This window comes from Streptomyces sp. NPDC053513 (assembly GCF_044544765.1).
In the GTDB taxonomy this organism is placed as follows: domain Bacteria; phylum Actinomycetota; class Actinomycetes; order Streptomycetales; family Streptomycetaceae; genus Streptomyces; species Streptomyces litmocidini.
The window spans coordinates 55461-110807 of sequence record NZ_JBITXP010000008.1; the positions used below are offsets into that span (position 1 = coordinate 55461).

At 73.1% G+C, this 55347-nt stretch carries 56 protein-coding genes and 2 pseudogenes (2 of these 58 running past the window's edge); 33 read left to right on the forward strand and 25 right to left on the reverse strand.

The window, feature by feature from the left end; all coding sequences use genetic code 11:
• Positions 1-1398, forward strand: the 3' portion of a protein-coding gene (locus ACIGW4_RS15815; RefSeq protein ID WP_399580931.1) for an FMN-binding glutamate synthase family protein. Its footprint begins 195 nt before the window's first position; only the last 1398 of its 1593 coding nucleotides appear in the window; its start codon lies off the left edge, out of view; the stop codon is at positions 1396-1398.
• A 115-nt stretch (positions 1399-1513) separates the two neighbouring features.
• Here ACIGW4_RS15815 and ACIGW4_RS15820 read toward each other — a convergent pair whose 3' ends face one another.
• From ACIGW4_RS15820 to ACIGW4_RS15855, 8 genes and pseudogenes are all read right to left on the reverse strand, one after another.
• Positions 1514-1723, reverse strand: a complete 210-nt coding sequence (locus ACIGW4_RS15820; RefSeq protein WP_123458212.1) for a hypothetical protein — start codon at positions 1721-1723, stop codon at positions 1514-1516.
• Between the two features lie 164 nt (positions 1724-1887).
• Positions 1888-2256 (reverse strand): PRC-barrel domain-containing protein, encoded by a 369-nt coding sequence (locus tag ACIGW4_RS15825; RefSeq protein ID WP_123458213.1) that lies wholly within the window; start codon positions 2254-2256, stop codon positions 1888-1890.
• A gap of 166 nt (positions 2257-2422) precedes the next feature.
• Positions 2423-3937 (reverse strand): DHA2 family efflux MFS transporter permease subunit, encoded by a 1515-nt coding sequence (locus tag ACIGW4_RS15830; RefSeq protein WP_398709645.1) that lies wholly within the window; start codon positions 3935-3937, stop codon positions 2423-2425.
• A gap of 138 nt (positions 3938-4075) precedes the next feature.
• Positions 4076-4384: pseudogene (locus ACIGW4_RS15835) on the reverse strand (DUF664 domain-containing protein); the annotation flags it as partial.
• An 18-nt stretch (positions 4385-4402) separates the two neighbouring features.
• Positions 4403-5353, reverse strand: a complete 951-nt coding sequence (locus ACIGW4_RS15840; RefSeq protein ID WP_359589719.1) for an AraC family transcriptional regulator — start codon at positions 5351-5353, stop codon at positions 4403-4405.
• 120 nt (positions 5354-5473) lie between these two features.
• On the reverse strand, positions 5474-6013 hold the full coding sequence (locus ACIGW4_RS15845; protein ID WP_123458215.1) for a YbhB/YbcL family Raf kinase inhibitor-like protein: 540 nt from the start codon (positions 6011-6013) through the stop codon (positions 5474-5476).
• Positions 6014-6171: 158 nt separating this feature from the next.
• Entirely contained in the window at positions 6172-7578 is a 1407-nt protein-coding gene (locus tag ACIGW4_RS15850) for a pyridoxal phosphate-dependent decarboxylase family protein (RefSeq protein ID WP_399580936.1), read from the reverse strand.
• Positions 7579-7780: 202 nt separating this feature from the next.
• A complete protein-coding gene (locus ACIGW4_RS15855) occupies positions 7781-8578 on the reverse strand; it encodes a FadR/GntR family transcriptional regulator (protein WP_399580938.1) in 798 nt (265 codons plus the stop codon).
• Between the two features lie 155 nt (positions 8579-8733).
• Between ACIGW4_RS15855 and ACIGW4_RS15860 the strand changes: the two genes are divergently transcribed.
• Positions 8734-10170 (forward strand): MFS transporter, encoded by a 1437-nt coding sequence (locus tag ACIGW4_RS15860; RefSeq protein ID WP_399580941.1) that lies wholly within the window; start codon positions 8734-8736, stop codon positions 10168-10170.
• Positions 10171-10554: 384 nt separating this feature from the next.
• Positions 10555-11070 carry an NUDIX domain-containing protein gene (locus tag ACIGW4_RS15865; protein WP_260174769.1) on the forward strand — a complete coding sequence of 172 codons (516 nt, stop codon included), beginning with the start codon at positions 10555-10557 and terminating at the stop codon, positions 11068-11070.
• 81 nt (positions 11071-11151) lie between these two features.
• On the opposite strand, the gene ACIGW4_RS15870 is transcribed toward ACIGW4_RS15865, so the two are convergent.
• A complete protein-coding gene (locus tag ACIGW4_RS15870) occupies positions 11152-11931 on the reverse strand; it encodes an NAD(P)H-dependent oxidoreductase (protein WP_123458217.1) in 780 nt (259 codons plus the stop codon).
• Between the two features lie 139 nt (positions 11932-12070).
• Here ACIGW4_RS15870 and ACIGW4_RS15875 point away from each other — a divergent pair, with 139 nt between their 5' ends.
• A complete protein-coding gene (locus tag ACIGW4_RS15875) occupies positions 12071-12919 on the forward strand; it encodes a helix-turn-helix transcriptional regulator (RefSeq protein WP_359589714.1) in 849 nt (282 codons plus the stop codon).
• Positions 12920-13033: 114 nt separating this feature from the next.
• Positions 13034-13654, forward strand: a complete 621-nt coding sequence (locus ACIGW4_RS15880; RefSeq protein WP_399580945.1) for a phosphoribosylanthranilate isomerase — start codon at positions 13034-13036, stop codon at positions 13652-13654.
• A 21-nt stretch (positions 13655-13675) separates the two neighbouring features.
• On the opposite strand, the gene ACIGW4_RS15885 is transcribed toward ACIGW4_RS15880, so the two are convergent.
• Together ACIGW4_RS15885 and ACIGW4_RS15890 are read right to left on the reverse strand one after the other, a co-directional pair.
• Positions 13676-14179 carry a hypothetical protein gene (locus ACIGW4_RS15885; RefSeq protein ID WP_123458220.1) on the reverse strand — a complete coding sequence of 168 codons (504 nt, stop codon included), beginning with the start codon at positions 14177-14179 and terminating at the stop codon, positions 13676-13678.
• The gene (locus ACIGW4_RS15890; RefSeq protein WP_041127441.1) at positions 14179-14424 is read right to left on the reverse strand and encodes a helix-turn-helix transcriptional regulator; all 246 of its coding nucleotides are present in this window, start codon (positions 14422-14424) and stop codon (positions 14179-14181) included. Before ACIGW4_RS15890 ends, ACIGW4_RS15885 begins: the two co-directional genes overlap by 1 nt.
• A 190-nt stretch (positions 14425-14614) precedes the next feature.
• On the opposite strand from ACIGW4_RS15890, the gene ACIGW4_RS15895 reads away from it, so the two are divergent.
• The 8 genes from ACIGW4_RS15895 to ACIGW4_RS15930 all read left to right on the forward strand — a co-directional run bounded on the left by ACIGW4_RS15895 (position 14615) and on the right by ACIGW4_RS15930 (position 24429).
• Positions 14615-15481 (forward strand): D-alanyl-D-alanine carboxypeptidase family protein, encoded by an 867-nt coding sequence (locus ACIGW4_RS15895; protein ID WP_123458892.1) that lies wholly within the window; start codon positions 14615-14617, stop codon positions 15479-15481.
• Between the two features lie 101 nt (positions 15482-15582).
• The gene (locus ACIGW4_RS15900) at positions 15583-16047 is read left to right on the forward strand and encodes a GNAT family N-acetyltransferase (protein WP_398709662.1); all 465 of its coding nucleotides are present in this window, start codon (positions 15583-15585) and stop codon (positions 16045-16047) included.
• 444 nt (positions 16048-16491) lie between these two features.
• Positions 16492-16743 (forward strand): hypothetical protein, encoded by a 252-nt coding sequence (locus tag ACIGW4_RS15905; protein WP_123458893.1) that lies wholly within the window; start codon positions 16492-16494, stop codon positions 16741-16743.
• Between the two features lie 122 nt (positions 16744-16865).
• Positions 16866-17672 (forward strand): HlyD family efflux transporter periplasmic adaptor subunit, encoded by an 807-nt coding sequence (locus ACIGW4_RS15910; RefSeq protein WP_123458222.1) that lies wholly within the window; start codon positions 16866-16868, stop codon positions 17670-17672.
• Between the two features lie 155 nt (positions 17673-17827).
• Positions 17828-19945, forward strand: coding sequence for an NHLP family bacteriocin export ABC transporter peptidase/permease/ATPase subunit (locus ACIGW4_RS15915; protein WP_398709990.1), 2118 nt, complete (start codon positions 17828-17830; stop codon positions 19943-19945).
• A 1-nt stretch (position 19946) separates the two neighbouring features.
• Positions 19947-22937 (forward strand): NHLP bacteriocin export ABC transporter permease/ATPase subunit, encoded by a 2991-nt coding sequence (locus ACIGW4_RS15920; protein WP_399580949.1) that lies wholly within the window; start codon positions 19947-19949, stop codon positions 22935-22937.
• 126 nt (positions 22938-23063) lie between these two features.
• Complete coding sequence (gene bla / locus ACIGW4_RS15925) at positions 23064-24008, forward strand: class A beta-lactamase (protein WP_399580951.1); 945 nt, start codon at positions 23064-23066, stop codon at positions 24006-24008.
• Between the two features lie 10 nt (positions 24009-24018).
• Positions 24019-24429, forward strand: a complete 411-nt coding sequence (locus ACIGW4_RS15930) for an SRPBCC family protein (RefSeq protein ID WP_123458226.1) — start codon at positions 24019-24021, stop codon at positions 24427-24429.
• Between the two features lie 40 nt (positions 24430-24469).
• On the opposite strand, the gene ACIGW4_RS15935 is transcribed toward ACIGW4_RS15930, so the two are convergent.
• Positions 24470-25153: a class I SAM-dependent methyltransferase gene (locus ACIGW4_RS15935; protein ID WP_399580954.1), complete on the reverse strand. Its 684-nt coding sequence runs from the start codon at positions 25151-25153 to the stop codon at positions 24470-24472.
• Between the two features lie 225 nt (positions 25154-25378).
• On the opposite strand from ACIGW4_RS15935, the gene ACIGW4_RS15940 reads away from it, so the two are divergent.
• From ACIGW4_RS15940 to ACIGW4_RS15950, 3 genes are all read left to right on the forward strand, one after another.
• Positions 25379-26773: a rhodanese-like domain-containing protein gene (locus ACIGW4_RS15940; protein ID WP_399580955.1), complete on the forward strand. Its 1395-nt coding sequence runs from the start codon at positions 25379-25381 to the stop codon at positions 26771-26773.
• Positions 26774-26863: 90 nt separating this feature from the next.
• Positions 26864-27442 carry a rhodanese-like domain-containing protein gene (locus ACIGW4_RS15945; protein WP_399580957.1) on the forward strand — a complete coding sequence of 193 codons (579 nt, stop codon included), beginning with the start codon at positions 26864-26866 and terminating at the stop codon, positions 27440-27442.
• On the forward strand, positions 27439-28332 hold the full coding sequence (locus ACIGW4_RS15950; protein ID WP_399580959.1) for a sulfite exporter TauE/SafE family protein: 894 nt from the start codon (positions 27439-27441) through the stop codon (positions 28330-28332). Before ACIGW4_RS15945 ends, ACIGW4_RS15950 begins: the two co-directional genes overlap by 4 nt.
• A 115-nt stretch (positions 28333-28447) precedes the next feature.
• On the opposite strand, the gene ACIGW4_RS15955 is transcribed toward ACIGW4_RS15950, so the two are convergent.
• Entirely contained in the window at positions 28448-29119 is a 672-nt protein-coding gene (locus ACIGW4_RS15955) for a DUF4232 domain-containing protein (RefSeq protein ID WP_398709673.1), read from the reverse strand.
• Positions 29120-29316: 197 nt separating this feature from the next.
• Between ACIGW4_RS15955 and ACIGW4_RS15960 the strand changes: the two genes are divergently transcribed.
• The 9 genes and pseudogenes from ACIGW4_RS15960 to ACIGW4_RS16000 all read left to right on the forward strand — a co-directional run bounded on the left by ACIGW4_RS15960 (position 29317) and on the right by ACIGW4_RS16000 (position 39690).
• Positions 29317-30051, forward strand: a complete 735-nt coding sequence (locus ACIGW4_RS15960; protein WP_359589704.1) for a hypothetical protein — start codon at positions 29317-29319, stop codon at positions 30049-30051.
• A gap of 35 nt (positions 30052-30086) precedes the next feature.
• Positions 30087-30174 (forward strand): annotated as a pseudogene (locus ACIGW4_RS15965).
• Positions 30175-30692: 518 nt separating this feature from the next.
• On the forward strand, positions 30693-32186 hold the full coding sequence (locus tag ACIGW4_RS15970) for a PHB depolymerase family esterase (protein ID WP_399580964.1): 1494 nt from the start codon (positions 30693-30695) through the stop codon (positions 32184-32186).
• 166 nt (positions 32187-32352) lie between these two features.
• Positions 32353-35052 (forward strand): class IV lanthionine synthetase LanL, encoded by a 2700-nt coding sequence (gene lanL / locus ACIGW4_RS15975; RefSeq protein WP_399580970.1) that lies wholly within the window; start codon positions 32353-32355, stop codon positions 35050-35052.
• A gap of 230 nt (positions 35053-35282) precedes the next feature.
• Entirely contained in the window at positions 35283-35438 is a 156-nt protein-coding gene (locus ACIGW4_RS15980) for a VenA family class IV lanthipeptide (protein ID WP_185094862.1), read from the forward strand.
• A 139-nt stretch (positions 35439-35577) separates the two neighbouring features.
• A complete protein-coding gene (locus tag ACIGW4_RS15985) occupies positions 35578-36696 on the forward strand; it encodes an ATP-binding cassette domain-containing protein (RefSeq protein WP_399580973.1) in 1119 nt (372 codons plus the stop codon).
• Complete coding sequence (locus ACIGW4_RS15990) at positions 36693-37547, forward strand: ABC transporter permease (protein WP_123458235.1); 855 nt, start codon at positions 36693-36695, stop codon at positions 37545-37547. The genes ACIGW4_RS15985 and ACIGW4_RS15990 overlap by 4 nt, the downstream gene beginning before the upstream one ends.
• A gap of 99 nt (positions 37548-37646) precedes the next feature.
• Positions 37647-38687 carry a vWA domain-containing protein gene (locus ACIGW4_RS15995; protein WP_398709680.1) on the forward strand — a complete coding sequence of 347 codons (1041 nt, stop codon included), beginning with the start codon at positions 37647-37649 and terminating at the stop codon, positions 38685-38687.
• A 100-nt stretch (positions 38688-38787) separates the two neighbouring features.
• Positions 38788-39690: an NAD-dependent protein deacetylase gene (locus ACIGW4_RS16000; RefSeq protein ID WP_399580977.1), complete on the forward strand. Its 903-nt coding sequence runs from the start codon at positions 38788-38790 to the stop codon at positions 39688-39690.
• A 105-nt stretch (positions 39691-39795) separates the two neighbouring features.
• Here ACIGW4_RS16000 and ACIGW4_RS16005 read toward each other — a convergent pair whose 3' ends face one another.
• Positions 39796-40260 carry a hypothetical protein gene (locus tag ACIGW4_RS16005; RefSeq protein ID WP_399580980.1) on the reverse strand — a complete coding sequence of 155 codons (465 nt, stop codon included), beginning with the start codon at positions 40258-40260 and terminating at the stop codon, positions 39796-39798.
• 18 nt (positions 40261-40278) lie between these two features.
• Positions 40279-40521: a hypothetical protein gene (locus ACIGW4_RS16010; RefSeq protein ID WP_359589698.1), complete on the reverse strand. Its 243-nt coding sequence runs from the start codon at positions 40519-40521 to the stop codon at positions 40279-40281.
• Positions 40522-40674: 153 nt separating this feature from the next.
• Between ACIGW4_RS16010 and ACIGW4_RS16015 the strand changes: the two genes are divergently transcribed.
• Positions 40675-41223 carry a GNAT family N-acetyltransferase gene (locus ACIGW4_RS16015; RefSeq protein WP_398709683.1) on the forward strand — a complete coding sequence of 183 codons (549 nt, stop codon included), beginning with the start codon at positions 40675-40677 and terminating at the stop codon, positions 41221-41223.
• Positions 41224-41372: 149 nt separating this feature from the next.
• On the forward strand, positions 41373-41909 hold the full coding sequence (locus ACIGW4_RS16020; RefSeq protein WP_398709685.1) for a hypothetical protein: 537 nt from the start codon (positions 41373-41375) through the stop codon (positions 41907-41909).
• Between the two features lie 10 nt (positions 41910-41919).
• On the opposite strand, the gene ACIGW4_RS16025 is transcribed toward ACIGW4_RS16020, so the two are convergent.
• The gene (locus tag ACIGW4_RS16025) at positions 41920-42729 is read right to left on the reverse strand and encodes an alpha/beta fold hydrolase (RefSeq protein ID WP_399580986.1); all 810 of its coding nucleotides are present in this window, start codon (positions 42727-42729) and stop codon (positions 41920-41922) included.
• Positions 42730-42834: 105 nt separating this feature from the next.
• Complete coding sequence (locus ACIGW4_RS16030; protein ID WP_399580988.1) at positions 42835-43728, reverse strand: RNA polymerase sigma-70 factor; 894 nt, start codon at positions 43726-43728, stop codon at positions 42835-42837.
• Positions 43729-43909: 181 nt separating this feature from the next.
• Here ACIGW4_RS16030 and ACIGW4_RS16035 point away from each other — a divergent pair, with 181 nt between their 5' ends.
• On the forward strand, positions 43910-44389 hold the full coding sequence (locus ACIGW4_RS16035) for a carboxymuconolactone decarboxylase family protein (RefSeq protein WP_123458243.1): 480 nt from the start codon (positions 43910-43912) through the stop codon (positions 44387-44389).
• A 79-nt stretch (positions 44390-44468) separates the two neighbouring features.
• Here ACIGW4_RS16035 and ACIGW4_RS16040 read toward each other — a convergent pair whose 3' ends face one another.
• The 5 genes from ACIGW4_RS16040 to ACIGW4_RS16060 are packed head-to-tail and all read right to left on the reverse strand — an operon-like array spanning position 44469 to position 49184.
• Positions 44469-45137 carry an HAD family hydrolase gene (locus ACIGW4_RS16040; protein ID WP_399580992.1) on the reverse strand — a complete coding sequence of 223 codons (669 nt, stop codon included), beginning with the start codon at positions 45135-45137 and terminating at the stop codon, positions 44469-44471.
• A complete protein-coding gene (locus tag ACIGW4_RS16045) occupies positions 45134-46264 on the reverse strand; it encodes an ABC transporter ATP-binding protein (RefSeq protein WP_399580993.1) in 1131 nt (376 codons plus the stop codon). Before ACIGW4_RS16045 ends, ACIGW4_RS16040 begins: the two co-directional genes overlap by 4 nt.
• 3 nt (positions 46265-46267) lie before the next feature.
• The gene (locus ACIGW4_RS16050) at positions 46268-47191 is read right to left on the reverse strand and encodes an ABC transporter permease (protein WP_398709692.1); all 924 of its coding nucleotides are present in this window, start codon (positions 47189-47191) and stop codon (positions 46268-46270) included.
• On the reverse strand, positions 47179-48072 hold the full coding sequence (locus tag ACIGW4_RS16055) for an ABC transporter permease (protein WP_399580995.1): 894 nt from the start codon (positions 48070-48072) through the stop codon (positions 47179-47181). Before ACIGW4_RS16055 ends, ACIGW4_RS16050 begins: the two co-directional genes overlap by 13 nt.
• Complete coding sequence (locus ACIGW4_RS16060) at positions 48072-49184, reverse strand: extracellular solute-binding protein (RefSeq protein ID WP_359589733.1); 1113 nt, start codon at positions 49182-49184, stop codon at positions 48072-48074. Before ACIGW4_RS16060 ends, ACIGW4_RS16055 begins: the two co-directional genes overlap by 1 nt.
• Positions 49185-49476: 292 nt before the next feature.
• On the opposite strand from ACIGW4_RS16060, the gene ACIGW4_RS16065 reads away from it, so the two are divergent.
• The 5 genes from ACIGW4_RS16065 to ACIGW4_RS16085 all read left to right on the forward strand — a co-directional run bounded on the left by ACIGW4_RS16065 (position 49477) and on the right by ACIGW4_RS16085 (position 53294).
• Positions 49477-50229, forward strand: a complete 753-nt coding sequence (locus tag ACIGW4_RS16065; RefSeq protein WP_359589692.1) for a GntR family transcriptional regulator — start codon at positions 49477-49479, stop codon at positions 50227-50229.
• 67 nt (positions 50230-50296) lie between these two features.
• Positions 50297-50680, forward strand: a complete 384-nt coding sequence (locus ACIGW4_RS16070) for a VOC family protein (RefSeq protein WP_359589691.1) — start codon at positions 50297-50299, stop codon at positions 50678-50680.
• Between the two features lie 103 nt (positions 50681-50783).
• On the forward strand, positions 50784-51311 hold the full coding sequence (locus ACIGW4_RS16075; protein ID WP_123458249.1) for an NUDIX hydrolase family protein: 528 nt from the start codon (positions 50784-50786) through the stop codon (positions 51309-51311).
• A gap of 88 nt (positions 51312-51399) precedes the next feature.
• The gene (locus ACIGW4_RS16080; protein ID WP_398709697.1) at positions 51400-52068 is read left to right on the forward strand and encodes a HEAT repeat domain-containing protein; all 669 of its coding nucleotides are present in this window, start codon (positions 51400-51402) and stop codon (positions 52066-52068) included.
• A 221-nt stretch (positions 52069-52289) separates the two neighbouring features.
• On the forward strand, positions 52290-53294 hold the full coding sequence (locus ACIGW4_RS16085; protein ID WP_399580997.1) for a HEAT repeat domain-containing protein: 1005 nt from the start codon (positions 52290-52292) through the stop codon (positions 53292-53294).
• A gap of 92 nt (positions 53295-53386) precedes the next feature.
• Here the strand turns inward: ACIGW4_RS16085 and ACIGW4_RS16090 are convergent, their stop codons facing one another.
• The 3 genes from ACIGW4_RS16090 to ACIGW4_RS16100 form a co-directional block, all read right to left on the reverse strand.
• Positions 53387-53893 carry a dihydrofolate reductase gene (locus tag ACIGW4_RS16090; protein WP_399581293.1) on the reverse strand — a complete coding sequence of 169 codons (507 nt, stop codon included), beginning with the start codon at positions 53891-53893 and terminating at the stop codon, positions 53387-53389.
• An 8-nt stretch (positions 53894-53901) separates the two neighbouring features.
• Positions 53902-54666, reverse strand: a complete 765-nt coding sequence (locus ACIGW4_RS16095) for a thymidylate synthase (protein WP_260174770.1) — start codon at positions 54664-54666, stop codon at positions 53902-53904.
• 79 nt (positions 54667-54745) lie between these two features.
• Positions 54746-55347: the 3' portion of a carbon-nitrogen hydrolase family protein gene (locus ACIGW4_RS16100; protein ID WP_399581295.1), read on the reverse strand. 313 nt of this gene lie beyond the right edge of the window; 602 of the gene's 915 nt are visible here — the last part of the coding sequence; its start codon lies beyond the right edge, outside the window; its stop codon occupies positions 54746-54748.

The following is a 55347-nucleotide window of genomic DNA, read 5'->3' on the forward strand; positions in this document are numbered from 1 at the left end:
GCGATGGAGGGGATCCGTCCCGAGGTGCAGCAGTACTTCGTCGAGCGGAACGTCGACGGAGCGCCCTTCGACCGGGACACGCGCTCCATCGTCTACGAACGGGCCAAGGGGACCGACGCCGAGGACCCCTTCGGGACGGAGCTGGAGCTGGACCGGCCGGGCACCGACCACCTCGTCCCCTCCATGGCCCCGTGCCCGGTGCCCACGCGGCCGCCCCGGGTGCGGATCGGCGGACCCGACTGCGCCAGGCCCTACGACATGGCCCTGCTCAACGTGTCCGCGATGAGTTTCGGCTCCCTGTCGGACCGGGCGGTCCGCGCCCTGAACGAGGGCGCCCGGCGCGGTGGCTTCGCCCACGACACCGGCGAGGGCGGGATCTCGGAGCACCACCTGGCCCCCGGCGGGGACCTCGTCTGGGAGATCGGCACGGGCTACTTCGGCTGCCGCACGGAGGACGGCGACTTCGATCCGCGGCGGTTCGCCGAGAAGGCCGCCCTCGACCAGGTCGCCTGCGTCCTGCTGAAGATCAGTCAGGGGGCCAAGCCCGGCATCGGGGGCGTGCTGCCCGGGTCCAAGGTCAGCCGGGAGATCGCCGCGGTCCGGGGCGTCCCCGAGGGCCGCACCGTGATCTCCCCGCCGTACCACCGCGTCTACCGGACGCCGAGGGAGCTGGTGCGCTTCGTGGGCCGGATGCGGGAGCTCGCCGGGGGCAAGCCGGTCGGGTTCAAGCTGTGCGTCGGATCGCGCCGCGAGTTCCTCGCCGTCTGCAAGGCGATGCTGGAGGAGGACGTCACGCCCGACTTCATCGTCGTCGACGGGGCCGAGGGCGGTACCGGGGCCGCGCCGCTGGAGTTCGCGGACGCCGTCGGGCTCCCCCTCACCGAAGGGCTGACGACGGTCCACCGGTCCCTCGTCGGCACGGGACTGCGCGACCGGATCCGGATCGGCGCCTCCGGCAAGGTCGCCACCGGCAGCGACATCGTCAAGCGGCTGATCCAGGGCGCCGACTACACCAACTCCGCCCGGGCCATGATGTTCGCCCTCGGATGCGTCCAGGCCCAGCGCTGCCACACCAACACCTGCCCCGTCGGGGTCGCCACCCAGGACCGCCGGCGCGCCCGGGCGCTGGACGTCGAGGACAAGGCGCGCCGGGTCCAGCGCTTCCAGGAGGCGACCGTCAAGAGCGCCCTGCAGATCATGGCCGCCATGGGCGTCGACGATCCGAGCGGCCTGACGCCCGAGATGCTGCTGCGCCGGGTCGGCCCGGACACCGTCCGGGCCCACGCCGACCTGTACGCGCCGCTCGCGTCCGGGCAGCTCCTCTCGTCGGCGTCGGTGCCGCCGTCATGGGCGGACGACTGGAAGGCGGCCCACCCGGACCGGTTCACCCCCCGGTGAACCGGTCGTCACCCTTCGTGACGTGCGTGGCCCTTCGGACATGCGGGGAAGGAGGCCCCACGGCCCGCCCGCAGGGGGCGGGCCGCGTGTCCCGGGGCCGGGGCCCGCCGTCCGTTCAGTCGTTCTCGTGACCCGTTCCGCCCGCCCGCCGCCTCGCGTCCTCCTGCGCGCTTCGGCTGGGGGAAAGGGCGTCGGCCGCCTCGCCGTCCCGGCCGCCGTCCTCCCTCGGATCCGTCTCCGTCTCCTCGATCTCCTGGAGGACTTCCTCGACGGCGGTCTTCGGACGGCCCCCGTCCTGCGCCGCGTCACGGTTCTTCTGGGACATGTCTCTCCTCCTCGTCCTTTTGCTTGCACCCCACCGGCTACCCTCCGGCCCGTGATTGATCCCGGCCGCTCCCGACCGTTCGCCCCGGGCCGGGGAAAGCACGAGGGGAGGGCCCGAACTCGACGAGTTCGGGCCCTCCCCTCGTACCGGCTGTCACACCGGCTTCAGATCATCCGGCCCCCGAAAGGGCCGCCCAGTCCGTAGTAGGTGCCCAGTTCCTGACGGTATCCGGGGTCGCCGAGGTGCTTCTCGCGGTGGAACTCGGGAGCGTCCTTGATCTGCTCCTTCGTCCGGTCGACGAAGATCTTCCGCTCGTCCAGGTCGATGCGGACCACGGTGGAGGCCGGCAGGAGGACCTCCTTGCCGAAGATCCAGACTCCGGTGTCCACGACCAGGTAGGCGTCGTCGACCTCGTCGGAGTGCTTGTCCACCTTCCCGATGCCGCCGTCGATCGCCTCGACCTTATAGCCGGTCAGATCGGTGCCGGCCAGGTGGCCGGCGGTCGACTTGTAGCTCCACACGTGCTCGGTCACGCGAAAACAACTCCTTCGGTGGACGAGGACGGCCGCCGACATCGCGGCCGTCCCTCTCTTCGGGGTGTCTCACCACGGGCTCGGCCCGCTTGAGCTCCGCCTGCCCCGGCCTCGACGACCCATGCCCCCGGAAACCGGGCTCCGGGCCGCGGTGCGCCGACCGAGGTCAGTGGGCGGGTGACTGGGCGGACTTGTCCAGGGGGCCGCCCTCGTCCTGGGCCTCCGGCTCGGCGGGCTGCGGCGGGGCGGGCGGGGTGCGGACCAGCAGCGCGACCAGCACGGTCAGTCCGCCGATCACGGCGCCGACGCCGAATCCCCACCGGATGCCCGTCGCCAGGGCGCCGGTGGTGTCGGCGCCGCCGGCCGCCGCCGTGGCGGCGTGGGCCGACATGACGCTGATGACCAGGGCGGTGCCGGCGGCGGCCGCGACCTGCTGGAGCGAGCCCAGGATGGCGGAGCCGTGGGGGTAGAGGTGCGGTGGCAGTACGGAGAGGCCCGAGGTGAAGACGGGGGTGAACACGAACGCCATGCCGGCGCTCAGAGCCACGTGGAGGGCGAGGACCAGCCACGGCGAGGTCTGTTCGCCCGCCAGGGCGAACAGGGCGAGACAGACCGCTGTGAGCGCGGCCCCGGGCACGACCAGGCGTGGTGCGCCGAGCCGGTCGTAGAGCTTGCCGACCTGCGGTCCGAGCAGGCCCATGGTCAGGCCGCCGGGGATGAGGAGCAGCCCGGTCTGCAGCGAGGTCAGGCCGGCCACCTCCTGCAGGTAGATCGGCAGCAGGATGAACCCGCCCATGAGGGCCATGAAGGACAGGCACATCAGGCCGAGTGCCACGGAGAAGTGCCGGTACGTCAGGGTGCGGAGGTCGAGCAGCGGTGTGGAGGAACGCTGGAGCGCCAGCTGCCGCCACGCGAACAGGCCCACCAGCACGCCGCCGGCCACGGTCGTGACCACCGGGGGTACGGGGGCCTGGGCCGAGCCCTCGGCGCCGAGTCCGCTCAGGCCGTAGACGAGGGCGCCGAAGCCCGTCGCCGCCAGGGGGACGGACAGCCAGTCGATGGGGCCGGCCTGCGGCTCGCCGATGTTGACCAGTTGGCGCCGGCCGAAGAGGGCCATGGCTCCGGCGATGGGCAGCACGGCCAGGAACAGCAGGCGCCACGTCCCCAGTTGCAGCAGCACGCCGGAGGCCGCGGGGCCGAGGGCGGGCGCGACGGAGATGACGAGGGTGATGTTCCCCATGACCCGGCCGCGGTCGTGCGGGGGCACGAGGGTCATCAGCGTCGTCATGAGCAGCGGCATCATGACGGCGGTGCCGCCGGCCTGGATGACACGGGCGGCCAGCAGCACGGGGAAGGCGGGCGCGGCCGCGGCCAGCGCCGTGCCGGCGAGGAAGAGCGCCATGGCGAGGCCGAAGGCGGTCCGGGTCGTCACGCGCTGGAGGAACCAGCCCGTCACCGGGATGACGACGGCCATGGTGAGCATGAAGGAGGTGGACAGCCATCCCGCGGCCGACGCGGTGACCTCGAATTCGCGCATGAGCCGGGGGATCGCGTTGACCATGATCGTCTCGTTGAGGAGGACGACGAAGGTGGACAGCACGAGGATCCGCAGCACGGCGGTGACGCGGGCGGCGGGGAGGGTGGGCGGCGCGTGGGGTGCGAGCATGGTGCCTTCCGTCATGTGAGTGTCCTCCGCTCGGGGCGGGTCACTCTGACGGACCGCAACGCCGGGAAGAACTCATCGGTGTTCCCCCGATCCTCCCGTCGCCACCGCAGGGGCTCAACCCATTTACGACACGGTCTGGTAGCCGGTCGTGCCGTCGAGCAGCTGCGTGAGCGGGAAGTCGACGGCGATGCGCATCTCGCGGTCGGGGTCCTCCTCCGTCCAGGGGCCCTGGTCCTCCTCGCCGAGGAAGACCACCTGGAACCAGTGGTACTCGACCCAGCGGAGGTGGTTGACCACTCCGCTCATGGTCATCAGCGGCGAGCCCGGCAGGAGCGCCCTGCGCGCGTCCTCCGCGGAGACGCCCTCGCACTTGGCGCGGGCGGTGTCACGGGCGTAGTCGAGGAACGTGGTGAGCTGGGTGCGCTCGTCCCACGCGGGCGGCGTGTCGTCGATTCCGGTCATCGCGCGAAGCGTCCCCGATCACCCCGACCGGTGTCGGGGCGATTGTCGACGGGTCCGGCGGGACACACGCTCCTCGAGCGCGACGGCGGTCGCGCGGTCGGCGCTGTCGCGCGTGCGGGCGGCGTCGACGCTCGGTGGCACGCCGAACTGGCGCTTGTACTCCCGGCTGAACTGCGAGGGGCTGTCGTACCCCACCCGGTGGCCGACGCCGGTCACGTCGTGCGGACGGTTGGTCAGCAGGAGCCGCGCCGCCTGAAGTCGGATCTGCTTCTGGAACTGGATGGGGCTCATCGCCGTCACCGACTGGAAGTTCCGGTGGAACGCGGAGACGCTCATCCCGGACGAGCGGGCCAGGTCCTCCACCCGGAAGGCCTCGGTGTAGTGGTCCCGGATCCAGTCGACCGCCCGGGTGATGTGGTGCAGGCTGCTGTCCGCGAGGCCCAGTTGGCGGACCGCTTCGCCCTGTTCCCCCGTCATCAGCAGCCACAGGATCTCCCGCTTGACCAGGGGGACCAGCACCCGGCGGTCACGCGGCCGGTCCAGCAGGCGGAGCAGGCGGACGATCGCGTCGGTCAGTTCCGCCGGGGCCCCGCTGACCATGATCCCCGGCCGGGGCGACCCGGTCGGTCGCGGCAGGTCGCCCGGCCCGGCCCGGAGCAGCAACTCCGCGATGACGGCGGGCTCCAGCGTCATCCCGAAGCCCAGTTGCCGGCCGCCGGGCGCGACGCGTCCGGTCACCGGCAGATCGGCCGAGGTGATCAGGTACTGACCGACCCCGTACTCGTACACCCGCTCGCCGAGCGCGAGCCGTTTGCCGCCCTGGGCGATGACGGCCAGCATCACGCCGGACATCGCGTACTCCGGCTCGGCGCCCGGGTCGGCCCGGCAGATCCGGACGCCGTCGATGGCCGTGGTCTGGTCGGGGCGCGCGTGCCGCTCCAGCAGGTCACGCAGCTCGTCGAGGGACATGCGCCCATCCCATCACGGGCCGGCACGTTCCTCTCCGCGGGAGAGAGGATCGTGCAAGAACGCGCGAAGATCGTGCGGGTGTCCCACGAAGCCCGTCGGCCGCTCCCGTCCCGTGGGCGCCTACTCTCCCGTGTTCTCGTACGTGGCGATCAGCCGCCCCCGGGCGAGGGCGTGGAACCGGAGGTGGAAGCCGACGAGTGCCGGCGACGCGTCCGCGTCCGGTCCCAGCTTCTCCCGGTCCACGGCGTACACCGTGAACACGTAGCGGTGCGGACCGTCCCCCGGCGGCGGCGCGGCTCCGCCGAAGTCCCTGTCGCCGTAGTCGTTCCGGGCCTGCAGGGCGCCCTCGGGCAGCCCTTCGAAGGTCCCGGTCCCCGCTCCGGCCGGCAGTTCGGTGACGTCCGCCGGGATGTCGAAGACCGTCCAGTGCCAGAACCCGCTGCCGGTCGGCGCGTCCGGGTCGTAGCAGGTGACCGCGTAGCCACGGGTGCCCGCCGGCCCCGCCGACCAGCTCAGCTGCGGCGAGGAGTTCCCCTTGGCGTACACCTGCGCGTCCGGCAGGATCCCGCCGTCCGTCAGGTCCTGGCTGTCGACCGCCAGTTCGGGCACCGGCGGGTGAAAATCGTGCGGCAGCGGGCGTCGATTCGTCGGGTCGCTCATTCCTGATCCCTTTTCGTGCTCTCGATGGAATCGCCCGAACGGGCGTGATCGGCATCTGACCACGCACCGGGTGACGGCGACCCGCCGGAGAGAGCATCATGCAAGGGGTCGCCACCTTTGTGAACGTGCCCCCGGAGTCCCGCGACCGCAAGGGGGTGTTACGGCCGCTCCGGCGCACCGGGGCCGTGGCCGGGTTCGTCGGCGAGGGAGGCGATGATCGCCCGGACCGTCTCCTCGGTGATCCCCGGGTGCAGGAACGCCAGACGGGCGACGGTCTCGCCCTCCCAGACGCTGGGGGTGACGAACGCGAGGCCGGAGGCGAGGAGGCGCTTGGACCACGCGTAGTAGTCCTCGGGCCCCCAGCCGGTGCGGCGGATCAGGACGACCGTCAGCTCGGGCTCGCGGAGCAGGTCGAGGTTGTCGGTCGCCTCGACGAGTCGGGCGGTGTACCGGGCGATCTCGGCGCCCCGCGCCACGGCGTCGCGGTAGGCGTCGGTGCCGTGGACGGCGAGCGAGAACCACAGGGGCAGGCCGCGCGGGCGCCGGGTGAGGTGGTAGGCGTAGTCGCTGGGGTTCCAGTCGGCGTCGTGGTCGGCGCCGTCCGCACCGTGGATCGCGTCGAGGTAGGACGCGTCCTGGGTGTGCACGGCGCGTGCGAGGTGCGGCTCCCGGTACAGGAGGGCCCCGCAGTCGAACGGCGCGAACATCCACTTGTGCGGGTCGACGACGAGCGAGTCGGCGTGCTCGATGCCGCGCAGGCGCGCTCGGAGCTCCGGCACGAAGAGGGCGGCCCCGCCGTAGGCGGCGTCTATGTGCAGCCACAGGTCGTGGGCCCGGGCCTGCTCCGCGACGCCGTCGAGGTCGTCGACGATGCCGGCGTTGGTGGTGCCGGCGGTGGCGACGACGGCCACGACGGGGGCACCGCCGTCGGCCGAGGCCGTCCCGAGCGCCGCGGCGAGGGCCGTGCCGGTGAGCCGGTGGTCCGAGGTCGGCACGACGAGCGGTTCGACGCCGATGATCCGCAGGGTGTTGCCGACGGAGGAATGGACCTGGTCGCTCACGGCGATCCGGACGGGTGCCGTCGCGGTCAGGCCGAGGCGGCGCCTGCCGGTGTCGCGGGCCACGATCAGGGCGGAGAGGTTGCCGGCCGAACCGCCGCTGACGAAGCACCCTCCGGCGCCCTGCGGCATCCCCGCCAGGTCGGCGAAGAGGCGCAGGACCTGGTTCTCCGCGGCGACGGCGCCCGAGGCCTCCAGCCAGGACACGCCGTGGAGGGAGGAGGCCGAGAGGACCATGTCGAACAGGGCGGCGGCCTTCGTCGGGGCGCCGGGGACGAACGCGAGGAAGGCGGGGTGGTCGCAGGAGACGACCGTCGGCTCCAGCGCGTCCGTGTAGGTCCGCAGCACGTCGGCCGGGCGGCGCGGCCCCGTGCCGATGGCGTCCTTGAGCGCCAGGGCGAGCTCCTCGTGCTCCCCGAGCCGGCCCAGCGGCGGAGGGTCGAGGCGGAGCCGGTCGAGAAGATGGCCCATGACCTGCTGGGTGAGGTCCTCATCGTAAGCGTGCACGGCGGGCTCCTGGGGGAACGAGCGACTAATTGGATCCAGCATGGATCCAATTAGGACCTTAGAGGGCGCCCCGAGCGCTCGTCAACCAGATCCCGTGCGCCGGGCGCCGCCCGCCTTTCCTCCTGCCGCCCGTCCCCACCCATCCCCCACCCACCGCCCGTCTCCCGCCCCCGCCCGTCACCGAGGAGGGGCACCCCCCCCCTCAGTCGGAGGCCGAGGCGAACTGGTCCAGGAGGACCAGGAACTGCCGGTGCGACTCCTTCAGGTGCTCGCGCATCCGGCGCTCGGCCGTGTCGCCGTCGCCCGACAGGACGGCCAGGGCGATCGCCTCGTGCTCCTCGCGGAAGGCGCGCCCGAAGTCCCGGCCGGTCGGATAGACCGGGGTCCAGTCCGAGCCCAGCCAGAGCGCGTTGCCGGCCACGAACATCTCGGTGCGTGCCCGCGTGACGGCCTCCGCGAGCACCTCGTTGCCGCCGGCCTCGGCGACGCCGAGGTGGAACCGGGTGTCCACGCGGTGGTACTCCCCCAGGTCGGCGACCTTCGCCTCCAGCATCTCGACGAGCCCGCGCCTGCTCGCCGCCCCGCCCCGCTCGGCGGCGAGGCGGGCCGCGAACGGCTCGATGGCCTGGCGGTACTCCATGTAGTCGCGCAGGGAGGCGCGGATGCCGGCGGCGACCGCCGCCCTGCCGTCGCGGCCGCTCCGGGGCGCAGGCGCGACCCGGGTGCCGCCGGAGCGGCCCAGGGTCGTCACGACGAGCCCCTCCTCGGCAAGCTCCCGCACGGCCTGGCGGACCGTGTTGCGGCCGACCCCGAAGACGGCGGCGAGGTCCCGCTCGGTCGGCAGCCTGTCCCCGGGGCCGAAGCCCCCGAGCGCGATCCTCTGGCGCAGCGCGTCGGCCACGACCGCGTGCGAGGGCGCCTGCCGGGGGCCGGCGCCGTTCGCCTCCTTCTCGTTCCGCCTGCCCGCGTCGTCGTTCCGGCTCGCACCCGTCCCGCCCATGCCTGCCCCTCGCCTCTGGATTCCGTTCGGCTCCGTGCGACCAGTCTATTGGGATCGCTTCGAACCCTATTGACAGTCCGTACGGGCCCCCTTAGCGTCGCCCCATCGATTTTGGGTCCACACCGAACCCAATCGATGTCCCCAAGGAGCCACGTATGAGCCAGTCCACGGGCACCGCCGCCCCCGCCGCCGGGGCGCCACACCGCTCCGGGCCCTGGAAGATCGCCACCGCCGCGATGATCGGCACGAGCGTCGAGTGGTACGACTTCGGCATCTACGCCACCGCCGCCGCACTCGTGTTCCCCGAGCTCTTCTTCCCCGAGATGAGCCGGGCCCTCGGCACCCTGATGTCCTTCGCCACCCTGTTCGTCGGGGCCCTCGGCCGACCGCTGGGCGCCGTCCTCTTCGGTCACATCGGAGACCGGCACGGCCGCAAGAAGGCGCTCATCTGGTCGATGACCCTGATGGGCGCCGCCACCGTGTGCATCGGCCTGCTGCCCACCTACGACCGGATCGGCGTTCTCGCGCCGCTGCTCCTCGTGCTGATCCGCATGATCCAGTCACTGGCCGTGGGAGGCGAGTGGGGCGGCGCCGTCCTGTTCGCGGTCGAGCACGCGCCGCCCCGCCGCAAGGCGTTCTTCGGATCGTTCCCGCAGGTCGGTGACGGTGTCGGCTATTTCCTGTCGACCGGCGTCTTCGCCCTGACCGCGCTGCTCGGGCACGACGCGCTGGCGGACTGGGCGTGGCGCGTCCCGTTCCTGCTGTCCGCGGTGCTCGTCGCCGTCGGCCTGGTGATCCGCCGCTCGATGGACGAGTCCCCCGAGTTCGAGGCCGCCCGGCGGGCCGAGGAGGCCGCGGCCCGGGCCGGCCTGGGCAAGGAGTCCGCCCCCGTGGTCGCCGTGCTGCGCGACGCCTGGAAGACGTGGCTCCTCGCGACGGGCGCGTTCCTGATCACCGTCGGCGGCTACTACGTCGTCGTCACCTTCATGTCGAGCTACGCCGTCACGGAGCTGGGCTTCACCGACGCCCAGGCCGCGGCCGCCGGAACCGCGGCCTCCGTCGTCGTCATCGTCTGCACCCCGCTCAGCGCGCTGCTCGCCGACCGCCACGGCCTGCGCCGGGTCACGCTCATCGGCGTCCTGCTGCACCTGGTCGCGGCCTTCCCGATGTTCTGGCTCGCCGACACCCGTTCGGTCGCCGGACTGTGGCTCGCCATGTGCCTGCCCATGCTCGCCAGCACGATCGCGTACGCCTCCCTCGGCACCCTCGCCTCGGGGTGGTTCGCGCCGCGCGTCCGCTACACGGGTCTGTCGATGAGCTTCCAGACCGCGGGCCTGCTCGGCACCCTGGCCCCCGCGGCGACGACCTGGCTCTTCTCCTCCTTCGGCGGCTCCTGGGTCCCCGTCGCGATCGCGTTCGCCGCCATGGCGGCCGTGAGCGCCGTATGTCTCCTGGCGTTCCGTCCGGCACCGGAAGCCGGCACGTCCCCGGACACGTCGGAGTCCGGCACGCCGGGGCCGACCACGGCGGCGGGAACGGAGACGCTCCCCGGCGACGCGGACGACGCCGCCGGCGTCACCCGGGCCGGCTGACCGAAGCCCGCCGGGCACCACCCCTCCCCCCCTCCTCCCCATGCTCCGGAGGAGTCCCCGCGCGTCCCGCACCCGATCCCGTCCTGACCCGGGGCCGCGTCCACACCGTCGATCCGGACCTTCCCGCACCGAAACCGTGGCGGTGACCGCCGACCGGCGCTCCCCGCTCGCCCCCGTCGTCCGGCGGGCGGCGGGCGGCGGGCGCGGGTGGCGGCGTGCAACGGTTCAACTCCCCCGTGCGGGGAAGGCCGATCGCGGGGATGCCGACTCCGGCCGTCCCGTGAGGAGGTCGTCCGCCATGACGCCCGATGCCGGCCCACCGGCGCTGCCGGACCGCCTCGCGCGGACGACGAGGCACCCGCGGTGCGGGGACGGGGGGTCTCGGTGACCGAGTTCCTCCCGCCCGAGGAGTACGCGGCGTCGCTGCCGAAGGCGACCGTGTTCGGCGCGCTCTTCTTCACCGACATGAACGACCGGCCCGTACAGCTTCACGCCGTCTACGGCCCCGAGCACCCCTGGCAGCTGCCCGGCGGGACCGCGGAGGACGGCGAGCGGCCGTGGCGGACGGCGGTACGGGAGACCGCGGAGGAGACGGGGTTGCTGGTTCCCGGACCGCCGCGCCTGCTGGCGGCCGTCTTCGGCCTGCCCGGCGCGTCATGGCCGCTCGCGACCGTCGGCTTCGTCTTCGACGGGGGACGGCTGACCGACCGGCAGATCGCGGGCCTCACGCTCGCCCCCGAGGAGCACGACGAAGTGCGGGTGCTCCCGTTGGAGGAGTGGCGGCCGCTGATGCCGGTGCAGGACTTCGCCCGGCTCGCCGCCCTTTCGGAGGCCCGCCGGTCCGGGGTGGCGGCCTACGTCGGCGACTGGGACCGGGACGTCGGGGAGACGGCACGGTGAGCGCGGTGTCGTCGACGGGCGGGCCGTTCCGGCCCGGTCGCGTCCTCTCGGCGTCTCGTCCCCTCGGCGTCTCGACGCCGGTCAGCCGCGGACGTGCAGCCCGAAGCCCGTGCGGCCCTCGGGCTCCAGGCCCTCCTTCAGGTGGAGCGAGGGGATCTCGTAGTCGCCGAAGTTCTGCCGGCGGAACGGGATCGGCTCCGTCGACTCCAGGGTGAGCAGGCGCTGTTCCCAGGCCGCGGCGACGCCCCGGTAGTCGTCGTCGGTCATCCGGTCGACGCCGTACAGCACGAACGGCGGCAGCGCCTCGATGCCCGGGTAGTAGAGGATGCCGTGGTGGATCGGGAACAGCAGGTCGTCGATGGGGCCGTTGATCCCGCGGGCCGCGTAGTGCGACTCCGGGCCGCCGACGGTCACCGACAGCAGTGCCCTCCTCCCCGCGAGGGTGCCCTCGCCGAAGCGCTCGCCGTACTTGGTGTCGCTGTGCTCACCGACGCCGTAGGCGAAGCGGTAGGTGAACACCCGGTCCACCCAGCCCTTGAGGATCGCGGGCATCGTGTACCACCAGAGCGGGAACTGGAAGATGACCGTGTCGGCCCACAGCAGCTTCTCCTGCTCGGCCCTGACGTCCGGGGTGAGCGCCCCGGTCTCGAAGGCCCGGCCCGAGTCCAGGGCGACCTTCAGCGGGTTCGAGGCGGCGGGGCCGTAGTCCGCGGCGTCCACGACCGCCTTCCAGTTCATCGCGTACAGGTCGCTCACCCGCACCTCGTGCCCGGCGGACTCCAGGGTGGAGACCGCGAGGTCCTTCAGTGAGCTGTTGAGCGACTTGGGCTCCGGGTGGGCGTGGACGATCAGCGTCTTCATGGGAACTCCTTCGGATCGGACGTCTTCGATCCTGGGCTCCGCGGCGGCCGGTGTTCAGGGACGTCTCTTCCGTCGGACCGGGCTTCCTGGTAACGACAGGGCCACCTTCGCGGGCGCGGCCGAGGCCATACTGGAGGGCATGGACGATCTTGCGGGTTTCCTGCGGACCCGGCGCGCCCGGATCGATCCCGCCGCCGTCGGCATCCCCACCGACAGTCGCCGGCGGGTCGAAGGGCTGCGCCGTGAAGAGGTCGCGCACCTGTCGGGGGTCAGCGTCGACTACTACGTGCGCCTGGAGCAGGGCCGCGCGACCCAGCCCTCCGAGCAGGTCCTCGACGCGCTCGCCCGCGTCCTCGGCCTCGACGAGACCGAACGCGGGCACCTGCACCGGCTCGCCCGGCAGCGCCGCCGCCCCGCGAGGACACCGGCCGGGCGGCCCCGGCCCGAGCTGCTGCGCGTGCTCGACCTGATCGCCGACGCACCCGCGCTGATCATGAACCACCGCCTGGACGTCCTCGCCGGCAACCGCCTCGCCCGGCTCCTCTACGGCCGGCCGATTCCCGGTCTGAACACCGCCCGGCACATCTTCCTGGAGGAGGCCGAGCGCGGTCTGTACGCGGAGTGGGAGACGTGCACGCTCGACGTCGTGGGGCATCTGCGCCTGGCGTCCGGCAAGCATCCGGACGATCCCCGTCTGGCCTCGCTCATCGGCGAGCTCGCCATGGGCAGCGAACGTTTCCGCCGGCTCTGGGCCCGCGCGGACGTGCGTGCCCGCACCCACGGGCGCAAGGCGTACCGGCATCCGCTGGTCGGCCCGCTCGAACTGCACCACGAGAACTTCGCGCTGCCCGAGGGGTCCGGCATGGAGCTGCTGGTGCTGTCCGCGGCCCCCGGCAGCCCGTCCGAGGACGGGCTCCGCCTCCTCGCGGGCCTGGACGCGGACGGCGCCCCCTCGCGTCCCCCGGTCGACGTCCGGGTCCGCGACTGACCGCCCGGCGCCCCCGGCACGGGGGCACTTCTCCGGAAGTGGTCCGCCGTCCGCGAGCACGCGGGAGGTGAGTAGGCTCGGGGGTCGCGCCGAGGGTCAGCAGAGGAGAGACACGTGTTCGTGAAGGTGTGCGGGCTCAGGACGGCCGCCGACATCGATGCGGCGGTCGCGGCCGGGGCCGACGCCGTCGGGCTGGTGATCAGCGGGACCAGTGTGCGCGGACTCGACCGGGACCGGGCGGCGCGGCTCGCCGCCCACGTGCCGGCGGGTGTCCTGTCCGTCCTCGTGGTCAACGACATCCCCGCCGCCGAGGCCGCCCGCATCGCCGGTGAAATCGGCGTCGGCGCCCTCCAGTTGCACGGCACCGCGTATCGCGAGGAAGACTTCGCGGCCGCGGCCGGGGTCTTCCCGCGGCTGTGGCGCGCCACGTCCCTGAACGACCGGCCCGACACGCGTGTCGGCGCCTACGGCGAGGAGGTCCTCCTCCTCGACTCGCCCCGGGCGGGTTCCGGCGAGCCGTGGGACCTGTCCCTGCTGGAGGGCGCGCGGCCCGAGGGCACGTGGCTGCTCGCCGGAGGGCTCGCACCGCACAACGTCGGCGAGGCGATCGGCCGGGCACGCCCCTGGGGGGTCGACGTGTCCAGCGGCGTCGAGTCCGCGCCGGGCGTCAAGGACCACGCCCTGATCCGTACCTTCGTCACCGCCGCGAAGCAGGCCGCCCCGCACGCGGCCTGACTCCCCCGTCGGCGGCCGGTCTCAGGACTCGTCGTCCAGGTCGTCCTGGACGCGCAGTCCCGCCACCCACAGCGGCATCATCCAGTGCGCGGCGAGCACGCCGACGAGGACCGGGGTCACGGCCGCCCGGAGGGAGGCGTCCGTCAGGGCGCCGTAGGCACCGGTGCCGAGCGCCGCGGCCACGAGCGACCACAGGGTGATGCGGTGGGCCAGGGCGCGCACCCGGTCGCGTTCGACGAGTTGACGCTCGTCGAGCATCCGGCCGCGCAGCTCGAGGAGGCCGCGCGTGGAGCCGTTGAGCATGCCGGTGAGCACCACCCAGGGGAGCATCACGACGGCGACGACGACGGCCGGGCCGCGTCCGGGCCCGAACGCCGTGGCGATCCAGGCGCCGACCCCGGTGACGGTGAGGGCGAAGTGCGCGCCCACCAGCAGTCGGCGCCGGGTCGCCGTGGCATGGGCCGCGGCCGCCCGGCGGTCGTTCATCACGGCGTACATCCACCGGTCGTGGCGCGTCGCGGTCATCACTGCTTCCTCCCGTAGACCTCGTCGGTGAGCGGCTGGAACGGCTCCAGGGAGAACAGCGCCTCCACCGGCAGCCCGAAGAACCGGGCCATTTTCAGGGCCAGGTCGAGGCTGGGGTTGTACTGGCCGCGCTCGATGTAGCCGATGGTCTGGTAGTGGACGCCCACTGCCTCGGCCAGTGCTTGTCGCGACACTTTCCGCTCTGCCCTGACGACGGCCAGCCTGTTGTGCACCTGCTCGCTCATGTATAAGAAGTACTACATTCCCATAGGGAAGTACAACAGGAGGCGGCAACCTGAACGCGAGGAAGATCACCCTCTCCGGCGTACATCCCTGAAGCCCTTTCATGCGTCTTCCATGCGCCGGGTCCCCACGGGCCCGGAAGACATCGATCTCTACCAAGGGCAGAAGACTTTGCTGACTCCGACACTCGGCCTGCGCAGTGCCGTGACTGTCTCGCTCACGGCCTCGGCCGTACTGGCCGGCGGCCTCTTCGCCGGCCAGGCGCACGCCGCGACGCCCGTCCCGTCGATCACCGCTCCGGGCGGGTTCGTCATGAACAACGGGACGGGTACGACCCTGTACGGGAAGGCCGCGGACACCCGCCGGTCGACCGGGTCCACCACGAAGATCATGACCGCGAAGGTGGTGCTGGCCCAGCCGAACCTCAACCTCGACGCCAAGGTCACGATCCAGAAGGCCTACAGCGACTACATCGTCGCCAAGAACGCCTCCTCGGCCCGGCTCATCGTCGGGGACAAGGTGACCGTCCGTCAGCTCCTCTACGGCCTCATGCTGCCGTCGGGGTGCGACGCCGCCTACGCGCTGGCCGACAAGTTCGGCACCGGCACCACGCGGGACGCCCGGGTCAAGTCGTTCATCGGGAAGATGAACGCCGAGGCGAGGAGGCTCGGCCTGCGCAACACCCACTTCGACTCGTTCGACGGAATAGGAGGTGGCCAGAACTACTCGACCCCGCGCGATCTGACGAAGATCGCGAGCAGCGCGATGAAGAACTCCACGTTCCGCACCGTCGTCAAGACGAAGTCCACGCAGCAGAAGGTGACCACCAAGAACGGCGGTTACCGGTACATGTCGTGGACCAACACGAACAAGCTGCTGAGCACGTACAGCGGCGCGATCGGCGTGAAGACCGGTTCCGGTCCGCAGGCCAAGTACTGCCTCGTCTTCGCGGCCACCCGTGGCGGCAAGACGGTCATCGGCACGGTCCTCGCCTCGCCGTCCGAGGCGAACCGGGCCGCCGACGTCAAGAAGCTGCTGGACTACGGCTTCGCCAGGTAAGAGGCCGGAAGTGAACCGCGGCGGCCGGCACCACGGCGCCGGCCGCCGCGTGATCCACTTGCTCCGCACCGCAGGGAGCGGTGCGCGAGGAGCGTGAAGAGATGTCCGAGACCGCCGCCGTGGCGATCCGTCCGGTCCGCGAGGGCGACTTCGCCCAGTGGCGTGCCCTCTACCGGGGATACGCCGACTTCTACCGGGTCGAGCAGACCGAGGAGGCCGCGCGGCTCGTCTGGTCCTGGATCCACGACCCCGCCCACGAGGTGGAGGGCCTGGTGGCCGAGGCCGCCGACGGGCGACTGGTCGGACTCGCGCACTTCCGGCCCTTCGCGCGCCCCTTGTCCGCCTCCGTGGGCGGCTGGCTCGACGACCTCTTCGTCGACCCCGTCGACCGCGGCTCCGGCGTGGCGGACCTGCTGCTCGGCGCCCTGCGCGGGATCGGGGCCGAACGGGGCTGGAGCGTCGTCCGCTGGATCACCGCCGACGACAACCACCGCGCCCGCTCCAAGTACGACCAGGTGGCCACGCGCACGATGTGGGTCACGTACGACATGGCTCCCGGGGCCTGAGCCGGGCCGAGGCGCTCCGGTCCGTCGCGCACCCATGCCCGGTCCGTCGCGAGCCCGCTCCCCGGTCCATCACTCACCCACCCCCGGTCCGCCGCGCGCCCACCCCCGTCCGCCGCGCGCCTGCCGGAAACCTGCACAACGTGTGCGTGTCGAGGGGCGGGGCCTTCACCTTTCCCCGACACCACCGGGGCCGGGGCCGCCCGAGCGGAACCGTTCTGTCCGTTTAAGTTCCGCGTGCGGGGCGGGGCGGCCGAATCTGTTACTCGGATTCGAGGAGAAGGTGTCGGCATTCGGTGAAATTGGAGTCACGGCCGCTTCCCGAGGTGCAGAAACACCCGCGCAGGGGCGTCAACCGAATTTCTCCGGTCAGCCGTTCACGTGATTTGATCAATCCCGCTGCGGCCGCAGAAGACGGATTCCCCCCATGAACGAAGGGTGCGTATCATGCGTCACGACCTTGAGACCGCTGAGATCTCCGACGCCGACCTCGACGCCGTCTCCGGCGGTCTCGTCACCATCTCCGGCGGCCTCGCCGGCGCCGTGACCGGCGACGTCACCAACCTCCTCGGCACCGTCGGCTCCCTGCAGACGATCCAGGGCGCCGAGGGCCTCGTCGCCGGCGTCCCGGGCCTGGCCGCCGGCATCACCGGCGTCTCGGTGAACACCGCGGGCATCACCGGCATCGCCGGCATCTGAGTCCCGCCTCGCCCGTGAACCCCGGAACCTCCCCGGTTCCGGGGTTCACGGTCACCCCTGAGAACGACCGCGGAAATCCCGACCGCGGAATGTACGAGAGAATGCAGTCGAAGGAATAGTCCGTGCAGTTCCGCCGCAATGCGCTTTCCAAGCTGCAATCACCTGAAGAACTCGACGTGCCCGTGCGTTTCGCACGCCCCCAGGGCCGTCTGGTGCTCGCCGTCACCGTCGTCGTCATGGCCGCCGCGGGTTTCTGGGCCCTCACCGGCACGGTGACGTCCAAGGTGAACGCCCCCGGCCTCCTCACCCACGCCGAGGGCACCTATCTGCTGCAGAGCCCCGTCGCCGGACAGGTCACCGCCGTCCTCGTCGACGAGGGCCGGCCCGTCTCCCCCGGCGCGCCGCTGCTGACCGTCCGCACGGACCGGGGCGACCGGCAGGTCCGCGCCGTCGCCGGCGGCCGCGTCACCACGCTGTACGCGCGGCTGGGTTCGGTCGTCACCACCGGCGCCGACGTGGCGACGGTGGAGCGCGTGACCGACCCCCGTGCCCCGCTGGTGGCCGTCCTGTACCTGCCGGGCGACACCGCCGCCACGATCCGCGCGGGCGCCCGGGTCGACCTCGGGGTCCAGACCGTCCCGCGCGACCGGTTCGGCGTGCTCCGCGGCCGTGTCCGCGCGGTCGGCCGCACCCCGCAGACGAAGGACCGGCTCGCCTCCTTCCTCGGTGACGCCGGGCTCGCCGCGCGCTTCTCCCGCGAGGGCGATCCGATCGCGGTGCTCGTCACCCTGGACCGCTCCCCCGCCACCGCCTCCGGCTACGCCTGGTCCTCCACGGACGGGCCCCCGCACGCCCCCGACTCCGGCACGCCCGTCACCGGCGCCGTCCACCTCGCCGCGCAGCGGCCCGTCGACTGGCTGCTGCCGTGAGCGCGGCACGGGCGGCCGCCCCGACCCGCGCCCGGTCCGGCGGCAGATCGCGGAACGCGGCGCGCAGGCTCCCGCCCGCCGGCGGCCCCCGCCGCCGTACGTCCGTGCCCGAGGGGCGACGGACCAGGACCGTCCGTACCCCCACCGTGCTCCAGATGGAGGCGGTCGAGTGCGGCGCGGCCGCCCTCGCGATGGTCCTCGGGCACCACGGCCGTTTCGTCTCGCTGGAGGAGCTCCGCATCGCCTGCGGCGTATCCCGCGACGGATCCCGGGCCGGGAACCTCCTCAAGGCGGCCCGGGGGCACGGACTCCAGGCCAAGGGCATGCAGATGGACCTGGCCGCGCTCGCCGAGGTGCCCGCCCCGGCCATCCTCTTCTGGGAGTTCAACCACTACGTCGTCTACGAGGGCATGGGACGCCGTCTGGGCCGGCCAGGGGTGTACGTCAACGACCCCGGCAGCGGCCGCCGGTTCGTCCCCATGGACCAGTTCGACACCAGCTTCACCGGCATCGTGCTCACCTTCGAACCGGGTCCCGGCTTCCGGCGCGGCGGCAGCCGGCCCGGCGTCCTCTCCACCCTTCCGGCCCGGCTGCGCGGCACCTCCGGCACCATGGCCGCCGCGGTCGTCGCCAGCCTCCTCCTGGTGGCCGTCGGCGCGTGGGTGCCGGCCCTGAGCCGTACGTACATCGACATGTTCCTCATCGGGAACCAGACCTCCCTGCTCGGCGTGGTCTTCGCGGCGATGGCCACCGCCCTCGTCCTGACCGGGACGCTCACCGCCCTCCAACAGGCCAACCTGCTGCGCGGGCGGATCATCGCCTCCACCCTGGGCAGCGCCCGTTTCCTGCGGCACCTGCTCCGGCTCCCGCTCTCCTTCTACGCGCAACGGAGCCCGGCCGACCTCGTCCAGCGCCTCCGCACCAACGACGCGGTCGCCGAGACCCTCGCCCGCGACCTGGCCGCGGCGGCGGTCGACGCCGTCGTCGTCCTGCTCTACGCCGTACTGCTCTGGACGTACGACCCCCAACTCACCGTCGTCGGCGTGCTGATCGCCCTGCTCAACGTGGTCGCCCTGCGCGTCGTCGTCCATCTGCGGGCCACCGGCACGCAGAAACTCCGCGCCGAGAGCGCCCGGCTGACCAACACCGCGTACAGCGGGCTCCAGCTCATCGAGACGATGAAGGCCACCGGCGGCGAGGACGGCTTCTTCCGCCGCTGGGCCGGACAGCACGCCACCACCCTCGACGTGCAGCAGCGGCTCGGCGTGCCCAGCGCCTGGCTGGCGGTCGTCGCGCCCACCCTCGCCGCGCTCAACAGCGCGCTCATCCTCATGATCGGCGGTCTGCGGGCGGTGGAGGGCCATCTCACCGTCGGCCTGCTCGTCGCCTTCCAGGCCCTCGTGACCGGCTTCACCGCGCCGATCACCCGGCTCAACGGAGTGGCGGGCCGCGTCCAGGACTTCGCCGCCGACATCGCCCGCCTCAGGGACGTCGAGAACTTCCCCGTGGACCCGGTGCACACCCGGCGCGCGCCGGGCGCCGCCGCCCGCCGCCTCACCGGCCACGTCGAGCTGGAGGGCGTCACCTTCGGCTACAGCCCCCTCGACGCACCGCTGCTCAAGGACTTCTCGCTCACCGTCGGCCCCGGTCAGCAGGTCGCCCTGGTCGGCGGGTCGGGCAGCGGCAAGTCCACCGTCTCGCGACTGATGTCCGGGCTCTACACGCCGTGGGAGGGCGCGATCCGCATCGACGGGATGCGTCTGGAGGACATCCCGCGCGGCACCCTCGCGGCCTCCGTCTCCTTCGTCGACCAGGACGTCTTCCTCTTCGAGGGCACCGTCCGCGACAACGTGGCGCTCTGGGACCCCTCCGTCCCCGACGAGGCCGTCGTCGCCGCCCTCCAGGACGCCGCCGTGTACGACGAGGTCGCCCGGCGCCCCGGCGGCATCCGGAGCCGCGTCGAGCAGGACGGCCGCAACTTCTCCGGCGGCCAGCGCCAGCGCCTGGAGATCGCCCGCGCGCTGGTGCGCCGACCGAGCGTCCTGATCCTCGACGAGGTGACCAGCGCGCTCGACGCGGCGACCGAACAGATCGTCATCGACAACCTGCGGCGGCGCGGCTGCGCCTGCGTGGTCATCGCCCACCGGCTGAGCACCGTGCGCGACAGCGACGAGATCGTCGTGCTCGACCGGGGCACGGTGGTGGAGCGCGGGCGCCACGAGCAGCTCGTCGCGGCGCGGGGCACGTACGCCGGTCTGGTCAAGGAGCACTGAGGTGAACGTCCCCCGCCCGCCCGCCGACCTCGCCGGCGCCCGGCACACCGGCGCCCCGGACCCGGTCGTCGCCGCCCTGGGCGCCCTCGGCACCCCGGTCGACTGCGCCGGTCTGCGCAGCCTCGCCCTCGAAGGCCCGCACGTCCTCTGGCTCGTCGTCGAGGGCGCCCTCGACCTGTTCGCCGTCGACGCGGCACGGCTCGGCCCCTGGCACTTCCTGGGCCGTCTCGAAGCGGGCGCGCTGCTGCTCGGCCCGGTCGACGGCCCCGCGCACACCCTGATCGGCCGGCCCGCCCAGGGCTGCCTGCTGCGCCGTGTGGAGCTGCGCGAACTGCCGTACCCGACCGGTCAGGCGTACGGCGGGGACGGGTACGGGTACGGGTACGGGTACGGGTACGGGTACGGGTACGGGCAGCAGGGTCACGGGCAGTGGGCGGCCGGCGGTCAGTGGTACGAGGGCCAGTGGTACGAGGAGCAGAACGCGTACGGCACGGGGGCCGAGGCCCCGCTCAGCCCCCTGGAGCACGCCTTCGCGCTCGGCATCGGGCGCGGGCTGCGCGTCCTGTACCAGGCGGCCCTGGACGGCGGCCCCGGCGACGCCCCGGGCGCGGCCGACGACGACGTCCTCTGGATGCGGCTCACCCCCGGGAGCATCGCGTACGGGGCCGCCTACGCGACGGGCCACGAGGGACACGGGGGCGACGGCCCCGGAACCCTTCTCGTGGACGCCGCGACCTGGCAGGGCATGGTCGACCAGCAGTACCGGTTGCTCCACGCCCTGGAGGACTGGATCGAGCAGCTCGAACGCGACCACGAGGACCGCGCGGCCGCGGGGATCGAGGCCGGCCGGGCCGCCCGCACGCGGGCCGACGACACGCTGCTCGCCTCCATCGGCCGCTCCGGCGGCGCCCCCCGGGGCCGGGTCGCCGACGACGACGCGACCTACGCCGTGTGCCGGGCCGTCGCCGCCGAGGCGCGCATCGCCCTCGCCGAGCCGGCCGACGCGGCCTCGGTCCCCGGACACCTCGACCCCGTCGAACGCATCGCGCTCGCCTCCCGGATCCGCACCCGCGGGATCCGGCTGGGCGACCGCTGGTGGCGCGAGGACAGCGGTCCCCTCGTGGGACACCGCGCGGCGGACGGGACCCCCGTCGCCCTGCTGTGGCGGCGCGGCCGGTACACGGCCCTCGACCCCGCCACCGGTGAGCGGCAGCGCGTCGGCCGGGCGGAGGCCGCGGCGTTCGCACCGCGGGCCGTCATGTTCTACCGACCGCTGCCCGACCGGCCCCTCGGCCTGCTGCGGCTGCTCCGGTTCAGCGTCCGTGGGACGCGGGCGGAGCTGCGCGACCTGCTCCTCGGCGGGCTCGTCGCGGTCGCCCTCGGCGCCCTCGTGCCCGTCGCCACCGGCAAGGTGCTCGGCGCGTACGTCCCCGCGGGCGAGACCGGGCTGATCGTCCAGGCCGGCTTCGCGATCATCGCCACCGCCGTCGTGTCGGCCGCGTTCATGCTGATGCAGAACACCGCGATCCTCCGGATGGAGGGCCGTGTCGAGGCGACCCTCCAGCCGGCCGTCTGGGACCGGCTGCTGCGCCTGCCGACGACGTTCTTCGCCGGGCGGTCGACCGGTGAACTGGCCGGTGCCGCCATGGGCGTCAGCGCCATCCGGCGGATCCTGTCCGGCATCGGCCCGGTGGTCGTCCAGGCCGGCACCGTCGGCACGGTCAACCTGGTGCTGCTCCTCGTCTACAGCGTGCCGCTGGCCCTCGTCGCGCTCGCCCTGCTGCTGGCCACGGCCGCGGTCTTCCTGGGCCTGGGCCTCTGGCAGCTGCGGTACCAGCGGCAGCTGGTCCGGCTCGACAACAAGCTCGACAACCAGGCCTTCCAGACCCTGCGCGGGCTGCCGAAACTGCGCGTCGCCGCGGCCGAGAGCTTCGCCTACGCCGCCTGGGCGGGGCAGTTCGCCCGGACCCGCGAACTGCACCGGCGCATCGGACGGATCAAGAACGTCCTCGCGGTCCTCGGCGCGGTCTGTCTGCCGCTGTGCACGCTCGTGATGTTCGCGCTCCTGGCCGGCCCGGCCCGCGGCAGCCTGTCCGCGAGCGAGTTCCTCACCTTCAGCACCGCCGTCACGATGATGCTCTCCTCGGTCACGCAACTGACCGGCGCGCTCCTCTCGGCCGCCGCCGTACAGCCCATGTTCGAACAGATCAGGCCAGTGTTCCGGGAGACGCCCGAGGTCCGCGGCTCCAGTGCCCCGCCCGGTGAACTGACCGGGGCGATCGAGGCCGAGAACCTGTCCTACCGCTACACCGAGGACGGCCCGCTGGTCCTCGACGGGGTCAGCCTGCGGGTGCGGCCGGGCGAGTTCGTCGCGATCGTCGGGGCCAGCGGCTGCGGCAAGTCCACGCTCCTGCGGCTGCTCATCGGCTTCGACCGGCCGAGCTCCGGCACCGTGCGGTACGACGGTCAGGACCTCGCGGCTCTGGACCTGGCGGCCGTGCGGCGCCAGTGCGGCGTCGTCCTCCAGAACGCCCAGCCGTTCTCCGGCTCCGTCCTCGACTGCATCCGCGGCGCCGGCGCGTACCCGCTGGAGGACGCGTGGGCGGCCGCCGCGATGGCGGGCCTGGCCGAGGACATCAAGGCCATGCCCATGGGCATGCACACGATGCTGTCCGACGGCGGAGGCACCGTCTCGGGCGGTCAGCGGCAGCGGCTGATGATCGCTCAGGCGCTCATCCGCAGGCCCCGCGTCCTCTTCTTCGACGAGGCGACGAGCGCCCTCGACAACGAGGCCCAGCGGATCGTCATCGAGTCGACCCGCGCCCTGAACGCGACCCGCGTCGTGATCGCCCACCGTCTCTCCACCATCATGGACGCCGACCGGGTGATCGCCCTGGCGGACGGGCGCGTCGTCCAGGAGGGCACGCCCGCCGAACTCCTCGCCGACACGGCCGGGCTGTTCCACGAGCTGGTCCGACGGCAGCTGGGCTGAGGCCTCCGCACCCGGTCCCGGCCCGGTCCCGGCCCGGTCTCGATCCCGGTCCCGGACCGCGAGAGGGCCGTGCGGCTCCCGCGTGGTGAAACCGGACGGGCTGTCGGAGCGTGTACACGTACGACAGTGATCATCGTGGAAGGAAGCACCTTGCGCTCCAACGGACCAGGACCGTCCCGCCGTACCGCCCTCGCCCTGGGCGCCGGCACGGCACTCACGGCCGCGCTCGCGCTGGGCGGAGGAACCGCGCAGGCCTTACCGGAGACGGGCGGCGTCGTGGCGCGGCTGCGGCGCCTGGAGCGGGAGCACACTGCACGGCTCGGCGTGTTCGCCCGTGACATGCGAACGGGCAGGACCGTGGTCCACCGGGCGCACGAACGCTTCCCCATGGCCTCGGTGTTCAAGACGCTCGCCGTCGCGGCCGTGCTGCGCGACCTCGACCGCGACGGGGAGTTCCTCGCCCGGCGCGTCCACTACACCCGGGCGTACGTCACGAAGTCGGGCCTCTCACCGATCGCCGGGCTGGCCGAGAACGTCGCGAACGGCATGACCATCGCCGAACTCTGCGACGCCACCATCCGCTTCAGCGACAACACCGCCGGCAACCTGCTCCTCGAGGAGCTGGGCGGCCCCACCGGAATCACCCGCTTCTGCCGCTCCATCGGGGACCGCGTCACCCGGCTCGACCGGTGGGAGCCCGAGCTCAACTCGGCGGAGCCCTGGCGGGTCACGGACACCACCACCCCGTACGCCATCGGCCTCGACCACGCCCGCCTCGTGCTGGGCGACGCGCTGGAGCCCCACGACCGCGAGCGGCTCACCGACTGGATGCTCCGCAACACCACCAGCACCGAGAAGTTCGGCCGCGGCCTGCCCGCCGACTGGATCCTCGCCGACAAGACCGGCTCCCCCCGCTACGGCGGCGCCAACGACGTCGGCATCGCCTGGCGGCCGGACGGCACGCCGATCGTCCTCGCGGTCCTCAGCACGCAGCCCGAGGAGGACGCCCCCACCGACAACCCGCTGGTGGCCGGGACGGCGGAACTGCTGGCGGAGGAGTTCAGCCGGTAACGTCGACGCCATGAACGTCACCGGCAAGGAATCGCGCCACATCGGCGTCCATGTGGACCGGACCGTCGACGAGGTCTACGCCTACGCGTCGGACCCGGCCAACCTGCCCGCGTGGGCCCACGGGCTGGGGGGCTCCATCGAGAGGGTCGGAGACGAGTGGGTCGCGGACTCCTCCCCCCTGGGACGCGTCACGGTCAGGTTCTCGCCCCGCAACGAACTGGGCGTGCTCGACCACGACGTCACGTTCCCCTCCGGGGAGACCTTCCACAACCCGGTCCGGGTGATCGCCGACGGCACGGGGAGCGAAGTGGTCTTCACCCTCCGGCGGCAGCCGGGGACGAGCGACGCCGACTTCGAGCGCGACGCCGAGACGGTCACCGCCGACCTGACCCGGCTCAAGGAGCTGCTGGAGTCCGTCTAGTCGCGCGTGCCCGCTCCGCCCGGAACCCGCCGGAGCGGGCTCAGCGCAGTCGGCGCGCGCGCAGCACCAGGTCGTGGGCGTGGTGCGCGCCGGCTCCGCCGTCGGGGACCAGGCGGGGCCGCTGTTCGTCCACCTCCACCGCCCAGTCCTCGTCGAGCAGCGCCGTGACCGCCGAGGGCCAGACGTAGTCGGCCGGGTCGAAGCCGCTCTCGTCCGCCTGCCGGGTCTCCATGCCGGCGTGGTGGACGAACAGCAGCACGCCGCCGACCGCGACGGCCGAGAGCAGCGCGCGTTCGGCCGCGGCGTCGGGGGTGCGCGGCAGGGCCGGGTACTGCGCGGAGACCAGGTCGAAGGAGGCGGGCGGGAGCGGCGCCTCCGCCAGGCCGGCATGGACCCAGCGGACGGTGACGCCGGCGTCCCGGGCGTGCTCGGCCGCCCGTTCCAGTGCCACTCCCGAGACCTCGAGCGCGGTCACGTCCCAGCCGCCGCGCGCGAGCCAGACGGCGTCCGCGCCCTCGCCGCAGCCGACGTCGAGCACCCGGCCGGGGGTGAGCGCGGCGACCTCGGCGACGAGCGCGCCGTTGGGCCGGCCGCTCCAGAGTCGTTCCCGCTCGGCGTAGACCTCGTCCCACTTCGCCCGCACCGCGAGGTCTCCCAGGTATCCGTCGTCGGGCGAAGGGGTACGGGCGGAGGCGGGCGTTCCCGCCGCGATGTCGTCGGTCATGGACGCACCGTCGCCCACCGCGGCCCGCTCGTGCCACTGCTGTTGCCGTTCCGGCAAAACGAGGCACCCATGGTGATCCAGAATACCCAGGGGGGTATTTGACTTCTTCGAGCCGACCCCCTTACGGTCGAGCACGAAAATACCCACGGGGGTATCCGACAGCGACGCTCCGGTGCGCGATCCACGCCCGGCGCATCGGCGCGCGCCCCTGACGAAGGGATTGCCGTGTTCTTCGCGCAGTACTACCTCGACTGCCTCTCCCAGGCGTCCTACATGATCGCCGACGAGCGCACCGGCAGGGCGGTGGTCGTCGACCCGCGCCGGGACGTCTCCGAGTACCTCGCCGACGCCGCCGCGCACGGATTCACGGTGGTCGGCGTCCTCAACACCCACTTCCACGCAGACTTCGTCGCCGGGCACCTGGAGATGGCGGACGCGACCGGCGCCTGGATCGGTTACGGCCGGCGCGCCGAGACCGAGTACCCGATCCGCGCACTCGCCGAGGGCGAGCGGATCTCCCTCGGCGACGTCACCCTGGAGATCCTGGAGACGCCCGGACACACGCCGGAGTCGATCAGCGTCCTCGTGTACGAGCGGGCCGAGGACGAGGTGCCGTACGGCGTCCTGACCGGCGACGCGCTGTTCATCGGCGATGTCGGCCGCCCCGACCTGCTCGCCTCGACGGGCGTGACCGCCGAGGAGCTCGGCTCGATGCTCCACGACAGCGTGCAGAACAAGCTGATGGGCCTGCCGGACGAGGTGCGGGTCTTCCCCGCGCACGGCGCCGGATCGGCCTGCGGCAAGAACCTCTCCGCGGAGAAGTCCTCCACCATCGGCGAGCAGCGGGCCACCAACTACGCCTGCGCGCCGATGAGTCGCGAGGAGTTCGTCGCGCTGGTCACCGCCGGACAGCCGGCCGCGCCCGGCTACTTCGCGTACGACGCCGAGCTCAACCGCAAGGACCGCGCCCGCTACGACGCGTCGGCTCCCCGCCCGCTGGCGCTCGACGAGTTCGCCGGACTGCGGGCCGCCGGCGCGGTCGTGGTCGACGCGCGCGACCCCCGGGAGTTCGCGGCCGGACATCTGCGCGGGGCGGTGAACGTGCCCGCCGACGGCCGCTTCGCCGAGCAGGCCGGCACCGTCCTCCACCCGGCCGCCGAGCTGCTCGTCATGGCCCCGCAGAACCGGGAGGAGGAGGTCGTCACCCGCCTCGCCCGGATCGGTTTCGACCGGGTCGTCGGCTACCTGCGCAACCCCGAGGACGCCCTGGAGTCGCTCGCCGACGAGGTCTCCCCCGCGAGCCGGATCACCGCCGCCCGACTGCGCACCGCCCTCGCGGGCGAGCAGCCGCCGGTCGTCGTCGACGTCCGCAGCTGCGGCGAGCGCGCGGCGAACGGTTCCATCGAGTCGGCCCTGCACATCCCGCTCGGCGAACTCCCGCACCGCACGGACGAGTTGCCCACCGACCGGCCCCTGGTCCTGCACTGCGCCGGCGGTCACCGCTCCTCCATCGCCGCGAGCCTGCTGCGACAGCGCGGCTTCCGCGATGTCTCCGACATCCTCGGCGGCTACGCCGCCTGGGCCCTGACGGCGCCGACGGCCGGGACCGCCGACGCCTGACCACCCCCTCGGGTCGCATCGACCCCGGGCCCCTCATCACCCCGTACATACCCCCCTAGGTATATACGGACCGACTCGAAGTGGAATCCCATGAGCACCACCCCCGCCCCGGCTCTCACGCCCGCCGCCCTGCACCGGCTCGTCCAGGAAGGGCGCGCCCCGCGACTGCTCGACGTGCGGACGCCCGGCGAGTTCCGCACGGCGCACATCCCGGGCTCGCACAACGTGCCGTTGCAGACCCTGATCGAGCACCGTGCCGAGTTCCTGCCCCACCTCGACGGGGACGTCGTGCTCGTCTGCCGGTCCGGGCAGCGCGCCGCCCGGGCCCGGCAGACCCTGGCCGACGCCGGACTGCCGGACCTCCGCGTCCTGGAGGGCGGCGTCGTCGCCTGGGAGACGGCCGGCTCGCCCGTCGAGCGGGGTCCGGAGCGATGGGACATGGAGCGTCAGGTCCGGCTCGTGGCCGGCTCGGTCGTCCTGACCACCGGCCTCCTCGGGGTGTTCGTCCCGGGCGCCCATCTGATCGGCACCGCGATCGGGGCGGGCCTGACCTACGCGGCCCTCAGCAACTCCTGCGCCATGGGCGTGCTGCTGTCCAGGCTGCCGTACAACCGCGGGCCGCGCGCCGACGTCCGGGCGCTGATCGCGGGGCTGCGGAGCGCCTCGTGACCGCCCTGGTCGTCGCGGCGTCCCTGCTCGTCGGTCTCAGCCTGGGCGTCCTGGGGGGCGGCGGCTCGATCCTGACGGTGCCGATCCTGATCCACCTGGCCGGGCAGGACGCCAAGGAGGCGATCACCACCTCCCTGTTCGTGGTCGGCGTGACCAGCCTCGCCGCGCTGCTCCCCCACGCCCGGGCCCGCCGGGTCCACTGGCGGACCGGTCTGCTCCTCGGCGGGTTCAGCATGGCCGGCGCGTACGGCGGCGGACGGCTCGCCGAACACCTCCCGGGAACGGTCCTGCTCGTCGCCTTCGGCCTGATGATGCTGGTCACGGCGGTCGCGATGCTCCGCAGGCCCCGGCGTGGCCTGGAGAAGGCGCGGCGGACCCATGCCGGGGCTCAGCCACAGCCGCCGACGCGCATCGCGGTCAAGGGTCTCGCCGTCGGCGCGGTGACGGGGCTGGTGGGCTCGGGCGGCGGCTTCCTCGTCGTCCCGGCGCTCGCCGTTCTCGGCGGGCTGCCGATGGGCGCCGCGGTCGGCACCTCGCTGCTCGTCATCGGCATGAACTCCTTCGCCGGGCTCGCCGGACACCTCTCGGGCGGTCGGCTCGACTGGAGCCTGGCCCTGACCGTGGCCGCCGTGGCGGTGGCCGGCAGCCTCGTGGGCGGCCGGCTCGCGGGCCGCATCCCCCAGGACGCGCTGCGCACGGCGTTCGGCTGGTTCGTCGTCGCCATGGGCGCCTTCGTGCTCGCGCGACAGCTCGACACCGCCGTGTGGACCCACCCGGCCGTGCGGGCAACCCTCGGGACAGCGCTGACCTGCGTGTTCATCGGCCGGCTGCGGCGGACCTGGCGTCTCTCCGCGGCCCCACCGCCGAGGGACGCCGGGAACACGCGGTAAGCCCCGGCCGACCCGGGCCTTGCCCCGGCCGACCCGGGCGGCACCGCGACCGGCTCCGGACCACCCGGGCGGCACCGCGACCGGCTCCGGACGACCGCGGTGGAAGAGCGGGCGGCTACAGGCTGAGCGCGTCCTCGGCGTTGTCCATCCACGCGGTGACGGAGTTCTCCTCCGAGACGTTGAAACCGGGCGTCGAGGCCTTGAGCGGCACCTGCTCCAGGTCGGACTCGGTGTCCATGGTCATCGCGATCGAGGAGACCGTCTTGCTCTTGGGTCCCTTCAGGCCGCCCATCAGCCCCGCGTAGGCGGACTCGCCCGGGGCGAGCCGGATGGCGTCCTCGACGCCGGGGGCGGCACCCCGCTTCTTCGCCTGTCCGTCCAGGTCGCCGAAGGTCACGACGGGGTGGCCGAGCACCCGGCACGGCTTGCCGCTCTTGTTGGTGATCTTCAGCAGGTAGCTGCTGGTCGTGGACTCGGCCAGACTCGCCGTGAACGTCACGTCGTACGTGCTGCACGGGAAGACGTCGTAGTCCGGATCGGTCGACGGCGAGACCGGCTTGGCGGGCGTCGGCACCTTGACCGGCTTCGACGGCGTGGCGGGCGTCGACGGCTTCGAGGACTCGGCGGGCTTCGTGGGCTTCACCGGGGTGGACGGGGTGGCGGCGGGCGGCGTCGCGGTCGGCGCGCCGGTGCCGCCCGCGGCTCCGTCCTCGGAAGGCCCGCAGGCGGTGAGTGCCAGCGCGGACGCGGCGACGAGGACGAGGGCGGCTCTGCGAACGGAACTCATGGTGGTACTCCCCCCGATGACAACGCACGAACTGCGCTGAGGTGAACACCAGGTTCGCGCACCTGTTTCACGGTTCTGTGACGGAGTCTTACCGAAATCACCACGGCACGCACCGACGGCCCCGCGGGGGGCCGCCCGGTCACGAAGTCACGAAAAATCGTTCGACCGGGCCGAGTCCCCGCCCTAAGGTCGGCGACGTGGCGACGAAACTCAACCAGATCATCGCAGTGGAGAAGGGCGTCAAGTCCCGGGCGCACCAGGACCTGACGGCGGCCCATCACGGCCTGCAGAAGCCCGCGCTGCTCGCCGGCATCTCCCGTACCTACCAGCCGAAGGACGAGGAGGGCGAGCAGTTGCCGCCCGAGTCGACCCTGGTGCAGGTGAAGGCCGAGGACGTGCTGCGCGACACCGCGCGGGCGCTGACCCGGCTCTTCGACGTGACGGCCACCAAGGACTGGGCGAACTGCGAGGCGCGTGCGGACATCACGGTCGACGGGCGCGTGCTCGTGGCGCAGGTGCCCGTGGCGTACCTGCTCTTCCTGGAGAAGCAGTTGACCGACATCAACACCTTCGTCCGCAAGCTCCCGGTCCTCGACGCGGCGGAGTCGTGGACGCAGGACCCGTCGACGGACGCGTGGAAGACCGAGGTCGTGCGCACGGTCCGGACGAAGAAGGTGCCGCGCAACCACGTGAAGGCGGAGGCGACGGACAAGCACCCGGCCCAGGTCGAGGTCTACTACGAGGACGTGCCGGTCGGTTACTGGACCACGGTGAAGTTCTCGGGCGCGCTGCCCGCACGCCGGGTCAACGAACTCCTGGAGCGGGTGGAGAAGCTCCAGCAGGCGGTGAAGTTCGCCCGTGAGGAGGCGAACAGCGCCGAGGTCACCGACCGGCGGGTCGGCGACGCCGTCTTCGGCTACCTCTTCGGGTAGCGGGGACACCACAGACTCCCCGGCCACAGAACACGGCCGGGGTGCGCGAGGAGCGCAAAGCTGAAGCTGAGCCTTGTCGTGACATCCGCGGTTCCAGTGGAGGTTCGAGTCCTCCTCCCGGCACTTCCCGCCGGGATGGCCCAACCAGGCAGAGGCAGGCCGCGGTCAATCTCAGACTATTGCTCCAGACTCAGCATCCGCCGCTCATCGCCGGATCGACCGGGCCCGGGCCCTGGTGCGTCGAAATGCCAGTTCGAATCTGGTCCGCCGAGCTCGATCGGCGGTGGTCCAAAGGCAGGACGCGACGCAATGACGAATGACCCGGGTCCTCAAGCGTGCCGGCGTGCGATGTGAGCGGCATCGACAGGGTCCGGGGGCAGGCTACGCCCTCGGACCCGCTCCTTTTCCCGCCCGCTCGCGGGCCCGGCCGGTTTCCCCGCCCGCTCGCGGGCCCGGCCGGTTTTCCCGCCCCGCTCGCGGGCCCGGCTCTGCGGCGGTCATGGACCGCTGTCACACAAGCCTCCGGTCAAGCCTGGTCGTCCCGCCCATGTCCGAGGCGGGGCGGGCGCCCCCATGATGCACGCCACACCGGCCGCCGCGGTCGGTGCACCTCGTGTCCACCCCCACTGGAGGCAGTCGTCATGGGACAGCCGTACCCTCCGCTCCGCTTCACGAAGAGCCGCCGGCTCGTCGCGGGCATCCGCCGCCGGCTCACCGCCGCCGCGGGGGCCCTGGCCCTGGCCGGCGGTCTGGTCGCCCTGGGTCCGCAGGCGTCCGCCGCGGGCCTGACCCAGGTCTCCGGCTTCGGCTCCGATCCGGGCAACCTGTCCATGTACGCCTACGTGCCCGACGCGCTGCCGGCCGGCGCGCCGCTCGTGGTCGCCCTGCACGGCTGCACGCAGAGCGCGAGCGACTACTACGCGCACTCCGGCTGGCCGACGTTCGCCGACCGGTACGGCTTCGCGCTGGTCCTCCCGCAGACGAGCAGCGCCAACAACGCCAATTCCTGCTTCAACTGGTTCGAGCCGGGCGACAGCGCGCGCGGGCAGGGCGAGGCGCTGTCGATCAGGCAGATGGTCGACAAGGCCGTCGCCCAGTACGGCAGCGACACCCGGCGGGTGTACATCACCGGACTGTCCGCCGGGGCCGGCATGACCGCGAACATGCTCGCCGCCTACCCCGACGTCTTCGCGGGCGGCTCCATCGCCTCCGGGCTGCCCGCGTTCTGCGCGAACAGCGTGTCCACGGCGTACACCTGCATGTACAGCCCGCCGGACAGGAGCCCCGCGCAATGGGGCGCCCTGGTGCGCTCGGCCGCCCCCGCCGGCACCGCGTCCTGGCCCCGGGTGGCGATCTGGCAGGGCACCGCCGACACCACCGTCAGGCCGGCCAACGCCACCGAGCTGCGCGACCAGTGGACCGACGTCTGGGGGATCGGCCAGACGCCCTCCCGCACCCGGAGCCTGAGCGGGGGCACCACCCTGAGCGAGTACGACGACGCCTCCGGCAGGCCCGCCGTCCAGGTCTACTCCCTGTCCGGCATGGCCCACGGCCTCGCGGTCGACCCGGGGAGCGGCCCCGACCAGTGTGGCAGCACCGGCACGTACTACCTCGACACCATCTGCTCCAGCTACCACACCGCACGCTTCTGGGGCCTCGACGGCGCCGGGCAGGAGCCCGCCCCCGGCTCCCTGCCCGCCCCCGCCGGGCTGGCGGTCGCCTCGGTCACCGACACGACCGCGTCCCTGCGCTGGGACGCGGTGCCCGGCGCGGTCTCGTACGAGATCCACCGCGGCGGTACGAAGGTGGGCGGCACGTCCTCGACCGCGTACACCGACACCGGCCTCGCCCCGGGGACGGCGTACGGCTACACGGTCGCGGCCGTCGACGCCTCGGGCGCGGCGGGTCCGGTGTCGGCGGCCGTGACGGCGACGACGACCGGGTACACGCCGACGTGCCACACGGCGAGCAACTACGACCACACGGTCGCCGGACGCGCCTATCAGAGCGGCGGCCTCACCTACGCCACGGGCTCCGGCCAGGCCATGGGGCTGTGGAACACGTTCACCACCCACACCCTGGAGCAGACCGCCCCCGGTCACTACGTCGTGGCCGATTCCGGCTGCCGGGCGTGACGTCGTGCGCCCCAGCGCATTCCTCTGCGCTGGGGCGCGCCCCTCTCTTGGCTGTACGTCATCGTGCGCTCACTGAATGCAGTGAATCCAGGTGGGTGTGTGTTGGTCCGTTTATGCCACCGGGCACCTTCCCGTCAGCGGTCCTCACCGTTGAGAGGGACAGGCAATGACGAGCGCTACCGAAGTCGAACTGGAAGACCTGCTCCGCCGGGCGCTGCACGCCACGGGTACGCGTGCGCGCTGGGCGGTCGAGGCGGACGACATGTGGTGCCGGGTCGCACCCGTGCCCGCGACGCGGCGCGAGCAGGGATGGAAGCTGCACGTGTCGGCCACGGCCGCCTCCGCGCCCGAGGTCCTCACCAAGGCCCTGGACGTGCTGCTGCGGGAGAAGTCCGGCTTCAAGTTCGCCCGGTCGCTGGAGCGGGTCGGCGCGCTGAACTCCAGGGCGACGCCGCGCGGGAACGCGGGCAAGTTCATCACCGTCTACCCGCGCTCCGACGCCGAGGCGGCCGCGCTCGCCCGTGACCTGCACGCGGCGACGACGGGGCTGGCCGGTCCGCGGATCCTGTCCGACCAGCCCTACGCCCCCCACAGCCTGGTGCACTACCGCTACGGGGCCTTCGTCGGCCGCCGGCGGCTGTCGGACGACGGCCTGCTGGTGTGGTTCATCGAGGACCCCGACGGCAACCCCGTGGAGGACAAGCGCACCGGCCGGTACGCGCCGCCGCCCTGGGCCGTCTGTCCGTTCCCCGCCTCGGTGCCGGTGGCACCGCAGGACGGGGAGGCGACGAGTCGTCCGGTGGTGCTCGGCGGCCGCTTCGCGGTGCGGGAGGCGATCCGGCAGACGAACAAGGGCGGCGTCTACCGGGGCAGCGACACCCGTACGGGCGCGGGCGTGGTGATCAAGGAGGCCCGGCCGCACGTGGAGGGCGACGCCTCCGGCGGCGACGTCCGGGACTGGCTGCGCGCCGAGGCGCGGACGCTGGAGAAGCTCAAGGGCACCGGACTGGCCCCGGAAGCGGTGGCGCTGTTCGAGCACGCCGGGCACCTCTTCCTGGCCCAGGACGAGGTGCCGGGCGTGACGCTGCGCACCTGGGTGGCCGAACACTTCCGCGACGTGGGGGCCGAGCGGTACCGCGCCGACGCGCTGGCGCAGGTCGCGCGCCTGGTGGACCTGGTGGCGGCGGCGCACGCCCGCGGCCTGGTCCTGCGGGACTTCACCCCGGGCAACGTCATGGTCCGCCCGGACGGCGGGCTGTGCCTCATCGACCTGGAGCTCGCGGTCCTGGAGGACGAGGACGCTCTGCCGACCCGCGTGGGAACGCCCGGCTTCAGCGCCCCCGAGCGCCTGGCCGACGCGCCCGTCCGGCCGACGGCCGACTACTACAGCCTCGGCGCCACCGCGTGCTTCGTCCTGGCCGGGAAGGTCCCGAACCTGCTGCCCGAGGAGCCGGTCGGCCGGCCGGCCGAGGAGCGGCTCGCCGCGTGGCTCGCGGCCTGCACCGGGCCGCTGCGGCTGCCGGACGCTGTGGTGGACATGATCCTCGGGCTGATGAGGGACGACCCGGCCGAGCGGTGGGACCCGTCCAGGGCCCGGGAGGCGCTGCGGAGAACGGACCACCCGGCGGCGCGGCCCGGGAGCGCGGAGACGACCGCCGTACGGAGGCCGGGGGCCTCCGCCGTCGCCGGCCCGGTGCCGGACGGCCGGACGGCGGACGAGGTGGTGGCCGGGCTCGTGGACCACCTCGTCGACTCGATGACTCCGGCGGACGACCGGCTGTGGCCCGTGTCGACGCTGACCGGGGAGAGCGACCCGTGCACCGTCCAGCAAGGGGCGGCGGGGGTCCTGGCCGTGCTGACGCGGTACTTCGAGGTCACCGGCGACCCACGCCTGCCGGGGCTCCTCTCCACCGCGGGCCGCTGGATCGCGGACCGTACCGACCTCCGCTCCCCGCGCCCCGGGCTGCACTTCGGCGGCCGCGGCACCGCGTGGGCGCTGTACGACGCAGGACGCGCCATCGACGACCGGCGGCTGGTAGAGCACGCGCTGGACCTGGCGCTGGCGCCCCCGCAGCGGACGCCCCACCACGACGTCACCCACGGCACCGCCGGCAGCGGACTCGCCGCCCTCCATCTGTGGCGGCACACCGGGGACGCGCGCTTCGCCGACCTGGCCGTCGACGCGGCCGACCGGCTGACGGCCGCCGCCCGGCGCGAGCCGTCCGGAGTGGGCTGGCCGGTCCCCGCGGAAGCCGACTCCCCCGAGGACGGCAAACGCTATCTCGGCTTCGCCCACGGGGCGGCCGGCATCGGCTTCTTCCTCCTCGCCGCCTCGGACCTCTCCCGGCAGCCCGACCACAGGGCGACGGCCCTGGAGGTCGGGGAGGGCCTCGTGGCCGACGCCGTGCGCATCGGCGAGGCGGCGCAGTGGCCCGCCCAGTCCGGTGACCTGCCCACGGCCCCGTACTGGTGCCACGGCTCGGCGGGCATCGGCACCTTCCTCGTCAGGCTGTGGCAGGCCACCGGCGACGACAGGTTCGGCGACCTCGCCCGCGGCAGCGCCCACGCCGTCGCGGAGCGCGCCTCCCGCGCCCCGCTCTCCCAGTGCCACGGTCTGGCGGGCAACGGCGACTTCCTCCTCGACCTGGCCGACGCCACGGGAGACCCCGTCCACCGGGACATGGCCGGGGAACTGGCGGGCCTCATCCTGGCCGAGGGCACCCGGCGCCAGGGACACGTGGTCTTCCCCAACGAGTACGGGGAGGTCTCGACCAGCTGGAGCGACGGTTCCGCCGGGATCCTCGCCTTCCTCCTGAGGACCCTTCACGGCGGCCCTCGGCACTGGACGGTCGAGCAGCGGGGTTGAGCGACCGGGGCCGGGAGCCCGGCACGCGGCGGCCCCCGCCCCTCCCCGCGAACCGCGAACCACGAGCTGCTCCGTGAACCACGAGCCGCTCCGCGAACGGGACCGACGCGTCCGCCGTCGTCCCGGCCTTCCCCCTGCGGACATCCCACAGACTCCCGGCATCCGGACGAGTCCGGATGCCGGGTCGAGCGGCAGAAAAGTGCTGCCGCCCCTCAGAGAAGGAGAAAACCATGGAGAACCAGGACCTCGAACTGCTGGCCCGCCTCCACGCCCTTCCGGAGACCGACCCCGTCGGCGCCGACGGACTGGCGGCGGGCGAGACGTGTGAGTGCGTCGGCCTGCTGACCCTCCTCAACACCGTCTGCATCGGCATCAGCTGCGCCTAGGCCAGGCACCACCATCCGGCCGGCGGCTGTCCCGGGCAGCCGCCGGCCGGAATCACGACCGGAACAGCGGCATGCCCCCGGCGCGGCCGGCCGCGCCGGGGGCCGCCGTCCCGGCGAACCCCCAGACGAGGACCAGACCATGCAGCGACACGTCGGCGATGACGATCTCGCCCCCGCGGCCCTCAGGACGGCCGCCCCGGCGAGCCCACCCGCACCGGAGGACCTTCCCGAGTCCGCGTACGCCATCAGCACGCGGGGCCTGGTCAAGAGCTACCCCGGCCCGGAGGGCACGACCACCCATGCCGTGGACGGCCTGGACCTGGACGTGGAGCGGGGCGAGACCTTCGCGTTCCTCGGCCCCAACGGGGCGGGCAAATCCACCACCATCGCCATGCTGTGCGCGCTGGCCCGCCCCACGGCCGGCCGTGCCACGGTGGCCGGCGTCGACGTCCTCGCCCAGCCCCGCGCGGTACGGCGAAGGGTCGGGATGCTCTTCCAGCACAGCGCCGTGGACCCGGACCTGACGGCCGAACAGAACCTCCACATCCACGCCCGCCTCTACGGCCTGTCCCGCCGCGACGCCCGCCGGCGCACCGCCGAAGTCCTCGAGACGGCCGACCTGACCGACCGGCGCCGCTCCCCCGTGCGCACCCTGTCCGGCGGCATGCGGCGGCGCCTGGAGATCGCCCGCCAACTGCTGCACGCCCCCGGCGTGCTGTTCCTCGACGAGCCGACCACCGGACTCGACCCCCACGCCCGGGCCCAGGTCTGGCAGCACCTGCGGACGCTGCGCGAACGGCACGGCAGCACCCTCTTCGTCACCACGCACTACCTGGAGGAGGCGGAGAACTGCGACCGCCTCGCCATCATCGACCGCGGCCGGCTGGTGGCACAGGGCGCGCCGGAGGCGCTCAAGGCCGCGATCGGGGACGACCTGGTCGTCCTCCGCACCGGCGACGACACGGCGGCCCGGCAGGTCGTGCGCCGCCTGCTGCCGCCCGACCGAGCCGTCACCGTCGACGCGGGCGGCGTCTCCCTGCGGGTCCCGGGCGGCAGCGCCTGGATCCCCCGGCTGTGCGCGGCGCTGGAGGCGAGCGGCATCGCGGTGAACGCCGCCTCCGCGACCCCGCCGACACTCGACGACGTCTTCTTCCACCACACCGGCCGCAGCCTCGGCGCCGCACAACCCGGCCGCCCCGCCGCTCCTCCCGCCCCCTGCGCGGCCCCGGCCACGACCAAGTCGGGAGGTGGCCGATGAGCGCCCTCACCTGGGAGTCCCCGGAGGCGAACGGCGGCGAACGGACCACCCGGCTGCGGCGCGAACTGCGCGCCGTCCACGCCCTGGTCCACCGCGATCTGCTGCGCCTCGCCGGCCAGCGCACCCACACGGCGCTGATGCTGCTGCACCCGGCGCTCTACCTCCTCATCCTCGGAGGCGGACTGGCCGCCCTCATCCCCCAGGCCTCCCTGGGCGTCGGCTACCAGGCCTACCTCTTCCCCGGGATGCTGATGATGACGGTGCAGACGCCCGCCATCATGGTCGGCATCCGTCTGATCACCGACCGGGAGAGCGGCTATCTGCGCGAGCTCCTGATGGCCCCGGTCCGCCGCTCCACCCTGCTCCTGGGAAGCTGCGCCGGCGGCACCCTGACCGCCGCCGTCCAGGGGGCCGTCCTGCTCAGTCTGGCCGGTGTGGCGGGCCTGCCCTACGACCCGGTCCTCCTCGGGCTGCTCCTCGCCGGGATGGTCCTGGCCTCCTTCACCGTCACCTCCCTGGCCCTGGCGCTGGCCGTGAGCCTGCGGAGGGCCGAGACGTTCCACACCCTGCTCGGCGTGGTGATGATGCCGCTGCTGTTCCTCTCCGGCGGCTTCTTCCCCCTCACGTCCCTGCCCGCCTGGGCCCGGGCGCTGTCCGACGTCAATCCCCTGGCGTACGCGGTCGACCTCCTCCGCCGCATCATCGCCCTGCGGGTGCCGGACCAGGCGGCCGCCGTGGGGATCGAGTGGGCCGGCCGGCAGCCGCCGCTGCTCCTCGAAGCCGCCCTGCTCCTGGCCGGCGGCGTGGCGGCCCTGCTGTGGGCGACGCATCGCTTCAACCGCCCGGAGTGACCGGAAGGGTGGGTTCCGCACCCTGGACGGGAGCCGGGCCGATTGTCAGTGGCGGGTGAGACGGTAGGAGCATCCAGTCGGAAAGAGGGGGAAGCTGTCTTGTCCGGAACCCAGAACTACATCAATCACGTCGCCCTTGTGCTGGACGCCAGTTCGTCGATGTCGCACCTGAGCCGCAAGGTCGTGGAGGTGGCGGACCAGCAGATCGCCTATCTCGCCCGCCGGTCGGGGGAACTGGACCAGGAGACCCGTGTCACGGTGTACGTCTTCGCCGACAAGGTGGAGTGCGTCATCTACGACAAGGACGTCCTGCGGATGCCCTCGCTGAAGCAGCTGTACCGGGCCGGCGGCATGACCGCGCTGCTGGCCGCCGCGCTGAAGTCGCAGCGGGAGCTGGCGCAGACCGCCCAGCTGTACGGCGACCACAGCTTCCTGACGTTCGTCCTGACGGACGGCCAGGAGAACGCCAGTCACCGCTGCCCCGACGCCCCGGCCGGCACCGCGCGCGAACTGGTCGACGCCATGGCCGAGATGATCGCGACCCAGGAGGACAACTGGACCCTCGCCGTCCTCGTACCGGACCAGATGGGCAGGCGGGAGGCCATGAACTGCGGCTTCCCGAAGGAGAACATCGCCATCTGGGACGCCACCAGCACCCAGGGCCTGGAGGAGGCCGGGGAGGTCATCCGCGAGGCCACCGAGAAGTTCATGGTGGGGCGCACCAAGGGCATCCGCGGCTCGCGGGCGGTGTTCTCCACGGGCGCGGAGGCGGTCAACAAGAAGACCATCGAGGCGGCCGGCCTCACTCCGGCGGACCCGTCGGAGTACCGGCTGATTCCGGTGGCCCGTGACGCGGGGATCCGGGAGTGGGTCGTCGAGTCCGGGCACACGTACCGCACGGGCTGCGCGTTCTACCAGCTGAGCAAGACGGAGAAGATCCAGGCCCGGAAGCAGATCGCGGTGCTGGAGAAGAAGACGGACCGGGTGTACACGGGGCCGCAGGCCCGGGCCCTGCTCGGTCTGCCGGACGTGGAGACGCGGGTGAAGCCCGATCACAACGACGACTTCACCATCTTCGTGCAGAGCACCAGCGTCAACCGGAAGCTCGTCTCCCACACGCGACTCCTCCTCATGAACTGACCAGTCGGCGCCCGGCCGGTCCTGGGGGGGGGGGACGGCGGACGCCGGCCCCCTCGGCTGCGGGAGGGCGAACCAGGGGGCCGTTTCGTACCCTGGCGGCATGCGCATGCGTCCTACTCTGAGCTGGACCCCCGACAAGGACCTGCCGCCGGCCACGACGGACCTGGGGCCGGTCCTCGACGCCCTGGACGCCGGTGGCGTGCTGGTGCTCAGCGGCGCGGGGATCTCCACCGAGTCCGGCATCCCCGATTACCGGGGTCAGGGGGGAAGCCTCAGCCGGCACACCCCGATGACCTTCCAGGACTTCACCGGCAGCGCCCAGGCCCGGCGCCGGTACTGGGCGCGCAGCCACCTCGGCTGGCGCACCTTCGGTCGCGCGCTGCCCAACGCCGGGCACCGGGCCGTCGCCGCCTTCGCTCGCCACGGTCTGCTCTCGGGCGTGATCACCCAGAACGTCGACGGTCTGCACCAGGCCGCCGGCAGCGGAGGGGTCGTGGAGCTCCACGGCAGCCTGGCCCGGGTCGTCTGCCTCTCCTGCGGCACGTACAGCCCGCGCCGTGAGCTCGCGCGGCGGCTGGAGGAGGCCAACGCGGGTTTCCGGCCGGTGGCGGCCGGGATCAACCCGGACGGCGACGCCGACCTGACCGACGAGCAGGTCGGCGACTTCCGGGTGGTGCCCTGCGCGCAGTGCGGCGGCATTCTCAAGCCCGACGTGGTGTTCTTCGGGGAGGCCGTCCCGCCCCGGCGGGTCGAGCACTGCCGGAGGCTGGTCGACGAGGCGGCGTCACTCCTGGTGCTCGGCTCCTCGCTCACGGTGATGTCGGGCCTCCGGTTCGTCCGCCAGGCGGCCCAGGCGGGGAAGCCCGTGCTGATCATCAACCGGGATCCGACGCGCGGTGACCGCCACGCCCTCTCCCGGGTGGCGCTTCCCCTCGGGGCGGCCCTCACCAGCCTCGCCGAGCGGCTCGACATCGCCACCGGCGACCCGGCGGAACTCGGCTGAGGCACCGGAGCGGCTGAAGCACCGGAGCGCCGTCGACCGGTGCCGGATGCCGCCGGAGGCCCCCGACCGCGTGGTCGGGGGCCTCCGGCACGGCCGGCGGGGTGCTCAGCCGGCCGCCGCGATCCAGGCGTCGAGCTGTTCCTGCGTCGTGGCCGGGTCGGCCACCAGTTCGGCCAGGGTGTCGTCGACGCGATGGCGGGTCGCGACCGCGGGGCACCGCAGGCACGCGGCGACACCGGTCTGGGTCCACCACTGGCACCGGGGCCGCAGATGACACCGCGGGACGGAGCCGTCCTCACGCGCGACCGGCCGCGCCATGACGCGCTCGACCAGCGTGCAGTCGGCGCCCCGGCGGTTCACGCAGTCGCTCACGCAGTGCGAGGCGAAGCGCAGGATGCGGCGCGGTTCGATGTCCGGGGGTATGTCGCCGAGCACCTCGGACGCCGGCACCGGATCGGCCAGATAGACCACGTCGCCGTCCCGCCCGGACCGTACGCCCAGGACGACGGACTCCGGGGTGTGCGCCTCGCCGCTGGGGCACCACGTCTGCGCCGGCTCTTTTCCGCCCACGGTGGTCACCTCTCCGTCTCAGCAGGCGGTGCGGGCGGTGAGCGTCGCCTGGCCGCCGGTGTTGCCGCCGATCTCGGCGGCCCCGTTCTGCCGGTCCAGTTCGGCGGCGACCCCGATGCTCTCCTTGAGCTGGGCCACCGTCGTGATCCGGTCGGACCGGACCGGCGCCGGCTCGCCCTCCGCACCGACCACGGCCACCAGGCCCGCGGCCAGCAACGCGGCGGCCCCGGCCGCGGCCGCCCTACGCGTCGGACTCTCCATGACGTACTCCTGTCTCACGGTGGTTGGGAGTCAGGAGCGTAGGTACGCCGGACGCGCGGGGTCGGCACTCGCCGGCGGCAGTCGTACGGCAGTTGCGGTGCCCGAGCCGTACCGGCTCTCGGAGCCCACCGCCCCAGGCCCTAACGTGGGCCCATGCTCACGACGACACCGCGGGTCGAACTGCACCCGCTCACCCGCTCCGACCAGGACGAGTTCTGCACGCTCGTGCGGGCCAGCTCCGCACTGCACCGGCCGTGGATGCAACTGCCCGCGACGGCGGAGGAGTTCCAGGACTGGATGCGCCGCTTCGACGACGGCACCAACCGGGGGTTCCTGATCCGCGTCCGGGAGACCGGCGAGGCCGCGGGCACGGTCAACATCAACTCGATCATCCGGGGCCGCTACCAGGGCGCGTCCCTCGGCTACGCGGCCTTCGCCCCGTCCGCGGGGTCCGGGTACATGACCGAAGGGATCGCCCTCGTCCTCCGGTACGCCTTCACCGAACTGCGGCTCCATCGGCTGGAGGCCTGCATCCAGCCGGCGAACAAGGCGTCCCTGGCCCTGGTCCGGCGACTGGGCTTCCGCTACGAAGGGGTGTCGCCCGCCTATCTCTACATCGACGGGGAGTGGCGGGACCACGAACGCTGGGCCGTCACCGCCCCCCACCCGTGGACGCCCGACCCCTCCCTGCCCGAGGTCTGAGGCGGCGGCGTCGTTCCGTCCGGCGTCGTCGTTCCGTCCGGCGTCACCCCTGAGGGGCTTCCCTCGGGATTCGCCGGACCTCCGGATGGGCGGCGGTCTAGCGTACGGACTCGTCGGCCGCCCGATCGCGGCCGCGTGAGGAGGATCCTGTGCCGTCGTCCTGCGACCCCCAGTACGCCCCCGCCGGTGACGTGAGCGCGGCGATGATGCTGATCGACTCCCGGCTCAAGGCCATCTACGACGGCAGGACCGAGGTCGATCCCGAACGGCGGAGACTGGACGAGCAGTTCACCGCCTCCCTGGGGCCCACGGGTGCGCAGGACCTCCTGGACGGCGTGTGCACGATCATCTTCATGTACATGAAGTGGCTGCGGACGGCCTGCGAGGAGCACGACAGGGACGTGGTCGAGTACGTCGTGCCCAACCTGGTGACCACGATGCTCAGGATGACCAGGACCATCCGGCCCGAGGCCGTCCCCACCATGGCCGGTCTGGCCATCGCGGCGGGCACCGGTCTCAGCCCGAGCCTGTGGCGCGGGCAGTACGGGGAGTGGACCCTGGAGGAGATGAACGCCCTGGAGGCCACCGCCTTCCTCCTGGCGGAGGTCATCAACCGGATCACCGACGACCGCGACTTCGCCACCCGGCTGATCACCGACGCCCTGTCCGGCGCGGACCGGTCCTGAACTCCGGGCCTCACGCCCGGTCGGCCAGGAAGTCGGTCAGATCGCGGAGCACGCGCTCCGGGTCCTCCCAGTACGGGACGTGACCCACGCCCTCGTAGACGAGGAGCCGGGAGTCGGGGATCGTGTCGAGGATCGTCTGCTGGTCCTCGCGGGTCAGGATCGGGTCCTGGTCGCCCCAGACGACCAGGGTGGGGACGAGGATGCCCCTGAGGGTGGCCCGCAGGTCGGTCTCGAGCAGACCTCGCAGGGTCTCGCGCCAGACGCGGGCCGGGGCCTTGAGGCACTCGTCGGCGACGGTCTGCAGAAAGCCGCGGCCCATGGGGGTCGCCGTCAGGCCGTCGGCCATGGCCGCCGCGAGCGCCGGATCCACGGGGTCCTTCAACTCCCGGACCGATTCCCAGAGTTCCGCGGCCCTCGGCTTGTCCACGAGGGTGGCCGGGACGCCCAGCAGGACGAGTCCCGCCACCCGGTCCGGTCGGCGGCCCGCGACGATGCGGGCCTGCACACCGCCGCTCGACCCGCCGACCAGGACCGCCCGCCCGATGCCCACGCCGTCCATGAACGCGACCAGGTCCTCGGCGAGGTCCTCCGGCAGGTAGCCGTCGGGCGGCTTGTCGGCGTCGCCGTGGCCGCGCTGGGTCGGGGCGTACGCGTGCAGGCCCGGAGGCAGGCGGCGCAGCATCGGCTCGAACGTCCACCAGGAGTCCAGGTAGCCGTGCACCAGGACGAGCGGTGTGCCCCCCGGCCGGCCGGCTTCCGCGTACGGAAGCGTGGGGCGCCCCTCCCCCAGGACGGCGCTGTGCACGGCGACGGCGGCCATCGCGGCCCTCCTCACCTCTCCTTCCCCCAGCATAGGAAGGAGGGGGGTGGAGGGACAGCCGGGCGTTCGTCCGGAAACGGGCTCGACGGCTCAGCGCCCGGCGGCTCAGCGGCTCAGGGCTGTCTCCCCGTCCAGGTACGAGAGCTTCTCGGGGTTGCGCACGGCGTAGAGACCGGTGACGAGGCCGTCGCCGACGCGCATCGCGAGGACGGTGTCGACCTCGCCGTCCAGGAGGACGATCAGCGCCGGACCGCCGTTGATCCGGGCCGGCCGGAGCACCGCCGCGGCGCCGATCCTGCCGAGGACCCGCGCCACCTCCCCGGCCCCCACGACGGGCGCCAGGGCGGCCCGTACGACCCCGCCGCCGTCGGTCAGCAGGACGACGTCGGGCGCGAGGACGTCGAGCAGGCGCCGCAGGTCGCCCGTCTCGACCGCCCGGCGGAACGCCTCGACGGTGCGGCGGGTCTCCGCGGCGGAGGCGACGGTGCGCGGTCGGCGCGCGGCGACGCGGGCGCGCGCCCGGTGGGCGACCTGACGGACCGCGGCCGGCGTCCTGTCGACGGCTTCGGCGATCTCGTCGTACGCCAGGTCGAACACCTCGCGCAGGACGAACACCGCGCGTTCGGTGGGGGTGAGGGTCTCGAGGACGAGCAGCATCGCCAGGGAGACGCTCTCGGCGAGCTCGGCGTCCTCGGCGACGTCGGGCGCGGTCAGCAGCGGCTCGGGCAGCCAGGGGCCGAGGTAGGACTCCTTGCGGCGGCCGAGCGCGCGCAGCTGGGTCAGGGCCTGGCGGGTGGTGATCCGGACCAGGTACGCCCGTGGATCCCGTACGGTGCCGGGATCGACCCCCACCCACCGCAGCCACGTCTCCTGCAGGACGTCCTCGGCGTCGGCGGCGGAGCCGAGCATCTCGTACGCGACGGTGAAGAGCAGCCTGCGGTGGGCCACGAACGCCTCGGTGACGTCCTGCGTCGCGTCCTTCTCGGTCCTGTCGTCCATCGCCGGCTCCTGCCCGTTCGCTCTCGAGTGCGCCGTGCACCAGACGCCGGCCGCCGTCGTTCCGTGACACCCGCTTCGGGTGATCCACGCCACAGCGCCGTGCCGTCACACGGCCCGGGGCGGCGGCGTCTTGTGTTCGCCCCACGGGGCGGCACACGACACCACGAGTGAGGACACCGTCATGGAACCCCGTTTCGACCTGTTCGACAGCCCGACCTCCACGAAGGTCGCCAAGCGGTTCTCCACCGCCTCGTCGGCCCTGGAGGAGTCGACGCTGCCGAAGTCCCTGCGGGAGCTGGTGCAGCTTCGGGTCGGCCAGATCAACGGCTGCGGATTCTGCGTGGACGCCCACGCCAAGGAGGCCGCGGCCGCGGGCGAGACCGCGGTCCGGCTCAGCCTGGTCGCCGCCTGGCGGCACAGCACCGTGTTCACCGAGGCCGAGCGGGCGGCGCTGGCGCTCGCCGAGGAAGGCACCCGGCTCGGTGACCACGGGGTGTCCGACGAGACCTGGGCCGAGGTGCGCGAGCACTACGACGACGACCAGGTCGGCGCGCTGGTCTGCCTGGTCGCCCTGATCAACGCGGCCACCCGGATGGCCGTGATCGTGCGCAGCCCGGGCGGCTCGTACGAGCCCGGCCTGTTCGCCCGTACGGCCGGCTGACCGGCGGAAGGGGCGCGGGCCCGTCCCGGGATCGGGGAGTCCCGGGACGGGTCCGTCGCGCGCTCCGGCCGCTTCCGGGTCAGAGGCCGGTGGCTCTCTCCCGGACGTGGCGGCGCAGGCCGTCGAGGGACACGTCCTCCAGGCTGTCCGCGAAGATCCTGCCGGGGCCCACCGGCACCGGCAGGAGCGAGGGGACGACCAGGACGGTGCAGCCGGCGGCGTCGGCCGAGGCCGCTCCGTCCGGCGAGTCCTCGACGGCCACGCACGCCGTCACCGGGACGCCGAGCCGCCGGGCGGCCGTCCGGTACGGGTCGGGGTGCGGCTTGGTGCGCGCGGTGTCGTCGGCGGAGAGGGTGAGGGCGAAGGGGACGTGCGCGAGCGCGCCGCCGACGACCGAGTCGACCACCGACCGTGGTGAGGCGCTGACGAGCGCGAACGGCAGTTCCGCCCGCGCCAGTTCGGCCAGGAGACGGTCCGCTCCCGGGCGCAGCGGCGCGCCGTCGTCGACGCGCCGCTGGAAGGCGGTGGTGAGCGCCGTCGCGACGCCGTCCGGGTCGCTCGTGCCGGTGGCCCGTACGAGGTGTGCGGCGGTGTCCTCGACGGCGCGTCCGACGACCTCGGGCGCGTCGGCCCGCGTGAGCCGGTGGCCGAGGCGGGCGGCGACCTCCTCCGTGGCCTCCCACCAGAGGACCTCGGTGTCGACGAGGGTGCCGTCCATGTCGAAGAGGACGGCGGCGAGTGCGGTCACCGCTCCGCCTTCGGGGCGACGGACTTCGGGACGTCGGACTTCGGAGCGTCGGACTTCGGGACGACGAGCACGGGGTGCGGGGCGAGGCCGACGGTGGCGCGGGTCCCCGGTGTCAGTTCGCCCGCGTCGCGTGACGGGAGGTCGGCCTTGACCGGCGTACCGCGGTGGTCGAGGTGGACGCGGGTGACGGATCCGAAGAAGGAGGTGGAGACGACCACGGCCTCGCCGCCGGCGTCGGCGGTCACGGTGACGTTCTCGGGGCGGACGAGCACCTCGACGTCGCGGGTGCCGGGGGCGTCGCCGTCGACGGGGAGCCGGCTGCCCGCCGCCTCCACGAGTCCGGCGTCGGTGAGGCGGCCCGGCAGGCGGTTCATGGTGCCGACGAACTCGGCGACGAAGGCGGTCGCCGGCCGGCGGTACAGCTCGGCCGGGGCCGCGCACTGCTCCAGCTTCCCGGCGTTGAGGACGGCGACGCGGTCCGCCATGGACAGCGCCTCCTCCTGGTCGTGGGTGACGAACACGGTGGTGATGCCGAGGGAGAGCTGGAGCCTGCGGATCTCCTCGCGCAGGCTGAGCCGGACCTTGGCGTCGAGCGCGGAGAGGGGTTCGTCCAGGAGCAGGACGCGGGGGCGCAGGGCGAGGGCCCGGGCCAGGGCGACGCGCTGCTGCTGGCCGCCGGACATCTGGTGCGGGTAGCGGTCGCCGTGCTCGGGCAGGCCGACGAGGTCGAGGAGTTCGGCGGCGCGGGCGTGGCGTTCGGCCGTCCTGGCCTTGCGGACGCGGAGGCCGAAGGCGACGTTGTCGCGGGCGGTGAGGTTGGGGAAGAGGCTGTACGACTGGAAGACCATGCCGGCGTCGCGGCGGTTGGCCGGGACGTGGGTGATGTCCGTGCCGTCGACGAGGACCTCGCCGGAGTCGGGGCGTTCGAAGCCGGCGAGGACCCGCAGCGCGGTGGTCTTGCCGCAGCCCGAGGGGCCGAGGAGCGCGAGGAGTTCGCCCGGTTCGACGGTCAGGTCGAGGCCGTCGAGGGCGACGGTGGTGCCGAACGCGCGGCGCAGGCCGCGGAATTCGACGCGGGCCCCGGTGGCGGCGGTGGACTCCGTCCGTTCCGCTGTGGCAGAGGTCATGGGTCAGGACTCCTTGCGGGAGGTGCGGGGGGCTCCGGGCGTTCCGGTCTGCGCCGTCCCGGCCCGGGACAGGACGAGGAGCAGCAGCCAGGTGATGAGGAGGCTCAGGAGGGAGACGGCCACCGACACGCGGGCCTGGGCGCCGGAGATGGAGACGATCCAGACGGCGAACGGCCGGAAGCCGAGGACGGAGGCGGTGGTGAACTCGCCGAGGACGAGCGCCAGGGTGAGGAAGGCGGCGCCGGCGAGCGAGGAGCGCAGGTTGGGCAGGACCACCCGGAGCATGACGTAGGGCCAGGAGGCTCCGCAGTTGCGGGCGGCCTCGACGAGGGTGGGGACGTCGACGGCGCGCAGTCCCGCGTCGAGGGAGCGGTGGACGAACGGCAGGGCCATGACGGTGTAGGCGAGGACCAGGACGAAGGGGAAGTCCTCGTTCTGGACAGCGAGGAAGGTCTGGTAGAGCGGGGTCCGCGAGAGGTGGTCGGGGCCCCAGCGCAGTACGGTGCCGATGCCGGTGACGAGCGCGATGGGCGGCACCACGAGCGGCAGCGTGCACAGCACTTCGACGACCGGCCGCAGGCGCGGTGCGCCGAGCCGGACGGCCACCAGGGCGGGCACGGCGAGCAGCAGGGCGAGCGCGATGGTGGCGGCGGCGAGTCCGAGGGAGAGCAGCAGGCTCTCGGTGAACCCGTCGGCGGAGAGCAGCGCGGTGTAGGCCTCGAAGGAGACGCCCTGGCCGGGGGTGTGCACGGTGAACACGAACGAGGCGACGAGCGGGACGAGGAAGTAGGCGCCGCCGAGGCCGAGGACGAGACCGCGCCACAGGCGGGGACGGCGCCGGATCCGTACGGGGGCGGGGGCCCGCTCCGCCGTCCGCGCCCCGGACTCCGGGGCGACGTCCGGGGCGGTGGGGGTCATCGCAGCCATCGGGCGCTCCTGCGCTGGAGGGGGAGGTGGACCGCCATGACCAGGCCGGCGATCAGGATCATGTCGAGGCCGAGGGCGAGCGCCACGTTCTCCTGGCCGACCAGGACGTTGCCGGAGAGGGCGTCCGCGATCTTGAGGGTGACGAGCGGTACGGAGCCGCCGACGAGCGCGGCCGCGGTGGCGTGGGCGGCGAAGGCGCTGCCGAAGAGCAGTACGAACCCGCCGAGCAGTGAGGGCGCGAGGACCGGGATGCCGACGTGGCGCCAGTACTGCCATCCGCCGGCGCCCGCGTTCTGCGCGGCCTCGCGCCACTGGGGGCGCAGTCCGTCCAGGGCGGGCAGGATCACCAGGACCATGAGGGGGACGAGGAAGTACAGGTAGACGACGGCGAGGCCGCCGAAGGAGTACAGGTTCCAGCCGAGGTCGGTCAGGTCGGCGAGTCGGGTGACGACGCCGGAGATGCCGACGGTCGCGATGAACGCGAACGCGAGGGGGACGCCGCCGAAGTTGGCGAGGACTCCGGAGGCGGTGAGGACGGCGCCGCGCAGGACCCGGGACCGGGAGGTGACGACGGCCTGGGCGATGAGGACGCCGAGGACCGAGCCGATCAGGGCGGTGAGCGCGGAGAGTCGCAGGCTGCCGAGGAGCGAGCCGAGGTAGGGGCCCTGGAGCGAGCGGCTCAGGTGCTCACCGGTGAGGACGGTGGCGCCGGTGGCGGGTTCGGTGCGGGTCACGGCGCCGAAGAGGAGGGCGCCGAGGGGCAGTCCGAAGACGAGGGCGGTGAAGGCGATCAGGGGGAGGGCGGCGAGCCAGGTGCGCGGGCCGCGCCGCCGGCGGCCGGTGCCGCCGGCGGTTCCCGTGGTGGGGGTGGCTGAGGACATCAGGAGAGGGCCTTGTCCCACTTCTCGGCGAGGGTGGCCTTGGCCTTGTCGAGCTCGGCGGGGGCCGGGAAGGAGGGGGTGCCCTCGACCTCGGGGAGCTTGGCCAGGAGCGTCTTGTCGGCGGTGCCGTCGGTGGTCATGGCCGGCAGCAGGACGGGGCGGGCGTATCCCTTGAGCCAGAGGTTCTGGCCCTCGGTGCTGTAGAGGAACTCCATCCAGAGGCGGGCGGCGGCGGGGTGCGGGGCGTCCTTGCTGACGGCCTGGGAGTAGAACTGGGCGTAGACGCCGTCGGACGGGACGGCGACCTGCCAGTCGACGCCCTTGCCCTTGAACTGGTCGGCGTAGCCGGCGTTGAGGTAGTCCCAGTCGATGCTGATGGGCGTCTCGCCCTTCTCGACCGTGGCCGGGGTGGACTCGACGGGGATGAAGTTGCCGTTCTTCTTCAGCTTGCCGAAGAAGTCGATGCCGGGCTGGATGTCCGCGAAGGAGCCCTTGTCGGCGAGGGCGGCCGCGTATACGCCGCCGAAGGCGGAGCCGGACTTGGTGGGGTTGCCGTTGAGGGCGACCTTGCCCTTGTACTCGGGCTTGAGGAGGTCCGCGAAGGTCTTCGGGCAGTTCGGGACGCGCTTGGCGTCGCAACCGATGGAGACGTAGCCGCCGTAGTCGTTGTACCAGCGGCCGTCGGCGTCCTTCTGCGCGTCGGGGATCCTGTCCCAGGCCTCGACCTTGTACGGGGCGAACAGGCCCTCCTCGGCGCCGCTGCGGGCGAACGCGATGCCGAGGTCGAGGACGTCGGGGGCGCGCTTCTGGCCCTTGCGGGACTTGACGGCGGCGATCTCGTCGGCGCTGGCGGCGTCCGGGTTCTCGCTCTCGACCTTGATCCCGTACTTCGTCTCGAACGTCTTGATCAGCTCGCCGTAGTTGGCCCAGTCCGGCGGCAGGGCGATGACGTGCAGCGCGCCCTCCTGCTTCGCCGCCTTGACGAGGGCGTCCATGCCTCCGAGGTCCTTGGCCGACTTCGCGGTGGCCGACTTCGCGCCCTCGGCGCCGGCCGCGCCCTCGGGAGCGGCGCCACAGGCGGTGACGGTGGTCAGGACGACGGCGCCGAGCAGGACTGCGGCGCCGCGGACGGGGGTTCTGCGCACGGGTTCTCCCAGAAGCGAGTGAAGGAACTTGTCTGAACAAGCCGCCCCCAGTTCGCCCGCGCCTCCTGTCCGGAAAATGAACGGCACATGGCCGGATCCAGGCACCTCCCGGAAGAGCCGGTTGCGGTGAACCACAGGTGGCGAAGCTGGACTTGAGGCGGTCCGCCCGGGCCGTGGGGCACCGGATCGCCGGGTTAGGGTGGGCGGAGGACGGCACACACCGTGACGTGGTGTGCGCAGCCACGGACGAGACGGGGGCATGGTGACGGCGCTCTACATGGAGATCGCGGAGGAGATCCGCCGCTCGATCCTCAGCGGCGAGTATCCCGTCGGCGCCCGCCTGCCCTCCGAGAGCGACCTCGCCGACCGCTGGTCCGCGTCACGCGGCACGGTGCGCCAGGCCGTCGCCCTGCTCACCTCGGAGGGGATCGTCGGCTCCCGCCAGGGCGCCCGCCGCATCGTGCTCCGCAGGGAGCGCCGGCACAGCTTCGCCGAGCTCCACAGCTTCGCCCAGTGGGCACGCACCATGGGCTACCGGTCGGCGAGCCGCTTCCTGCACCGCGAGCGCCGCCGGGCCACGCCCGAGGAGGCGCGCCGCCTCGCCCTGCCGCAGGGAGCGACGGTCCTGGACGTCCTGCGCCTGCGCTGCCTGGACGACGAACCGGTGATGCTGGAGCGCACGGCGTACGCGGAGTGGGTCGCGCCCACCGTCGAGTCCCTGCCCGTCGACTGCGCCTCGATCATGGACAGCATGGCCGAGGACGCGGGCATCGTCGCCCACTACGGCGAGCACCTCATCGACGCCGTCCCCGCGGGGAGCGACGACGCCCGTCTGCTCCGCGTCCGCCGGGGCAGCCCGCTCCTGCGCCAGCGCCATCTGACGAGCAACCAGGACGGCCGCCCCATCGAATGGACGGAGGACCGCTACCGCGCGGGAAGCGTCACCTTCAACGTGAGCAACTCGGTGGGCACGGCCCCGCTGGTCCGGGACCCGGGCTCCCTGCTGACGTGATCGCCAACCAGGCTCTCTCCGGGGAAATCTGACGCCACCTCACCCCTCCGCACGTACACTGGCGGGCATGGCATGCCGCATCACCGAACTGGTCCTCGACTGCGCCGACCCCGAGCGGCTCGCCGCGTTCTGGAGCGGGGTCCTCGGATACGTCGAGATCGGCCGGGAGGACGACGGGAGCATCCAGATCGGACCTCCCGGTGCCGGCTGGGGCGGGCCGCAGCCCACCCTGCTCCTCAGTCCCAGCGGCGACCCCCGGAGGGGGAAGCTCCCCCTGCACATCGACGTGAACCCCACCGACCGCGACCAGGACGCGGAGCTGGAGCGGCTGCTCGCCCTCGGCGCCCGGCCCGCCGACGTCGGCCAGGACGACAGCGTGAGCTGGCACGTGCTGGCCGACCCGGAGGGCAACGAGTTCTGTCTCCTGCGAACCCGGATCCAGCCCCTCTGAGCGCCTCCCCCTCGCGGCGGCCGCTCCGCACTCCCACCCGGCCGGCGGACACGCGGCCTGGGCCGAAACACAGCCCGGAAAGTATGATCAAGCGATGTCTGACATGACTGAGACCACGCCCGGCTGGCTGACCACCGACGAACTGGACACGGCCAGGGCCCGGATGCCGATCCTCTACGTCGAGGCCGTCCCCGTGCGCGTGGACGACAGCGGTGAGGTCACCAGCATCGGACTGCTCCTGCGGATCGGCGCGGAGGGAACGATCAGCCGCACCCTGGTGTCCGGCCGCGTCATGCACCACGAGCGGGTCCGGGACGCGCTGCTGCGCCACCTGGAGAAGGACCTCGGGCCCGTGGCCCTGCCCCGCGTCCCGGCCTCCCTGCAGCCCTTCACCGTCGCCGAGTACTTCCCCACGGCCGGCATCACGCCCTTCCACGACCCGCGTCAGCACGCCGTGTCCCTCGCGTACATCGTGCCGGTGACCGGCGACTGCCGCCCCCGGCAGGACGCCCTCGACCTGGTCTGGTTCAGCCCGCAGGAAGCGGCCTCCGCCGCCGTGCAGAACGAGATGCCCGGCGGCCAGGGGACGCTCCTGAAGCAGGCCCTGGCGCACGTCGGACACACGTACTGAACTCCCTTCCCCGCAGAGCCGTCCGCCAGGCCGCGGTTGACCTTGACACGGTGACAAGGTCTTCACTGTGGCCGAGGAGGTGGTCCCGATGACCATGGCGAACGACGACACGAAGACGACGCGGGCTCTGCGGGGGCTCGGGAGCGACAGTCCCTCGGTCCGGCTGCGGGCCGCGCTGGCGGTGGGCACGGCACCGGACCCCCGGTGCGTCGACGAACTCGTCGGGCGGTGCGCGGTCGAGCCGGACTTCCAGGTCCGCGAGATGCTCACGTGGGCGCTCACCCGCCACGCGTCGGCGCTGACGCTCCCCCGGCTCCTCGACGAGCTCCGCTCCGAGCGGGCCCAGGCCCGCAGCCAGGCCCTGCACACCCTGTCCAAGATCGGCGACGGGCGGGCCTGGCCGGCGATCACACGGGAGCTCCTGGCCGACCCCGACGACGAGGTGGCCCGGAGCGCCTGGCGGGCGGCCGTCGTCCTCGTACCCGAGGACGAGAGGTCCGGGCTGGCCGAAGCGCTGGCGACCCAGCTCGGGCGGGGCGGACGTGAGACGTGGCTGAGCCTCAGCCGGGCGCTGATCGCGCTCGGTGAGGCGATGACGCCGGTCCTGCGCACCGCGCTGTCGGATCCCCGCCCCCCTGTGCGGCGGCACGCGATCGCCACGGAGAAGCTGTCGCGCGACCCGCAGGCCGGCTTCGACTTCGCGGTCGAGGAGGCGAAGCGGATCGTGGCCCTCGGCACGACCGGCCGAGAGGAGTGACGGGCGGAACGGCGGGAGGAGCGACGGACGGGCCGGCGGAGGGGAGTGACCGCCGGGCCGACGGGCGGAGCGTCCGGCGGGTCGGCGGGCGGAGCGTCCGGCGGGTCGGCGGGCGGAGGGTCCGGCAGATCGGCGGGGGCGGACCGCCGGGTCGACCGGCGGAGTGGCCGACGGGTCGGCGGGAGACGTGGCGGACGGACCGGCAGGAGGAGTGACCGACGGTGTTGATCGGCGAGGTGGCCCGGTATTCCGGGGTCAGTGCCCGCATGCTCAGGCACTACGAATCGCTCGGCCTGGTGCGGCCGACGGACCGCACCGGCGGCGGCTACCGGGAGTACTCCGACGAGGACATCCGGCGCATCTTCCACATCGAGAGCCTGCGGTCCCTGGGGCTGTCGCTCCGCGAGGTCGGGCGCGCGCTCGACGATCCCGATTTCGCGCCCTCGGAGCTCGTCGAGGACCTCATCCGGCAGACGCGCGAACGCATCGCGGCCGAGACGGAGCTGCTCACGCGGCTGCGCCTGATCGGCTCCGCGGAACCCGCCGGCTGGCACGACGTCCTCCAGACCGTCGCCCTCCTCCAGGCGCTGAGGTCGAAGAGCCCCGAGACGCGGCAGCGCGCCGCCCTGTCCTCGGCCGACGAGGCCCCGGTGCCGGTGGAGGCGCTCGTCGAGGCGGTGCTGGGCGAGACGGACCCGAGTGTGGCCGGAGCCCTCCGCTGGACGCTGGCGCGCTCGGGCGAGGACGGGCTGCCGCTGCTCGCGCGGGGCCTGGGGTCGCCACGGGCCGAGGTGCGCGACCGTGCCGTCCGGACCGTCGCGGAGATCCCGGGCGACCGGGCGACCGGGCTGCTGCGGGAGGCCCTCGGGGACGCCGACGTCGCGGTCCGCGGGCACGCGGCCCTGGAGCTGGGGCTACGGGGCGTGCCCGAGGCGGTCCCGACGCTCGTCGACATGGTCGTCGAGGAGGCGAACGACGTCGACGCGGCCGACGCGCTGAGCGCCCTGGCGAGCCGTCCCGCGCTCGCGGACCGCATCACCGGCCTGCTCGTCGACCGCCTCGCCCACGGCGCCACGGAACCGTCCGCGCGCCGGCGCCTGACGCAGGCCCTGGCGGACATCCCGGGATCCACGGCGTCACGCGCCCTCACGGACCTGTCCCACGACGGGGACCGCGCCGTCGCACTGACCGCCTCGTACATCCTCGGGATGCGCGAGGCGCTCTGACGGCCCCGGCCGGGTCCGGGCCGGGCCGGGGCGGGTCGCCGGGGCGGGTCCGGGCCCGGCCCGGGTCGGGTTACGGGCCGGGGCGGGTCGGGTTACGGGCGGTCGTAGCGGCGGATGCGGTAGCGCAGGCCCGTCGTGGAGTCCTGCCAGCCGGTGTCCTCCGAGATCCGCCAGTCGGGACCGACGGCCGGGGCGTAGGTGTCGCCGGCGACAGCGGTGTCGACCTCCGTCACCGAGAGCGTCCTGGCGTGGGGCAGGGTGGCGCGGTAGATCTCGCCACCGCCCATCACCCAGGCGAGGGCCCCGTCGGCCGGCTCCGGCGACCCGGCCGCCAGCTCCAGCGCCGCGTCGACGGACCCGGCGCGCTCCGCGCCCTCCGCCGTCCACCGCGCGTCGCGGGTCACCACGATGTTGCGGCGGCCGACCAGGGGGCGGAAGCGCGCGGGCAGCGAGTCCCAGGTCTTCCGGCCCATGATCACGGGGCGGCCGAGGGTGGTCGCCTTGAAGTGCGCCATGTCCTCGGGGAGGCGCCACGGGATCGTGTTGCCGGCGCCGATCACACCGTCGGTCGTCTGGGCCCAGATGAGCCCGATGTTCACACCCGTGCTCATACGGCGACCGGGGCCTTGATCGCCGGGTGGTGGTGGTAGCCCACGACCTCCACGTCGGAGTAGGCGTAGTCGAACAGCGAGTCGGCCTTGTGCAGCTTCAGCTCGGGGAAGTCGTACGGGGTGCGGCCGAGCTGCTCGGTCACCTGCTCCACGTGGTTGTCGTAGATGTGGCAGTCGCCGCCCGTCCAGATGAAGTCGCCCGGCTCCAGGCCGGTCTGCTGCGCCACCATGTGGGTGAGCAGGGCGTAGCTGGCGATGTTGAACGGGACGCCGAGGAACAGGTCCGCGCTGCGCTGGTACAGCTGGCAGGAGAGCCTGCCGTCGGCGACGTAGAACTGGAAGAAGGCGTGGCACGGGGCGAGCGCCATCCGGTCCAGTTCGGCGACGTTCCAGGCGGACACGATCATCCGGCGGGAGTCCGGGTCGCGGCGCAGGGTGTCGAGGACCTGGCTGATCTGGTCGATGTGCCGGCCGTCGGGCGTGGGCCAGGAGCGCCACTGCACGCCGTAGACGGGGCCGAGTTCGCCCTTGTCGTCGGCCCACTCGTCCCAGATGGTGACGCCGTTCTCGCGCAGCCAGCCGATGTTGGAGTCGCCGCGGAGGAACCACAGCAGCTCGTACACGATGGACTTGAGGTGCACCTTCTTGGTGGTGACCAGCGGGAAGCCCTGCGAGAGGTCGTAGCGGAGCTGGTGTCCGAAGACGCTCCGGGTGCCTGTGCCCGTCCGGTCGGCCTTGGCCGTTCCCGAGGTGAGCACCATTTTCAACAAGTCTTCGTACTGGGTATCCGCCACGGTCGCCGAGTCTACCGCCGGCCGCGGGGCGACCCCGACGGGCGGGCTATCCGCTGGTCACGGTGGTGCGGGCGGTCTCGTCGACGTGCAGGGAGAAGACGTCGGGGCGGGCGTAGTGGCCGGTGGTGTCGAGGTCGAAGCGGGCGCGGGCGAGCTCGTCGAGGTCGAGCTCGGCGGTCAGGATCCCCTCGCCGTCGCGCAGCGGGCCGGCGAGGACCTCTCCCAGCGGGGAGACGATGACGGAGCCGCCGCCGATCAGCACGGTGTCGGGCGCGTCGCCCTGGACGGGGTGGAGGTCGTCCGGCAGGGCGTCGCGGCGCAGGTACTGGCAGGCGCTGAGGACGAAGCAGCGGCCCTCCAGGGCGATGTGGCGCATGGTGGCCTGCCAGGCGTCGCGGTCGTCGACGGTCGGCGCGCACCACAGGTCCACGCCCTTGGCGTACATGGCGGTGCGCAGGAGCGGCATGTAGTTCTCCCAGCAGATGGCCGCGCCGACGCGGGCGGCGCCGGTGTCGACGACGGTCAGGGTGGAGCCGTCGCCCTGGCCCCAGAGGTAGCGCTCGGCGGCGGTGGGCATGAGCTTGCGGTGGAGGCCCAGGTAGCCGTCGGGGCCGAAGAAGAGCGCGACGCAGTACAGGGTGCCGCCCC

Bases quoted from the DNA above. Each gene is read 5' to 3' on its own strand.
- ACIGW4_RS15970 (WP_399580964.1), top strand. From the start codon at position 30,693: ATGGGACAGCCGTACCCTCCGCTCCGCTTCACGAAGAGCCGCCGGCTC.
- ACIGW4_RS15820 (WP_123458212.1), bottom strand. From the start codon at position 1,723: ATGTCCCAGAAGAACCGTGACGCGGCGCAGGACGGGGGCCGTCCGAAG.
- ACIGW4_RS16065 (WP_359589692.1), top strand. From the start codon at position 49,477: ATGGTGACGGCGCTCTACATGGAGATCGCGGAGGAGATCCGCCGCTCG.
- ACIGW4_RS15985 (WP_399580973.1), top strand. From the start codon at position 35,578: ATGCAGCGACACGTCGGCGATGACGATCTCGCCCCCGCGGCCCTCAGG.
- ACIGW4_RS15990 (WP_123458235.1), top strand. From the start codon at position 36,693: ATGAGCGCCCTCACCTGGGAGTCCCCGGAGGCGAACGGCGGCGAACGG.
- ACIGW4_RS16045 (WP_399580993.1), bottom strand. From the start codon at position 46,264: ATGACCTCTGCCACAGCGGAACGGACGGAGTCCACCGCCGCCACCGGG.
- ACIGW4_RS15905 (WP_123458893.1), top strand. From the start codon at position 16,492: ATGCGTCACGACCTTGAGACCGCTGAGATCTCCGACGCCGACCTCGAC.
- ACIGW4_RS16030 (WP_399580988.1), bottom strand. From the start codon at position 43,728: ATGGACGACAGGACCGAGAAGGACGCGACGCAGGACGTCACCGAGGCG.
- ACIGW4_RS15855 (WP_399580938.1), bottom strand. From the start codon at position 8,578: ATGGGCGGGACGGGTGCGAGCCGGAACGACGACGCGGGCAGGCGGAAC.
- ACIGW4_RS16035 (WP_123458243.1), top strand. From the start codon at position 43,910: ATGGAACCCCGTTTCGACCTGTTCGACAGCCCGACCTCCACGAAGGTC.
- ACIGW4_RS16000 (WP_399580977.1), top strand. From the start codon at position 38,788: ATGCGCATGCGTCCTACTCTGAGCTGGACCCCCGACAAGGACCTGCCG.
- ACIGW4_RS15830 (WP_398709645.1), bottom strand. From the start codon at position 3,937: ATGACGGAAGGCACCATGCTCGCACCCCACGCGCCGCCCACCCTCCCC.
- ACIGW4_RS15930 (WP_123458226.1), top strand. From the start codon at position 24,019: ATGAACGTCACCGGCAAGGAATCGCGCCACATCGGCGTCCATGTGGAC.
- ACIGW4_RS16015 (WP_398709683.1), top strand. From the start codon at position 40,675: ATGCTCACGACGACACCGCGGGTCGAACTGCACCCGCTCACCCGCTCC.
- ACIGW4_RS15875 (WP_359589714.1), top strand. From the start codon at position 12,071: ATGGACGATCTTGCGGGTTTCCTGCGGACCCGGCGCGCCCGGATCGAT.
- ACIGW4_RS15890 (WP_041127441.1), bottom strand. From the start codon at position 14,424: ATGAGCGAGCAGGTGCACAACAGGCTGGCCGTCGTCAGGGCAGAGCGG.
- ACIGW4_RS15885 (WP_123458220.1), bottom strand. From the start codon at position 14,179: ATGACCGCGACGCGCCACGACCGGTGGATGTACGCCGTGATGAACGAC.
- ACIGW4_RS15935 (WP_399580954.1), bottom strand. From the start codon at position 25,153: ATGACCGACGACATCGCGGCGGGAACGCCCGCCTCCGCCCGTACCCCT.
- ACIGW4_RS16050 (WP_398709692.1), bottom strand. From the start codon at position 47,191: ATGGCTGCGATGACCCCCACCGCCCCGGACGTCGCCCCGGAGTCCGGG.
- ACIGW4_RS15945 (WP_399580957.1), top strand. From the start codon at position 26,864: ATGAGCACCACCCCCGCCCCGGCTCTCACGCCCGCCGCCCTGCACCGG.
- ACIGW4_RS16025 (WP_399580986.1), bottom strand. From the start codon at position 42,729: ATGGCCGCCGTCGCCGTGCACAGCGCCGTCCTGGGGGAGGGGCGCCCC.
- ACIGW4_RS16055 (WP_399580995.1), bottom strand. From the start codon at position 48,072: ATGTCCTCAGCCACCCCCACCACGGGAACCGCCGGCGGCACCGGCCGC.
- ACIGW4_RS16010 (WP_359589698.1), bottom strand. From the start codon at position 40,521: ATGGAGAGTCCGACGCGTAGGGCGGCCGCGGCCGGGGCCGCCGCGTTG.
- ACIGW4_RS15915 (WP_398709990.1), top strand. From the start codon at position 17,828: ATGGAGGCGGTCGAGTGCGGCGCGGCCGCCCTCGCGATGGTCCTCGGG.
- ACIGW4_RS15845 (WP_123458215.1), bottom strand. From the start codon at position 6,013: ATGAGCGACCCGACGAATCGACGCCCGCTGCCGCACGATTTTCACCCG.
- ACIGW4_RS16095 (WP_260174770.1), bottom strand. From the start codon at position 54,666: ATGGTGCTCACCTCGGGAACGGCCAAGGCCGACCGGACGGGCACAGGC.
- ACIGW4_RS15980 (WP_185094862.1), top strand. From the start codon at position 35,283: ATGGAGAACCAGGACCTCGAACTGCTGGCCCGCCTCCACGCCCTTCCG.
- ACIGW4_RS15900 (WP_398709662.1), top strand. From the start codon at position 15,583: ATGTCCGAGACCGCCGCCGTGGCGATCCGTCCGGTCCGCGAGGGCGAC.
- lanL (WP_399580970.1), top strand. From the start codon at position 32,353: ATGACGAGCGCTACCGAAGTCGAACTGGAAGACCTGCTCCGCCGGGCG.
- ACIGW4_RS16080 (WP_398709697.1), top strand. From the start codon at position 51,400: ATGACCATGGCGAACGACGACACGAAGACGACGCGGGCTCTGCGGGGG.
- ACIGW4_RS16070 (WP_359589691.1), top strand. From the start codon at position 50,297: ATGGCATGCCGCATCACCGAACTGGTCCTCGACTGCGCCGACCCCGAG.
- ACIGW4_RS15955 (WP_398709673.1), bottom strand. From the start codon at position 29,119: ATGAGTTCCGTTCGCAGAGCCGCCCTCGTCCTCGTCGCCGCGTCCGCG.
- ACIGW4_RS15860 (WP_399580941.1), top strand. From the start codon at position 8,734: ATGAGCCAGTCCACGGGCACCGCCGCCCCCGCCGCCGGGGCGCCACAC.
- ACIGW4_RS15840 (WP_359589719.1), bottom strand. From the start codon at position 5,353: ATGTCCCTCGACGAGCTGCGTGACCTGCTGGAGCGGCACGCGCGCCCC.
- ACIGW4_RS15870 (WP_123458217.1), bottom strand. From the start codon at position 11,931: ATGAAGACGCTGATCGTCCACGCCCACCCGGAGCCCAAGTCGCTCAAC.
- ACIGW4_RS16075 (WP_123458249.1), top strand. From the start codon at position 50,784: ATGACTGAGACCACGCCCGGCTGGCTGACCACCGACGAACTGGACACG.